Origin of the sequence: Alloprevotella sp. oral taxon 473 str. F0040 (assembly GCF_000318095.2) — a bacterium.
Lineage (GTDB): Bacteria > Bacteroidota > Bacteroidia > Bacteroidales > Bacteroidaceae > Alloprevotella.
The window spans coordinates 1,344-45,242 of the sequence record NZ_KB290718.1; the positions used below are offsets into that span (position 1 = coordinate 1,344).

Here is a 43,899-nt window from a genome sequence, read left to right on the forward strand (position 1 = left end):
AAGAGCGAAAGCCTATCTCTGATTTTGTTTTTGACGTAGAACCGCTGGTCTATCTATTCAAAAACGATTCATACCTTAAAGAGAATCTGCATGGTGCATGGCATAACAAAATATCAAAAGAGAATGTTGCACGGTATTTTCTTTATCTTTTCTTTATCTTATGGCTGATTATCAGTATATTTGTATTGTGATAAATACTTCTTTTATGCCTACATCCATTATTCATGAGAGGGTTATGAAGAGAATTTTGTCTCAAAGGTTGAGTATCATTCATAGGTTATCGCTCTAAATGTCGGATGAACCTGTTTTTTGAGTATTACAGAAAGCTAACATAACCCCTCTTCCGATCTACCCCATGTCACAAATAACATCTTGCATGCGCTACTCGCTGGTCGTTCTAAAAGTAGTTGGATTCATTTTTATTCTCTTCGCCCACTTTGGTGTTGGCTATGCTATGCCCTCATGCCCCAACATACCCATACTCGCTACTGACTCGGTAAACACCAAAGGTGAGAAAGAACATCAACTAAAAGAGGCCAAAGTGATAGGTACTCGATTCTTGTTGGTCACAAAGAAGGACACGACTATTTATGATCTTGATGCTTTGACCTTGAAAAATGGGGCACTGCTGAGAGAAGCCTTTGAAAAACTACCAGGCATCAGCTTTCGCAATGGTTCACTCTACCACAACGGGCAAGAAGTCAAACGCGTACTCATCAATGGTATGGATTTTTCGAGCAAGAATCCTTTACTGGCACTTCAAACGTTACCTTCCTACATTATGAAGAATATCAAAGTGTATGAACGGAAGAGTGATTTCAGTGAGAAGACAGGTATTGATGACGGACAGCAAGAACTCGTAGCAGATGTAAGTGTACGTCGTAAATATATGGGGGTATGGACGGGGCAGCTAACTGTTGGTGTGGGAACAGACAAACGGTTCTCGGGAAAAGGCTTCGGTAACACCTTTACAGACCAGTTTCGTGTGTCGCTTTTTGGCAATGCCAACAATATCAATGAACAAATGTGGTATTCTGGTGATGGACAGGAACGAGCAGGAGCTGCACAACCTGGAGATAATCAATTTTACACTCCGGGAGCAACGTTTTTGTGGAAAAACAAGAAAACCTCTAAAGAAAAGGGATATTTTCTAATTTCTGGCGGCTTGGATTACAACAAAGAGATCTATGACAAAGAAGAACTTTACCGTACGGAACTATACCTCTCTGATGGTAGTCTTTTCTCTGCAGGTAAAACCATAAGTACCACAAAGCGAAACCGCTTCTCGAACAACCTGAAGATGGATTGGAACATTTCCAACTCCCTCTCGGCGAGTTACGTTGCTTCACTAGAGTTGAATCGTAGTAGAGACAATCACAATGTCGTCAAAGCGAACTGGAATGAAGCACCAATAGTTGAGGATGGAAACATAGCTAATGCTCTTATGATTCTACAAAATTCTAATGGGCAAGAGCAAACGGCTATTGATTTTCAACAAAGAAAAAACAACTTTAATCAGAACAATTCAGCCTATCAACATCAACTCTCCTTCAACTATCATTTTCTCAAGTCGAACACCTACTTAATAGTTGAACACCGACTCAACTTGAACAATGACGCTCAAGAAGAACAACAAAATACGTACTACAAATACTTCAATCAAGAAGCACACCAATCGTATGGATTTGATCGCAAATTAGATACGGAAACTAACAAGAACACACAAGACATCCATGCCCGTATTATTCATTACTTTACGGTGAAAGGCTTCTCACGTTTCTCTCTATATTTAGACTATCGATATAATCAAAGCAACATTGAGTATGGCAGAGACGGATTTCTTGCGAATCTCAAAATGAGACAAGACTCTCCTCTTTCTCGAGCAATAGATGACGAAAGCACACGTTCTTGGAATGAAAAGGATTATCAGCATACAATTGAACCTAAGCTTGGTATAGCCAAGAGTATTTTTAACTTTGAATTCACTCCCACACTAAACCTTAAGCGTCAACAACTAGACTACCACAAACGGAATCTTCCTGATCTATCTTTGAAACAAGAGTATAGATACTGGGCTATTGAGACTCTCTTTAGAGTACGTTCTACCTCCTTAGGGTCATTGTTGGCGAGATTTCATAGCACCCCCAACATTCCTAGCATTCACTCTTTCGTTAGTTATCCAGATAAGACAGACCCACAATATATCGTTATGGGTAACGAGAACCTTACTATGGGTCGTAAAAACACGCTACTAGCTTGGTATTGGCGTAATTTCGTGCAAGATGGAGAGAAAGGGAAGCGAACTCGTACTCTATCTGCACACCTCCTCTATTCTCGACAACAAAATGATGTTGCGAACTTTACAACTTACAACCGCAAGACTGGAGTCGTGACAATACAACCTGTCAATGTTTCGGGTAATTGGAACGGAAAAGTAAACATCGGATTTAGCTCTCCTATAGATATAGCGCAGCATTGGTGGCTGGAACTTCTTGCCGAAACTTCTTTGTTACGCACCAAAACATTCTTGGGCACAAACGAACAAGGAGTCAATAGTCAGCAAGTCAATGACAACCTTCTCTCTAGCCATTCCCTGAATATAACGCCACGGTTGAGACTTGCATCCTTCGACTGCTCACTCACCTATCAACTGACACTAGAAAGCAATAAGGGAACGTATGCTTCAGCTAACCATACGGGGCAATGGCAACACCAATTGAAAGGAAAGTTAGACTGGACTCTACCATTTCGCCTCCATCTAAATACGAGCATCAATTATCACAATTACGCAGGCTACGTTTCTAGAAAAAGAGAAAACTGGATTATGTTAGACGGTGAAGTGGAACGAAGCTTCCTGAAGAAGGATAATCTCTCAATTGCTCTGGCTTTACATGATGTCTTCAACCAAAACAACGGTTTTCTGCAAGAGTATAGCGCAACAGCCTTGACTCAAACTTACCAGCAAACGCTAGGCCGCTATGCAATGCTATCAGTAAGGTATAGATTCGACACTAAGAAGGACTAAAAAACAAACGCTACATAAGTTGACTTGCGACTTTTGTCAACAAGGAGATAAAAATAGGCTGAAACCCTTTTGTAGGGTTTCAGCCTTCTTATACTATCGGAGAGGAATACTTCTACCAGACAGCTATAATAGTAGACGAGAGGTGGTTAGTATGATGCATCACCACGAAGAAGGAGCTTTGTCCTCCGAAATAGAGCTGCAAGCCCTCAAGGAACGTGGCGTGGAAGCGGTCAATAAAGTATCTCATTGTCTCTATCACTATTGCCGACAATACCGGAACCATCTTTAGCTGGAGAGCGTGGTATAGACAAACAACTCCAAAATCAGGTGTCGAGGTACAAAAAATCCCCACTCCTTTATGAGGAGTGAGGATGGCATAAGTATGTGGTGTAAAATTACTCTGCAGTTGCAGGTGCCTCTGTTTCAGCAACAGGAGCTTCGACCTGAGCTTCAGCAGCCACGGGAGCTTCTTCAGCAGCGGCCTTCTTTGAACGACGAGTACGCTTAGCCTTCTTTTCAGTCTTAGCCATGTTCTCGTTGTAGTCAACCAATTCGATAAAGCACATGGGCGCTGCGTCTCCTGCACGGAAACCAGTCTTGATGATGCGGGTGTAACCACCAGGACGATCACCAACCTTGACGCTGACTTCTTTGAAGAGCTCAGTTACGGCGAACTTATCTTTGAGGTAAGAGAAGACAACACGACGAGAGTTGGTGGTGTCTTGCTTAGACTTAGTGATAAGGGGCTCAACGTACTTCTTCAACGCCTTGGCCTTAGCGACAGTCGTAGTGATTCTTTTGTGCTTACTCTTAATCAACGACACAGCCATGTTAGAGAGCATAGCAGCGCGGTGAGAAGCAGTACGACTGAGATGATTGAATTTCTTATTGTGTCTCATTTAGGTACTTGTTGTTTAATGGGATAGTTGACTAATCATTCCGAATGCTCGGGATTAATCCTTGTCCAATTTGTATTTTGAAATGTCGGTTCCAAACGACAGATTCAGACTCTCGAGCAAATCATCAAGCTCGGTGAGCGATTTCCTACCAAAGTTGCGGAACTTCAAGAGGTCGTTCTTGTTGTACTGAACGAGTTCGCCGAGGGTTTCTACGTCTGCAGCCTTCAAGCAGTTGAGAGCGCGGACAGAGAGGTTGAGGTCGACGAGTTTCGTCTTGAGCAACTGACGCATGTGCAATACTTCTTCATCGAACTCTTCATTATCAGCATCGGGAGCATCGTCCACGGTGATCTTCTCATCAGAGAAGAGCATGAAGTGATAGATGAGGATCTTTGCAGCCTCTTTCAGTGCATCCTTTGGGTGGATGGAACCGTCCGTTGTAACTTCAAGCACGAGCTTATCGTAGTCGGTCTTCTGCTCAACGCGGAAGGGCTCGATGAGGTACTTGACGTTGCGGATGGGAGTGTAAATAGAATCGATGGGAATTACGTTGACATCGGTGCAGAACTCGCGATTTTCATCAGCGGGAACATATCCGCGACCCTTGTTGATCGTAACTTCGATCGTCATCGTGGCTTTGGAATCCAAATGGCAAATTACAAGCTCGGGATTGAGGACCTCAAAACCGGACAATTGTTTGCCAATGTCACCTGCTTTGAACTCCGTAGAGTTCGAAATGGTGATACTTGCTTTCTCAGTCTCGAATTCTTCTACTAACTGTTTGAAGCGAACTTGCTTCAACTTGAGAATGATGTTGGTTACGTCTTCCTTCACACCAGGGACAGAAGCAAATTCGTGTTCTACTCCATCAATCTTGATAGCGCAGATGGCGAAACCTTCCAACGAGGAGAGGAGGATGCGACGTAGAGCATTGCCGACGGTGGTACCGAAACCTGTTTCCAAAGGACGGAATTCAAATTTTCCATACTTAGAATCGTTTTCGAGCATAACCACTTTGTCGGGTTTTTGGAATGCTAATATCGCCATGAAAAATCGTATTATGAATTAGTTCTTAGAGTAGAGCTCGACGATCAACTGTTCCTTGATGTTCTCAGGAATGTCAGCGCGCTCGGGCTTGTGGAGGAGCTTACCAGACTTAGTAGCTTCGTCCCATTCCACCCAAGGATACTTGGAATGATTGAATCCAGCGAGAGAGTCAGCAATCACTTCGAGTGACTTAGACTTTTCGCGAACAGCAACCACTTGACCAGGCTTAACGCTGTAAGAAGCGATGTTTACCACACGACCATCTACTGTGATGTGCTTGTGATTTACAAGCTGACGAGCAGCAGCACGAGTGCCTGCGATACCAAGACGATATACGACGTTGTCAAGACGACATTCGAGGGCTTGGAGCAAAAGTTCACCGGTGATACCGCTAGCCTTTGCAGCCTTATCGAAGAGGTTACGGAATTGCTTTTCGAGAACACCATAGGTGTACTTAGCCTTTTGCTTCTCGGCGAGCATGATGCCGTATTCAGAGGTCTTGCGACGACGCACGTTTTGGTTGCGACCCTGCATACGCTTGGTAGTGTTGCCGAAGATGTCTTCACCGAACTTGCGAGAAAGACGAACCTTAGGACCTGTATATCTTGCCATATTGGTTGATTTACTTTGTAAATGTTATCGTTATCTTAGGGCGACTTCAGTCCACTGCAACTGGAATGCTCCAGTATGCGGTGGGATGAAATCGTTCTAGTTTGCTTTCTTCCTTTTTCGTAGAAACGTTTTGATGGCTTTAGAGCATCAACAACGTAGCACTAAGCCACATGATCCAGTCACTCGAGGGTGCACAGTTTACAATGTTGCGGAAGAGAAGCTCAGGTTGTCTTTAATTACACGCGACGACGCTTGGGAGGACGGCAGCCATTGTGTGGAAGTGGAGTAACGTCAATGATTTCGGTTACTTCGATACCTGCACCGTGGCAAGCGCGAATAGCACTCTCACGACCATTACCAGGACCCTTAACGTAAGCCTTAACCTTGCGGAGACCGAGGTCGAAAGCTACTTTTGCGCAGTCTTGAGCAGCCATCTGAGCAGCGTAAGGAGTGTTCTTCTTAGAACCACGGAAGCCCATCTTACCAGCACTTGACCAAGAGATAACTTGACCTTCGCCGTTAGCGAGTGAAACGATGATATTGTTGAAAGAGCTGTGTACGTGGAGCTGACCTTGCGCGTCAACCTTCACGTTACGCTTCTTTGCAGAGACAGTTTTCTTTGCCATAAGTTTACTTATTATTTAGTAGCCTTCTTCTTGTTAGCAACGGTCTTCTTGCGACCCTTGCGAGTACGAGCGTTGTTCTTCGTGCTCTGGCCACGGAGGGGAAGACCAATACGGTGGCGAATACCACGGTAGCAACCGATGTCCATGAGACGCTTGATATTGAGCTGTACTTCTGAGCGGAGGTCACCCTCTACCTTGAACTCAGCACCAATGATTTCACGAATCTTGGCGGCTTGGTCGTCCGTCCAATCTTTTACTTTGATGTCTCTGTCGATCCCGGCCTTGTCAAGGATTTTTGCCGAGCTACTACGACCAATACCGAAGATATAGGTCAAAGCGATTTCGCCTCGCTTGTTTTGAGGCAAATCAACACCAACAATTCTTATTGCCATATACTTATTTTGTTTTTGTCTGTTGGATTAACCCTGACGTGTCTTGAACTTAGGGTTTTTCTTGTTAATCACATAGAGGCGGCCCTTGCGACGTACAATCTTGCAGTCAGCAGTGCGCTTCTTCAAGGATGCTCTTGTCTTCATATCTTGAATGATGTTTTATTTGTATCGGAATACGATTCTGCCTTTTGACAAATCGTAAGGACTCATTTCCACCTTCACTCGGTCACCAGGAAGAATCTTGATGTAGTGCATACGCATCTTTCCCGAGATATGAGCGGTAATGGGATGACCGTTCTCTAACTCTACACGGAACATCGCGTTGCTCAAAGCCTCGATGATGGTTCCGTCCTGTTCAATTGCAGTTTGTTTAGCCATAGATGTTCTAATAGAGGTTACCTTCCACTCGTTCGATTTCTTCAAACGAAGAAAGAATATCAGCTTTGCCATTGTGAATGGCGATGGTATGCTCGAAATGCGCTGCCATACTTCTGTCGCGAGTCAGGATGCTCCACTTGTCGGGGTGCATGCCTATCTCAGGGCTACCCAAGGTGATCATGGGTTCGATGGCGATGCAGAGACCATTTTTAAGTTGTTTTCCTGTTCCTCTCTTTCCATAATTGGGAATTGAGGGCTCTTCGTGCATTTCACGACCGATGCCGTGACCTACAAATTCGCGAACGACTCCGAAGCCTTCTGCTTCGCAATGGCTCTGAACTGCTGCACCAATGTCTCCGATGCGACGATTGGGGAGAGCAGCTTCAATGCCTTTGTAAAGACTTTCTTTTGTGGTACGCAAGAGGCGTTTCACCTCTTCACTCACTTCTCCTACACAAAACGTGTAGGCGGAATCACCACAAAAACCATTTAGGAAGGTGCCACAATCAATAGAAACGATGTCTCCATCTTTTAGTGGCTCTGCCGTTGGTAGTCCATGCACCACGACTTCGTTGACCGAAGCACAGATGGATGCAGGGAAAGGATCGGTGTCTGGAAAACTAGCGGGAAAACCTTTGAATGTAGGTATCGCGCCATGATCTCTAATGAATTGCTCTGCCAAGGCATCCAACTCAAGTGTTGTAACACCTGGCTTCACAATCTTTGCTATTTCGGCGAGTGTTGCACTTACCAATTGATTGGCAGCTCGCAGCAACTCGATTTCTTCTTCTGTTTTCAGATAAATCATCTGACGAGATTCTATGTGCCTTTATACGTTTGAACGGTTGCGAGTGTGTCCCGCATTGAGCATTCTGTCGTAGTTGCGCACTGACATGTGGCTATCAATTTGTTGGATGGTATCCAACACCACACCCACAAGGATGAGCAACGACGTACCTCCGAAGAAGTGTGCAAATGCTTGGTGTACTCCGAATGGCTTCATTTGAGCGAAGACAGGGAGAATAGCAATTGCAGCAATGAAGAGTGAACCTGGCAAAGTGAGATGTGACATCACATTGTCAATGTAATCAGAAGTATCCTTACCAGGCTTGATGCCAGGAATGAAACCGTTGTTACGCTTCATATCTTCTGCCATCTGTACGGGATTCATTGTAATCGCCGTATAGAAGTAGGTGAAAGCTACAATGAGCAATACGAACACTACATTGTAGAGAACGCTATCGTTATGAAGGAATTGTTGCAAAATGGGGCTTTGCACGTTCAGCGACTGTACGAGCATCATTGGAATAAACATGATGGCCTGAGCAAAGATGATCGGCATCACGTTAGCCGCAAAGAGCTTCAAAGGAATGTACTGACGTGCACCACCAAACTGATTCTTGCGACCTTCAATGCGTTTAGCGTACTGTACTGGAACTTTACGTACCGCTTTTACCAAAAGAATGGCGAAAGCCATCACAGCAACAAGAGCAATAATCTCTACAAGGAACTTGATGAGACCACCACCTTCTGCTCCAGAGAGAGCGGAGGTGAATTCCTCTACAAAAGCCACTGGGAGACGAGCAATGATACCAATCATGATGATGACTGAAACACCATTACCTATGCCTTTATCTGTGATGCGTTCTCCGAGCCACAAAACAAACATAGATCCTGCTGCAAGGATGATGGTTGACATAACCATGAATCCCACCCCATCTCCCATCAAGAACGCACCGCTACCTTGCGTTTGCGCCTTGAGGTTGATGAGATAAGTAGGAGCTTGGAAGGTGAGGATCGCTAGCGTCAAAAAGCGTGTGTACTGATTGATCTTACGCGTTCCGCTTTCACCTTCACGTTGCATCTTTTGGAAATAGGGAACTGCAACTGCCAAGAGCTGAATAACAATCGAAGCTGTGATGTAGGGCATAATACCCAAAGCAAAGATTGAAGCTTGAGAGAATGCTCCACCAGAGAACATGTCAAGAAGCGACATAAGGCCGCCCTCCGTCTGCTTGTGCAGATTAGCCAAAGCGTTTGAATCGATACCGGGGAGAACCACAGTCGAACCAAAACGGTAAATGGCTACGAACAGGATGGTGATGAGAATGCGCACGCGCAAGTCCTCAATGCGCCAGATGTTCTTGAGTGTTTCGATTATTTTTTTCATTCGACTCTTAGAATTTCGTTATTTAGAGTTGAGCAGCCGTACCACCTGCTGCTTCGATAGCAGCAACAGCAGCCTTTGAGAAAGCGTGAGCTTCTACGGTGAGCTTAACCTTCAATTCACCATTAGCAAGCACCTTAACAAGTGACTTACCGTTGATGAAACCTGCTTCGATAAGCTCTGCAACACCGATTTTCTCGAGGTTCTTAGCCTCGGCAAGAGTTTGGAGAGTGCTGAGATTGATGGGCTTATACTCGACACGGTTGATGTTCTTGAAACCAAACTTAGGAAGACGGCGTTGGAGAGGCATCTGACCACCTTCAAAACCAATCTTCTTGCTGTAACCAGAACGAGACTTGGCACCCTTATGACCGCGGGTAGAAGTACCACCGAGTCCAGAACCAGGACCACGACCGATACGCTTGCGCGCTTGGGTAGAACCGTTGGCAGGTTTGAGAGTATGTAATTTCATAATGTCGTTACGTTTTGGATTATTCTACTACTGTTACCAAGTGGTGAACCTTGCGAATCATACCGCGAGTGCAAGCATTGTCTTCGAGTTCTACAACATGGTAGAGCTTAGTGAGACCAAGCGCATCGAGAGTACGCTTTTGATCTACGGGCGCGCCGATACGGCTGCGAGTTTGCTGAATCTTAATCTTTGCCATGTGATTATCCTCTGAAAACTTTATCCAATGAAACACCACGATGTTGAGCCACAGTGCGTGCATCACGCATTTCACCAAGAGCTTGGATAGTAGCCTTTACCAAGTTGTGGGGGTTAGAAGAACCCTTTGACTTAGCCAAAACGTTGGTGATACCTACACTTTCGAACACGGGGCGCATAGCACCACCGGCTACTACTCCAGTACCTTCAGAAGCGGGGAGGATGAGCACCTCAGCACCGCCGAAGCGAGCAGCTTGTTCGTGAGGAACAGTACCTTTGATGATGGGCACCTTCACGAGGTTCTTCTTGGCAGCTTCAACACCCTTAGCAATAGCAGCGGTAACTTCGCCTGCCTTACCAAGACCGTAACCGATAACACCCTTACCATCACCAACTACTACGATAGCAGCGAAAGTGAAAGTGCGACCACCTTTAGTAACCTTCGTTACACGATTGATAGCAACGAGTCTATCTTTCAATTCTTCATTGTTTGCATTTACTCTGTTTGCCATAATCTTTAGAATTTGAGTCCACCATTACGAGCGCCTTCAGCAACTTCCTTCACGCGACCGTGGTAGAGGTAGCCGTTACGATCAAAAACTACAGTAGTGATACCTGCTTCAAGAGCCTTCTTGGCTACTGCTTCACCCACCTTGAATGCTTGTTCCTTCTTAGGGCAAGCCTCAAGACCGAGAGAAGAAGCTGCAACGAGCGTGCTGCCTACTTCATCATTGATGATCTGAACGTAGATTTGCTTGTTGCTACGGAAAACGCTCATGCGAGGGCGTTCAGCCGTGCCAGAAATCTTATTGCGAACGCGATACTTAATCTTTACGCGTCTTGCTTCTTTTACTTTTGTCATAATCTTGTGTCGTGATTAGAGATTACTTAGCACCTGCCGACTTACCAGACTTACGACGGATTTGTTCACCGACGTAAAGAATACCCTTACCCTTGTAAGGTTCAGGCTTACGGAAAGAGCGAATCTTAGCACATACGAGGCCAAGAAGCTGCTTGTCGCAAGAAGTGAGGCAGATATAAGGGTTCTTGTTACGCTCCATCTTAGTCTCCACAGAGATTTCCTTAGGAAGCTGAATCAAGATGGGGTGCGTGAAACCAAGAGAGAATGTGATGAGATTCCCCTTGTTCTCTACACGATAACCGACACCCACAAGTTCCATTTCGGCCTTGTACTGTTCAGTTACACCAACAACCATGTTGTTGACGAGGGCGCGGTAGAGGCCATGGAACGCTTGCTTTTGCTTTTGTTCCACTTCGCTGTTCTCATCGATAGCGAAGGTGATTTGACCATCTGCGATAGTGACAATGATAGAGGGATCAACAGCCTGAGAGAGTTCACCCTTCGGACCTTTAACGGTCACTACATTATCCTTCAGGGTAGCTTCTACGCCTGCAGGAATGTTAATCGGCAATTTACCAATTCTAGACATTTTGTTCCTTCTGTTTATTAGTATACATAGCAAAGAACCTCACCGCCAATCTTGAGGGCAGCAGCTTCCTTGTCTGTCATAACACCTTTGGACGTGGAGATGATAGCAATACCAAGTCCGTTGATTACGCGAGGCATGTCACGGTAACCAGTATACTTACGCATACCTGGAGTAGAAACACGCTTCAAGCTCTTAATTGCGCTCACCTTAGTGGCGGGGTTGTACTTAAGAGCGATTTTGATAGTGCCTTGAGGCCCTACTTCCTCAAACTTGTAGTTGAGGATATAGCCCTTGTCGAAGAGGATCTTAGTGATGTCCTTCTTCAAGTTTGACGCAGGAACTTCAACTACGCGATGCTTAGCTTGAATCGCGTTGCGAAGACGGGTCAAAAAGTCTGCTATAGGATCAGTCATTTATTGAGAGTTTAATTTATCGGGAAGTTCCCGACAGTGTTAAATATTTGTTGGTCTCAATTGAGAGTGCATCTTACCAAGATGCTTTGCGAACGCCAGGGATAAGACCTGCAGAAGCCATCTCGCGGAATTGGATACGAGAAAGACCGAAGAGGCGGATATAACCCTTAGGACGACCCGTGATCTTGCAACGGTTGTGCAAACGGATGGGGTTAGCGTTGCGAGGAATGCGTTGGAGCTTTTGAGCAGCTTCGAAAGCAGCTTGGGGATCATCGCTGTGATTAACGATTTCCTTAAGAGCAGCACGCTTAGCAGCATACTTAGCAACCATTTTGGCACGCTTCACTTCGCGTGCTTTCATTGATTCTTTTGCCATATCGCTGATTAGTTGTTTTTAGCGTTCTTGAAAGGAAGACCAAATTCCTTGAGGAGAGCGTAGCCCTCTTCGTCGGTGGGAGCAGAAGTCACGAAAGTGATGTTCATACCCAAGATACGATCGATAGAGTCGATGTTGATTTCGGGGAAGATGATCTGTTCTTGAATACCGAGAGTGTAGTTACCACGGCCATCGAACTTGCTTTCGATACCCTTGAAGTCACGGATACGTGGGAGAGCCACACGTACGAGCTTTTCAAGGAATTCGTACATTTGCTCACGACGGAGAGTTACCATCACGCCGATAGGCATCTTCTTACGAAGCTTAAAGTTAGCAACGTCCTTCTTAGAAACAGTAGCAACTGCCTTTTGACCAGTAATTGCTGTGAGTTCGTTGATAGCTACATCGATAATCTTCTTATCAGCAGTAGCACTACCAAGACCTTGGTTAATAACGATTTTCTTGAGGACGGGGATCTGCATAGAAGAAGAGTAGTTGAACTGCTTCATCAACGCAGGAGCAATGCGCTCCTTATATTCTTTCTTGAGTTGTGCGGTATTCATTACTAAATCTCCTCTCCTGATTTTTTAGCGATGCGGACGAGCTTACCTTCAGCGTTACGCTGACGACCGATGCGAGTGGGCTTGCCGGTCTTAGGATCAACCACATTCAAATTGGAAATGTGAATGGGAGCTTCCGTTTTCACGAAACCACCCTGAGGATTCTGGGCGCTGGGCTTCTGGCTCTTTTGAACCATGTTGAGACCTTCCACGATAGCGCGTTGTTTGTCAACGAGGACACGAACCACCTTACCGGTCTTGTTCTTATCCTTACCTGCAAGCACGCACACAGTGTCACCCTTCTTAATATGTAACTTACTCATGTGAGATGTTAGTCTTTATTAGTGTGGGATTAGAGTACTTCAGGTGCCAAAGAAACCACCTTCATGTTTACTGCACGAAGCTCACGAGCCACAGGGCCGAAGATACGGCTACCTCTCAACTCACCTGCATTGTTCAAAAGAACGCATGCATTGTCATCAAAGCGGATGTAAGAACCATCAGGACGACGGATTTCCTTCTTCGTACGTACAATCAGTGCCTTTGAAACAGCACCCTTTTTGATATCGCTGGATGGGATGACGCTCTTCACAGAAACGACAATCACATCACCTACAGAAGCGTAGCGACGCTTCGTACCGCCGAGTACGCGAATGCAGAGTGCTTCACGAGCACCGCTGTTATCGCAAACGGTCAATCTAGATTCTGTCTGGATCATGATTACTTAGCTCTTTCTACGATTTCTACAACTCTCCAACGCTTGGTCTTGCTCAAGGGACGGGTTTCCATGATGAGCACGGTATCACCAACGTTGCAATCGTTCTTCTCGTCGTGAGCGTGATACTTCTTCGTCTTGGAGATAAACTTACCATAAATAGGGTGCTTCTCTTTGAATTTTGCGGCAACCACGATGGTTTTGTCCATCTTGTTGCTCACAACAACACCCTGACGAGTTTTTCTTAAATTTCTTTCCATTCTGGATTGTGTATAGATTGTTGGTTTGAACTTCAGTGCTATGTTCACTGTCTATTCGTTGCGGTGCCTACTTCTCAGCAATTCAACAATGAGCAACAGCAACGTATAGCATGAGCATAGCCTTTAGTTCGTCACCGATTTACTTTTCGTTCAACACAGTCTTCATCTGCGCGATGGTACGACGGAGCGTCTTGATCTGTGCAGGATTTTCCAGGGGAGAGATGCTGTGGTTGATCACCAAAGTGTCATAGGCTGCAACCTCAGCTGCAAGGCGTTCTGCGAGTTCGCCCTTGCTTTTCAGTTCACGAATTTCTGCAATCTTCATAATCAAGCTTTTTTGTCGTAGTCGTGTCTAACAATGAACTTAGTGGTCACGGGGAGCTTCTGCGCTGCGAGGCGAAGAGCTTCTTTAGCCACCTCGAAGGGAACACCTTCAATTTCAAAGATGATGCGACCAGGAGTGATGGGGAACACAAAACCTACGGGGTCACCCTTACCCTTACCCATGCGGACGTCGGCAGGCTTCTTAGTGATAGGTTTGTCAGGGAAAATGCGAATCCAGCTCTGTCCTTCACGTTGCATGTAACGCGTCATAGCGATACGTGCAGCTTCGATTTGACGACCGGTAATCCAGTGCGTATCGAGGCTCTTGATGCCGAAGCTACCAAAAGCGAGTTGGTTACCGCGCTGTGCGTTGCCTTTGCTGCGGCCCTTATGAGGGCGGCGGTACTTAGTTCTTTTAGGCTGTAACATAATGCTCTAAACGGAATCGATTAACGGTTTGAATTTCTCTTGTTGCGGAAGTTACCACGACCTTCACGACGACCGCCTTCACGACGACCATTCTCCTTCTCAGCAGTGAAGTTAGGAGCGAGGTCACGCTTGCCATAAACTTCGCCACGGCAGATCCACACCTTAATACCAAGGATACCCACTTTAGTGAGGGCTTCAGTTTGGCAATAGTCGATGTCTGCACGGAAAGTGTGGAGAGGTGTACGACCTTCCTTGTACATTTCGCTACGAGCGATTTCAGCACCGTTCAAGCGACCGCTGATTTGTATTTTAATACCTTCTGCACCACCACGCATTGTATTCTCGATAGCCTTCTTGATAGCACGACGGTAAGCAATCTTACCTTCAATTTGGCGTGCGATAGACTTTGCTACGATATTAGCGTCGAGGTCAGGCTTCTTCACTTCGAAGATGTTGATTTGAACATCCTTGTTCGTAATCTTCTGAAGTTGAAGTTTGAGTTGCTCTACATCCTTACCACCTTGGCCGATGATCATGCCAGGACGGCTAGTGCACACCGTGATTGTCACCAATTTAGGTGTACGTTCGATAACGATGCGAGAAACGTATTCATAAACACTGGTAAATTCTTTTTTGCTAGCGTTGCGACCGGGCTTCTCGATGTAGTTCTTGAAACGAGCATCGAGGTACTCACGGATCTTGCTATCTTCGAGAATGCTGTCGCCGAAGTTAGAACCACCGAACCAGTTGGAGTCCCAACCGCGGATGATGCCAAGTCGGTTGGCGATAGGATTAATCTTTTGTCCCATTTCTTTTACTAATTAGTCGTTGGTTTCTTCTTTAGTACCCACGAAAATAGTCACGTGGTTAGAACGTTTGCGGATGCGATAGCCACGACCTTGGGGTGCAGGGCGCATGCGCTTGAGCGTTGCACCACCGTCAACGAAGATCTTCGTGATGAAGAGTTCGCCTTCTTCGGCTTTGCGATTATTCTTTGCTTCCCAGTTAGCGATGGCAGAGCGAAGGAGCTTCTCTACGTCGTTAGACGCAGCCTTCTTGCTGAAGCGGAGCGTGCCGAGGGCGCGATTCACTTCCATGCCGCGCACCAAGTCTACTACGTAGCGCATCTTGCGGGGAGACGAAGGACAATCATTCAACTTTGCAAAATACTGGGTTTTGAGAGCCGCTTTGCGAGCTTCAGCGGCGAGTCTTTTTCTAGCTCCCATTATTTAGAGATTGAGATGTTGATTATTGGAATGGATTGATTTGTGTGAGGTAATCAAGTGCGAAGTAGATTACTTCTTGTTGCCGCCGTGACCACCGAACTTACGAGTGGGAGCGAACTCACCGAACTTGTGACCTACCATGTTTTCAGTCACATAAACGGGAATGAACTTGTTACCATTGTGCACTGCGACAGTGTGACCCACGAAATCGGGGGAAATCATCGAAGCGCGAGCCCAAGTTTTCACCACATTCTTCTTACCACTTTCGTTCATGGCAAGAATCTTCTTCTCGAGAGAAACTGCGATGTATGGACCTTTCTTAAGAGAACGACTCATATTGCGATTCTTTTAGTGCTGTTATTTCTTACGTCTTTCGATAATGTACTTGTTGCTCTGCTTCTTAGGTGCACGAGTCTTGAGACCCTTAGCATAGAGACCAGTACGAGAGCGTGGGTGTCCACCGCTTTGGCGTCCTTCACCACCACCCATGGGGTGATCTACAGGGTTCATCACAACACCACGGTTGTGAGGACGACGACCAAGCCAGCGGCTACGACCTGCCTTACCAGAAGATTCGAGAGCGTGGTCAGAGTTACCTACGCTACCGATTGTAGCTTTGCAAGCACTGAGAATTTGACGAGTTTCTCCAGAGGGCAACTTGATAACACAATACTTACCTTCACGAGAAGTGAGCTGAGCGAAGTTACCAGCAGAGCGAACGAGAAGTGCGCCTTGACCAGGACGAAGCTCAATGTTGTGGATCACAGTACCCACGGGGATGTTTTGAAGAGGAAGTGCGTTACCTACTTCAGGAGCAGCTTCAGCACCAGAGAGGAGCTGATCGCCAACCTTCAATCCATTGGGAGCGATGATATAACGCTTTTCACCATCAGCATAGTAAAGAAGAGCGATACGAGCAGAACGGTTTGGATCATACTCGATAGTCTTTACCACTGCGGGAACTCCATCTTTCTCACGCTTGAAGTCGATAAAACGGAACTTACGCTTATGACCACCGCCGAGATAACGCATAGTCATCTTACCGACGTTATTGCGACCACCGCTAGCACGCTTACCGCTAACGAGAGATTTTTCCGGTACTGATGCAGTAATTTCTTCGAAAGTACCGATAGCTTTGTGTCTTTGGCCCGGAGTCGTGGGCTTAAATTTACGTACTGCCATTTCTTTGTTTAGATATTGCTATAGAAATCGATGGCCTCGCCTTCCTTCACAGTGACAATAGCCTTCTTGAAAGCGTTGGTACGACCACGAAGGAGACCAGCGCGAGTATAGCGAGACTTGCTCTTACCAGCGTAAACCATTGTGTTCACGTCAGTAACCGTCACACCGTAGCGTGCTTCTACCTCAGCCTTGATTTGGAGCTTATTGGCAGTTGGCTTCACTACGAAACCGAACTTATTCTGCTTTTCAGAAAGTTCGTTCAGTTTTTCCGTAACGATGGGTTTAATAATGAATGCCATTACTTCGTTGTTTAATGAGATAATTACTTAGCGAGTACTTCTTCTACCTTTGCTACTGCGCTTTCGGTGAGCACCAAAACAGCTGCATCAAGCACACCATAAGTGTTGATATCAGAAGCAACAGCAACTTTTGCCTTGGGAAGGTTACGAGCTGAGAGATAGAGATTCTTATCGCTACCAGGAGCTACGAAGAGCACCTTCTTGCCTGCAAGGTTAAGATCATTGAGCAATGCGATAAAGCTCTTTGTCTTAGGAGTTTCAAAAGTGAAATCTTCTACTACTACAAGCGCATTTTCTTGAACCTTGTAGCTCAATGCAGAACGACGAGCCAACTGCTTCACCTTCTTATTGAGCTTAAAGCGATAGTCACGAGGTTTTGGACCAAACACGCGAGCACCACCTACGAGTACAGGTGAATTGATATCACCACGACGTGCGCCACCGCCACCTTTCTGACGACCGAGCTTACGAGTAGAACCAGACATCTCGCTACGTTCCTTAGACTTCGCAGTGCCTTGGCGTTGTGCAGCAAGATATTGCTTTACATCAAGATAAATAGCGTGGTCATTAGGCTCAACACCGAAGACACTGTCGTTAAGAGTCACCTTCTTACCAGTATCTTGACCCTTAATATTCAATACACTAACTTCCATGTCTTACTTTTCTACAATTACGATTGAACCATTGCAACCAGGAACACTACCCTTAATCAAAAGGAGATTATGTTCAGGGATCACCTTTAACACTTTCAAGTTCTGAGTAGTCACGCGCTTGCCACCCATTTGGCCACCCATGCGCAAACCCTTAAACACCTTTGCGGGATAAGAGCAAGCACCGATAGAACCGGGCTTACGGAGACGGTCATCTTGACCGTGAGTAGACTGACCTACACCACCAAAACCATGGCGTTTCACAACACCCTGAAAACCTTTACCCTTAGAAGTCCCAACAACATCAACGAAGTCGTTTTCGCCAAAGAGTTCTACAGTCACTGCATCACCAAGGTTGAGCTCTTGTTCGTAAACAAACTCAGCCAAATGACGCTTAGGCGTAACACCAGCTTTCTTGAAGTGACCAAGGAGAGGAGCAGAAACATTCTTTTCCTTTACATCTTGAAAGCCAACTTGCACAGCAGAATAACCGTCTTTTTCAACAGTCTTAATCTGAGTAACTACGCAAGGACCGCATTCAATTACAGTGCACGGCACATTTTTGCCGTCGGCACCGAAAACGGAAGTCATTCCGATTTTCTTACCTAATAATCCTGGCATTTGGAATTTTATTGATTTTTGATTTCGTAGCCCGCTTCAGTCACTACCTCAGCGGGGCGAATGGTTATTATTCAGTTTAAGTCGTATAACCGATTGATTATCACGGCTTGAAGCCGTAGAAGAGCGCACAGCTCTTACTTTTGCGGTACAAAGATACGAACTTTCTCTGAAACCACCAAGCAAATCATCTAATTTACAGCGTTTTTTAGCACTTTTCTTTCACTATGCCCTTTCGACCTATTCTCCACCCCCTGCATCAACCTTACCAAAAGAAAATAGCATTATTTAATTATCTCCGAAATATGAGCAGGAAAATTAGAAATATCATAAAATACAGAAAAACGCTATATACACTATCTTAAACTCTCCTCTGGAGATGCCCTCCTTCCCCATCAGATGCTGTATATAATTTATGTTCTCATATTCCATTGACAGCATTTTGCGATGCAAACTCATGAGCCGCCCTCTGAATGGCACGACGCAAAACCTCATAGGTTGGAATTGGCTGATCAGCGAAGGCCGCTACAATCACACCTTGAGGATTTACAAGATAAACCCTTGGCACCGTCACACGGGCAAACTGATTATAAAGACTGCGATTAGCAGGAGCATAATAGGGCATGGTGAAGCTGCGCAAAACCCAATAATGCTGCACTTGAGCAGACGTTTGCTCTCGTGCCGTAACACAAAACTTCACAGAAACCTTATCCATCCTCCCCCCTTCTCGGCGAACTTCCTCAAAGAGTTGCTGCAACTCAGGCAAAAATCGCTGACAATCTGAACAATCAGTATCGAAAAACGCAATCACTTTAATCTCCCCACTCCCACTTCTCGAGCTAAAACGACTCCCGTCTGACAACATTACCTCGAAATCAGGCACTCTATCTCCTACACTCACCACTTCTTTTTGCTCAGTAGGCAAATCTTCGCCAATGCAACTGGAGCCCCCCAACAAGCTCCCCAATATCCCTAAGAACATCATGAAAGTACTTAAAAACTTCTTCATCTACCTATCCATTATTATCATTTTGAACCCATGTTGATATAACACGCTAAACAAGAAATCAGAGACCCGTATAATGCAAATGTACGAAAAATCAAAGAAACGAAGAGACAGCTGGAAAATATTTCGTAAATTTGCAATCTCTATTTTCTTGGCATAGTATGTCCAGCCACTCAAGCAGACATCTTTAAGCCAGCCCAGTCCTCCACTTATATTATATATATATAAGAGAACGAGCCACACTACTCCCCATATAGCGATTATTCGCTTTTTCACATCATGACCGAGAAAGAACTACAATCCGTAAAGCAACGCTACGGCATCGTTGGCAATAGCGATGCACTAAACCGCGCCATTGAGACTGCTCTTAAAGTGGCTCGCGTGGATTTGTCTGTGCTTATTCAAGGAGAGAATGGTGTTGGTAAGGAGATCATCCCACGCATCATCCACGATGCCAGCCCGCGCAAAAACAAACGCTACTTGGCTCTCAACTGCGGTGCAATCCCTGAAGGCACCATCGACTCCGAACTTTTCGGACACGTAAAGGGTGCATTTACTGGAAGTGTAGATAGCCGAGAAGGCTATTTCTCTGCCGCCGATGGTGGAACGCTATTTCTAGATGAAGTAGGTGAACTTCCACTTCAAACTCAGGTGCGCCTCTTGCGCGTCCTCGAAACAGGAGAATACATCCCAGTGGGCTCTAGCGAAGTTAAAAAGACAGATGTGCGTATTGTAGCTGCTACCAATGTAGACATGAAGCAAGCTATTGCTGATCGTCTGTTTAGACAAGACCTATACTATAGATTAGCAGCTGTGCTTATCGCCATCCCGCCTTTGCGTGAACGCGGAAATGATGTGGATATCCTATTTCGCAAATTTGCCCTGGAGATGAGTGAGCGTTATCAAATGCCTCCCATTCGTCTAAACGATGCAGCTCGTTCCGCTCTACTATCCTATCCTTGGCCAGGCAACATCCGCCAACTAAAAAATGTGGCAGAGACGATGTCTGTCACAGAAGATACCCGCGAAATCACACCTGAGATTTTAGCGCACTACATCAACTTTCAAACAGAGCACACACAGCTTGCGGTAAACGGTGCTCACACGGCCTTAGAATCTACAGACACTAGTGCGAGGTTAGACAAAGACACAAATACCATATTGCAGATGATTTTGACGCTCCGTCATGACATTGAGCAATTAAAAGCTGAGATAGCGCAACTTAAACAAGGCCAATGGTCATCCAACGGCTCCTCGAACAACAACTCTCCACTGCTACCCTATCATCGTGAAGCTCCTGTCATCGCTCACGAAATTATAGACAATGCAGAAGAGATTGTGGAAGATATTCCTCCTACCTCAGATGTACCACTACGCACAAAAAGTGATGTAGAGCGCGACTTAATAGTTCAGGCTCTCCACAAATATAATGGTCACCGCAAACAAGCGGCTGATCAAATAGGCATCTCTGAGCGTACACTATACCGTAAGATTAAAGAATACGGCCTAGAAGATTTATAGCCCAAGACTCACTATGAGCATCCAATCGCACTTATCACAAGGGATTCGTCCCCTACTTCGGAGTTGGTCGCTCCTTCTATTGCCAGTACTATTCACCATCGTGTTGGCAGCATGCAGCGTGTCCTACAAATTCACAGGCACGAATCTCAACTACGATTTGATCAAGACACTGCAAATCGACCCTATCGCGAACCGCGCTCCTTATGGTTGGGCACCTATGCAGGCCATGTTCAACAATCGCTTGCAAGACCAATATGTCAACCAAACTCGTCTTCGCCTCGTCAAACGTAATGGTGACATGCACATTTCAGGAGAAATCACTGGCTATGATCAATTCAACAAATCAATTTCGGCAGACGGCTTCTCCTCTCAAGTGCAACTTCGCCTAACGGTGAACATTCGTTTTGAGAATCGCAAAACTAACCAACGCTGGGAGAAGCAATTTTCTGCCACTGCTCCCTACGATGCCAACTTGCAACTCTCACAAGTGCAAGAACGACTGGTCACCGAGTTGATACGCGACATCTGCGATCAAATCTTCAACGCCACGGTAGCCGATTGGTAATCTAGCTCTACAGCCTACTTCCCACTCGCACAAATCCTTTTTGCACGCCATCTCCCCAGAGTGCAGACCTTTATCTTCTATAATAATGGATATTCCTTACCTCATCGAACACCCCGAAGCTCTCGACGATTCGACGCTTCACCAGCTCAGCAAGTTGGTGGAAGAATATCCATACTATCATGCTGCTCGCCTACTCTTGGTGCAGAATGCTCATAAACTTCAACACGAGAGCTATGAGGAAGAATTACGCAAGGCGGCCATACTACTTCCCAACAGAAGACCCCTCTTTGATTTAGCCAAAGCACACGAGTATGCAATAACACAGAAACCTGCTCGTAAACCGGAACCTCCTGCCAAGGATCGTATGGCGGCACTGATTGATGGTTTCTTGAATCAACACAAGGAATCGGACCAGAGTTCCCATCGGATGCCCACTGCCGACCCATCTGCAGACTACATGAGCTATCTTTTCCAACAAGAGGCCATTGCCGCTACCGTCGCTGTGCAATATGGAGCAGAAGCACCTCCACCATTAGAGAATCCTAATGACCGCACACAATCTCTCATCGAGCAGTTTATGTCTGTTCCTCCAAAAGAACGCATCAACTTGTCTGAGCCAGATGCTACGCAGGATCGTGCTAACATAGCTTCGACATCGCTTCATGAAGACTTTGTTGCAGAAGGCTGCTATTCCGAATCCTTAGCCAAAATCTGCATTCAGCAAGGACGATATGAACGCGCAATTGCAATTCTCACGCAAATTCATTTGAATAATCCAAGAAAAAGTGCTTACTTTGCAGATCAGATACGCTTTTTGCGCAAACTAGCAATCAATAATAAATACAAATCATAATCCCATCATGTACACGCTTTTTGTTATTTTGGCCGTCATCACCGCCATTCTCCTCGCCATTGTGGTGCTCATTCAGGAATCTAAAGGTGGTGGACTCGCCTCTAACGTTTCTGGTGCAAACTCCGTGCTCGGTGTACGCAAAACTACCGACTTCGTGGAGAAGGCAACTTGGACGCTCGCTGCTCTCCTCGTGGTATTTAGTGTAGCTACAAGTTTCTTCGTACACCAAGAATCTGGTGATGCTTTCGATGTAGCTAACATCAAAACCACAGCTCCAGCTATGCCTGCCCCCGCAGCTCCTGCTAAGAATCAAGCAGCTCCTGCAAATCAAGCTACTACTCCTGCAGCTGAAACACCCGCACCATCTACTTCTAAATAAGAATGATACATCAGCAATACGGCTGAACTTCGCATCATCTCTTACTCACTACGCCTCATCGTTCAACTCAATTCTGAACAATGAGGCGTTTTTGTGTTGATTAGCTGATGACGTAGTGAACACCTAGTAAGACCCTACGGAGCTAACGAATCATAGGCTGCACATGATTCTTAAGACAAATCAGCGAACCTTATTTCGACTGCCCTCCCAACTCTGATCCGTCAGGTATAGAACCTTCGACCCCAACCTTCGATCTTGAGCATGGCTGTGATGAAAAATGGAATCGTTAATATCTCTATAAATCGGTTTCCTCGCGTGCGCGCGCACGCGCACACCCTGCAATTTTGTTTTTTTGCTTTCACAACCTTCACAGATTCTCCTATATTCAACTGAAAATCAAATAGATACAGCTAAAATTGAAACACATTTTAAGGCTCCACCTTTCTAAAGAGCAAATGCAAGGAAAATCATAGGTTGAGACTAACCTGATAATTTTTCACTTCGATAGCAACTTACGAGCCAAAAACATAAAAATAGGAGCAATCTCCTAAACTCTCGGACACTTTTATCAAAAAGTCGGAGAGCTGTTAGTAAATCTCCTAGATTTCAATAGCCTAACTCCTTGATATTAAATAAAGAAACAGGGATATTTCTATCTATTGTGTGAAGGTTGTGAAAGCAAAAAGTGAAGAATGCAGGGTGCGCGCGCGTACGTACGCGCGAGACGCCCAAAATTTAGACAAAGGGAAACAGACAACGACCTATACCGTCTCTCCTCGTTGCTCTTGAACTAAAACTATCACGAATACATCCGCAGCTTCGCCAATTAATGTCTCAGTAAATACACCTCTTTACTCAGTTGTTTGACTTGTCTACATAGCAAAACAGAGGGGTCTCTAAGAAAAAACTGCACTTTCTTTCAATATTTTCTCTCTTTGTGCCAATATCAACCCATATATCTATAGAGGGCAAAGGCAATGAACACGTGAGATATGGCACCATACAGCGCAGCTATCAATATTAGACAAGGCATAAAAAGACTGCGCAACCACTAGAAAGCAGTTGCGCAGTTGCTAAAAATTAGAGAGAAATAGAGAAGGATGAAAATTGCATCCCTAATTCTCAATTTTAGAACATCTTTTCTGGATAGATACCATCGGCTCCGAGTTTAGCAAATTTCTCTACTACTTCGGGACGATCTTCGGGATAGGTCACGCCAAACCATTTAGAAGTGGTATCAAGCACTTCGCAGGTAGCTTCACCCTTACGAATCAGATGATCGACCATGAGAGGAATGAAGAACTCGCTCTTCAAGTTTTCGATGTTTTTAGGATCAGAGAGGAACTGTTTGAAATACTCTTCTGAGTGAGCGAAGTAGTCAGGAGTGAAACCCCAGAAGTTCATAGAAACAGGAGTCGTGTCGGGGATAGACACCCATTCACCCTTTTCATCCAAGTATTGCACCACACCATCGTGACGCTCAATCTTGGTGCGTTCAACGACAGAGGTGAGGAGGTTCTTTTCATCTACCTCGCAAACTCCACGGCTCACGGTGCCACTCTCAGAAAGAGTGTTGCCTACGCGGAAACCGACCATGGCATACTTACCAGTGCTTCCTTCAGGAAGTGAAGAGAGGAACTTACCCATCACTTGGAAAGCATCGCGATCGTAGAAGTCATCGCAGTTGAGCACTGCGAAAGGCTCTTTAATCACACCAGCACCCATCATCACAGCGTGGTTGGTACCCCAAGGCTTTTCACGACCTTCTGGGCAAGTGAAACCTTCGGGCAGAGTGTCAAGGGCCTGGAACACCAGCTCACAAGGGATTTTATCTTGATACTTCGTAAGAACGATTTTACGGAAATCTTCTTCAAAGTCTTTGCGGATCACGAAAACGAGTTTTCCAAATCCAGCGTTGATAGCATCATAGATAGAATAGTCCATGATGGTTTGCTCTTGGGGTCCGAGTTTGTCAAGTTGCTTGAGACCACCATAGCGACTGCCCATACCGGCAGCAAGGAGAAATAGTGTGGGTTTCATGATGAAAAGTAACTATTAAGTTGTGATGCAAAGGTAGCAAAAAGCACTAGAATAAACGAACGAAAAGCAAAATATTATGTGCTATAAGGCTAAGATTTTTTTGGGCGATTCACTTGTTTGCACCCACTCTCCTTCTCTACTACTTATTGTTCCTCCAGCTGCTCTGTACTTCCGAGCGTGAGTCGCAGCACCGATGGCGTATTCTCTTGTATCGCTACACGATGAGCTATGGTTTCTCCCACCAACCACACGATGCCTTGTGCATCACACACGACCATAGCATACTGTTTCTCGATACGAGAGCGATGGCGATCGGTCAAATAGTCACTCACCAGCTTGCTTCCTTGGCTCATGCCATAGGGGGAAAATCTATCTCCTATTTCAACATAGCGCAAGGTCAGTTGTCCCTTCACAGCTGTAGCATCTATGGTGGCGGAATAGGGGTCGCGACTGGGTCTGAAATGGTGAGGATGGGGTATCGCTTCTGTCTTGAGTATGGGAAGACTACCCCGCAAATCGGCAACCTCTAGCCACTGCCCATGGCGACAGAGCTGATGAGTCGAGGAAGCTATCCAAAAACCTTCTTTGGCTTGCAATGCTTGCTGAGCCTCATCCGTAGAAAATCCATGTTGCCAGCAAATCTCTTTCCACCACAATTGTCCTGCTTCTCCCAATTGCATGATAGCTTCCATCGAAAATCGCCGAATGCGTCCTTTGTAGAAAGGAAACTCACATTGACATGATTTTTCCACTAGGGTTTCAATATGCTGCAAACCAACTTCATAGACCGAAAGAGCCTGCCTCATGTGGTGAGCTGTCTCAGACAAGGTGGTGGAAATAGAGGGATTCACCTCTTGTAACTTCTTCAAAAGCTCGTGGCGCACCCAGTTTCGACGATAGTGGGTATCTCTGTTCGTGGAGTCTTCAACGAATGTTGCTCCGTGCTCGCGCAGGTAGGTCATGAGAACATGCCGAGGGATAGGCAGGAAAGGTCGCCAAATGTGATCACGTTCGGCTGCCATGCCTGCTAATCCGCGAAGGCCAGTTCCGCGAATGAGATGCAACAAAAGAGTTTCGGCTTGATCATCGGCATGATGAGCCACACACACGTAGCCACCCTGCTCGGCAAACCAATGATAGCGCAGTGTCCGTGCAGCCATTTCAATGCTCTCCCCCGTCTGTTTGCACTGCTGATGCACATCGAAGTGCTTGACTTTAAGCGGAATGCCATACTGAGTGCAAAACGCTCGTACAAACTGCTCATCGGCTTCACTCTCTTCTCCACGCAAATGGAAATTGCAATGCAAGGCAGTGAAAGGGAGCTGCAAATCACGCATGACTAAGGCTAATGCCACAGAGTCTGCACCACCACTCAAAGCACACAACAATCCCTCGCCGCGCCAACGATTGGCACGGGAAAGAAAGAATGAGGATACTTCTTGAGACAGTGTCATGAATATTCCTGATTTTCAGTAAAGATTAGTACGAAACGGAGCATTCCAATCCCAGTGCACGCACACGCTCACCGATAGCATCGAGCACTGCAGGCGAGGCTTTAAGTAAGCCTTTGGCGGGGGTGTCACGATCAATAGTGTAGATGTAAACTGCTTCGGGACGAATGCGCTGCAAAGCCTTGAGCCACGGATCCACAAAGGACGAGGCGGTGTTGTCTACCGATTGGCCTTCATATTCCCCACACATGAAAAGGGTCTGCACTTGCACCTTTCCTTCAAATGCGCAGAAGCGTTCCACCATCTCTTCTGCATCATAGCGCAGGAGTGGCCGATCTACCAGCTGAATATAGTCGTTGGACAAGGTGTCAAGCTTCAATATGTTGTTGTCAACCTTTCGCAGTGCCTCATGCACGGCAGGTTGGTGACAATAGGTGGCATTGCTCAGCACACTGATTTTGGCCTTGGGGAAGTACTGATTGCGAAGAGCTATTGTGTCATCTATGATGCCTGGGAAATCAGGGTGCATCGTGGGCTCTCCATTGCCGGCAAAGGTGATGACATCAGGGCCTCGACCTGCACGCTCCATCTCTTGCAGCTTCTTTTCCAACACTTCTGCCACCTGCTCTCGCGTAGGGATGCGAAGTTTAGGTTTGGTGTCGGCATTAAAGCCGCATTCACAGTAGATGCAATCGAAGGTGCACAATTTACCATCGGAGGGCAAAAGATTGACCCCTAATGAAACACCCAATCTTCGGCTCTGTACAGGGCCAAAAATTGGGGATGAAAAAAGTATTGTAGACATGTCTAGTTGTTCTTGTGTTATATTGAATTCCTCTACTCAGGAAAGTAGAGGAAGAGTTGCTTCAAAGAAGCCTCATCATTCCAACTCCACCAGCGATCTTCCATCAAGTTGCTGAACGCTAGCTTCATGTCGGATTTCACTTCTTTCTTAATATACTTTTGTCGAGCTGGTACTATGCGGCCTTTCAAACTGAAATAGTAGGTGTGTTTCAGGGGATATCCCTTGTTGGCTTGCTGCTCGCCACCACTCATGTCTATGAAGGTTTCACGAGCCAAGCCACCCAAATCTAAAGACACGAAAGGCAGATCGGTGCTTCCTCCAGTGATTTCTCTATATTTCTCCATATCGATAGTGGTGACACAGAGCAAACGGTTGCCACCATGCTCAGCAACGACACGCCCCATGGCCACTTTGTCTACCTTCTGATAGCGAATGCTATCGAAAACGACACCAACTATACTTGCATTGCTAGCTTGATAGACCTTGCCATCTTTTTCGTCGATGTAGCAAAGCGCGGCGTTTTTATAGAGTATGTTGGCTTTTGCCTTGACAAATCGGCCAAAAGTTTGGAGCACCTTAGCTTCGCGGAAATCAGGATACACCAATTGTCGATCTGCGCGTTGCTCTTCCTGTAGCTGTTGGGCTTGCGCCGCCCCCCAGCCGAGCAAGAGCAGCAGTGTGAGAAGATAGAGTTTCATATCCAATATTTATTGATTCATGAGAAAATGGGGATTGAAGCTGCGCAACATCATCATCACAGCTACTTGACCCTCCTACTCATTCTTTGCCTGTTCGCTACAATGATCATAGCACTGGCGACAGAGCGGCTCGTAGGTTTGCATCTCTCCGAGCATCACTTGATTGTCACCGGCTACCAAACGATGGCTGAACTGTGCCAACTCGCCACAGCGCACACACACGGCATGCACCTTGGTGACATCTTCAGCCACAGCGCAAAGAGCAGGCATCGGACCAAAGGGGTTACCACGAAAATCCATATCCAATCCGGCTACAATGACGCGCTTGCCTTGATTGGCTAAGAGATTGCACACCTCTACAAGTCCTTCATCGAAAAACTGTGCCTCATCCACTCCTACCACATCTGCAGCATGAGCCAACGACACCATCTCTGCAGCAGAAGCTACGGGTACAGAAGCCACGGACTGGGAATCATGAGATACTACTTCTACGTCACTGTAGCGGGTGTCAATGCAGGGTTTGAAGATTTTCACCTGCTGCTGTGCGATTCTTGCTCGCTTGATGCGGCGAATGAGTTCTTCTGTTTTCCCAGAAAACATACTTCCGCACACCACTTCGATGCGGCCTCTGCGAGGAAAGTGTTCGTGATAAGGCATAATGATAGGTTGATTTAAGGGCAAAAGTAGCAATTATTCTTGGTTACACCAAGCAAAACTTATATCTTCGCCGTATGAACTCAAAAGGTGCTCCTCATTCTTTCCGCGCATGGTGGTTGGCAGCTCGTCCGAAAACTCTCTCGGGCGCACTCGTCTCAGTGATTTCAGCCACAACACTGGCCTACACCTGCGACACTCCCCATAACACAGCCCCTCTTCTGGCTATACTTTGCGCCACTTTTGCAGGTTTGATGCAAGTGGCCTCCAACTTCATCAACGACCTCATAGACTTCCGCCGCGGACGCGATGGGGATGACCGACTAGGGCCGGAGCGCGCCTGTGCTCAAGGATGGATCAATGCGCGAGCTATGCAGTGGGGAATTGCCATTGTCTTGGGTTTAGCAGCCGCAGCGGGACTTATTCTCTTCGGAGTTTTCACCACTGTTTCTCAATATTCAGCCATTCAATTAGCGGTATGGCTCGGTCTCGTAGGGCTAAGCTGTGGAGCAGGGGCTTTCCTCTATACCACTCACTTGAGTCGATATGCACTTGGAGATGCAATGGTATTGATTTTCTTTGGACTAGTTCCTGTCGTTGGTACCTATTTTCTACTCACCGATCAGTTCACAACTCCTGCTATCCTTCTAGGAATAAGCATTGGAATAGTAGTAGATTTACTGTTGGTGATCAATAACTTTCGCGATCGAGACAATGATGCTCGTGTCAATAAGCGCACTTTGGTAGTGCTCATGGGGGAATCGCTATCTATATGGTTCTACCTCCTTTTGGGAGTCGCTGCGATACTTCTTCTTTTTGTACTCTGCTTTGTCCTTCCTACAGCTACTTCAAGTTTCTGGGTTCGATTTCTCCCTGCTATCCTTTCTCTCGCTTTTTTCCCTCTACATTATCGCACATGGCAAAATCTACAACGCATTCACCACGGGCGCGCACTTAACGCACTTTTAGGCGAGACTTCACGCAATATGCTCATCTTTGCCCTGACCTTTTGTGTCGGTTTGATGATTCAATCACTCTTAATAGGAGATTGTTTTCAGTAAAAAAACTGGTGGCTTCTGATTTTCATCGCTGAACGATTGTTTTTCGGGCCACTTTATTCTTTCCCTTTTTTACAATACGGGTCGGATTGCGAGAAATGAAAGCAATTCGACCCATATTATTGAATCTGATTGGTTACTCACAGAAGTACACTTCTTCAACTAAGGACATCTCTACAACTATTTAGTGTGAAACTTGTCAATCTCTCATATAATCTTTTTTTACCTTTTTCATAAAAATACTTGTTTGATTAAACATTTCTTCCTACATTTGCACACAACCTTAGGAAGAGTGCTTCTGGTTATTAATGAGGAATACCACCTCTCAGATAACGTACCTTCCACTTACCCCAATACTACTAACTATGAGGGACTTGCAAGCCCCACACTTCACAACATTATGATGAAAAATTTGCTTCGCCTCTTCGCCTTGTCACTCCTTTCAGTAGGTGGTGCCACTTCTTTTGTAAATATAGCATCTGCACAAACAGCTCGCACGGGATTCTTCATGGAAACGTCTAAATTTCGTCATCAGATAAATCCCGCACTTCTTGAAGATAATCCCTATTTTTCTATTCCTTTCTTAGGTAATGTCTATGCTAGCACGATAAGCAGCCACCATTCAGATGCATTCATCTATAAAGTCACGGACCGCAATACAGGCAAGAAGTCGTATGACACGTTTATGAACCCATCTGTAACACCTACGCAGCTTTATAGACGTTTAGGAAATAAGGATGTTTCCCTTGATGTAGACTTTAGTGATAATATTTTCTCTATAGCCACCAATGGATTTGGCGGTACTAATCTGGTGGAAATCAACCTCAAGTCTGCTTCACGCCTGGAATTACCCAACAATTTGTTTCACTATGCTAAAGAGCCGAACAGTTTCAATACATATCAATTGAATCACATGGCTCTTAAACACCAATCCTACCTAGAATTTGGTGTTGGGCATGCTAGAAACATTGACAATCATTTCACCGTTGGAGCTAAAGTAAAAGGGTTAATAGGACTTGCCTATGCAGACGTTGAAGCTAACCAACTACAGCTTCAACAATCGGGCATGGGATGGCAGGTTAGTGGTCACACGCGCGGAACAGTCGCTGTAATGAACACGGCACCCACTTTTGACAAAAAAGGACGCTTCGATGGTTTTGAAGAGCTTTCTCCTGGTATCACAGGATGGGGTTTAGCAGCTGATTTGGGAGCCACTTACGAAGTGCACGGAGTTGAAGGGCTTACAGTGAGTGCCTCACTTACCGATTTGGGATTCATCAACCACAAAAAAGCCTATGCATTAAGAAATGATGTACAACGCAGTTGGAGTTTCGATGGATTCCGTAAAACCCAACAAGAGAATGAGAACATGCTTAATGAGGGGATTGAGCAGTTTAAGGATGACCTTCAAGAGCTTCTTTCGTTGCACGACGGAGGAAAAACAACAAAGAGTTCATCACTCAAAAGCACTCTTAATATCGGTGCTAAATACAAACTCCCCTTTGTGAAACACCTCAATGTTGGTCTACTCTATTCTAAACATCTTGAAGGCGATTTCAGCTTAGATCAATTCACCTTAGGTGCTGCTTGGCACCCTATCGCTCCAATCGAAGTAGGTGTAAGCACCACATTGGTAAAAAACAAGCTGAACTTTGGTACAATGCTCACCGTGCAGGCTCCACGCTTCCAAGTGTTTGTGGGCACCGACTTCTTCTCTGGTGGTTTTTCAGAAGATGGTCTGCTCAGCAGCCGTGCCAACAATATAAATCTTGGTTTCACCATTCCACTCGACTAGGCTACACAGCGCCACGAGGATTTTTAATCCTACAGAAAACAGAACCGAATGAAACCCTTTGACTATTTTATCTTCTGCTTTAAGAATTACGCCAAATTCTCAGGGCGCGCTCGTCGTTCTGAATTTTGGTTCTTTGTACTCTTCAACTTCGTCATCTCAAGCGCATTGAATGTTGTATCCCAAAGTTTGTGGTATGCCACCGATTCGTATGCATTTCTATCCATCAGCTATATTTACAGTTTAGCTGTTGCCATTCCTGCTTTAGCAGTGACAGTGCGCCGCTTGCACGACACCGGACGAAGCGGATGGTGGCTTCTAGCTTACTACCTACCAATCGTTTTGACGGTCGTCTTATTTGTTATATTTTTCGTCCAACTTCTTTCGGAATTTTCCTTCTACAAGCTGGACAGTATCCGCGCAGAAGATCTTCCTTGGACAACTGTTTGGGGTGTTCTTCTTAGTCTACTCCTTTCCCTCATTTTTGGTATTCTCATCTTTGTGTGGCTCTGCACCGATAGTCAATCAGGCACCAACAAATATGGTCCTAACCCCAAAGAAATGATGCACCATGGCTTTGGTAATCCTCAACAACCGCCTTATGGGCAGCAACCTTATGGAGGGATGAATGCTCCTCAGCAACCTCCTTATGGTGCGCAACAACCGCCCTATGGCAGTACACCTCAAACATCCCAAAATGGGGAAGGGGGCAACTACGAAAAGGACCCGAATGGCGGGGATAGCCACTACCAACGATAGTGACTCTTCCTTCATAAAAATTTTGTTTGATGAATTATTTCCTTTATTGCCTTAAGCACTACGCAGATTTTAACGGCCGCGCACGCCGCTCTGAGTACTGGTTTTTTACGCTGGTGCACTCTCTCTTAGTCATACTGCCCATCATCATTGGTTTGGCCATGATTGTGACAGCTTCTCTAACCCAGTTGCATCATCCCGCTAGAGAAGTTCCACTACACGGAAATGTGGGAGTTTTTATCATCGTCATCTTTGGCTTGCTCCACTTAGCGCTGTTTATCCCGCAACTAGCCGTTAGTGTAAGACGTCTACACGACACAAGCAAAAGCGGTTGGTTGATTTTAATAGCCTTCATTCCTTACGTGGGTGTTATTGCCAGCATCGTGCTTCTGGTGTTCTACTGTATGGATAGCACACCTGGATACAATCAATATGGTCCTAATCCGAAGGGGATAGGCAACGAAGAGAGAGCTTGGAGAAATCCTTATGGACAGCCACATTATGGGCAGTCTCCCTATGATCAACAATCCTATGCGCAGAATCCTTATGGGGCAGATCAACCACCCTATGGACAGAACCCTTATGGAGGAATGAATGCTCCGCAGCAGCCTCCTTACGATGCACAACAACCACAGCAAGGTGTGCAACAACCGCCCTATGGCAATGCACCTCAATCCCCTAACAAAGGCGAAGGTGGCAACTACCAACAGGACCCAGAGGGCGGGAATAGTCACTATCAACGATAAACTCTTAATCATTCATCTTTAATACCTATCATTATGAAGTATTTCCTCTATTGCCTTCAGCACTATGCTGACTTCAACGGCCGTGCACGCCGCTCTGAATACTGGTACTTTGTACTCTTCAACTTTATCGTTTCCATCCTGATTGGCCTTTCGTTAGGAGTAATCGCAGGGCTTCTAAATGTGCCAGCTCTAGTTTATCTCGCTTACCTTTGGTCACTCGCTGTGTTTATCCCTAGTTTGGCAGTTTCAGTTCGTCGTTTGCACGACATTGGTCGCAGTGGTTGGTGGTTGCTCCTTTCATTGATTCCCCTCGTTGGTGCCATCATCCTTATCATTTGGCATTGCACAGACAGCCAACCTGGTGCCAACCAATATGGTCCTAATCCCAAAGAAATGGATTACTAAGGATTAGACAATCCCTAGCAGCAATAAGCTCCTTTAAGCGAGTTTTTTACACAACTCTCTCACACATCGAGCGATTCCGTCACAATTCGTGGCAGAATCGCTCGATTTTCGCTCAAAATATCGTACCTTTGCACCCAAATAGTTTAGAAAACAGTATGATGACTGCAAACGAAATACGCGAATCTTATAAGCGTTTCTTTGAGGAGCATGGACACCTCATCGTGCCTTCCGCTCCTATGGTGATTAAAGATGACCCCACCCTCATGTTCACCAATGCGGGTATGAACCAGTTCAAAGACATTATCCTTGGACACACAGAACCTAAATGCCGCCGTATGACGGACTCGCAGAAGTGTCTGCGCGTGAGTGGTAAGCACAACGACCTTGAAGAGGTTGGACACGACACTTACCACCACACCATGTTTGAGATGCTCGGCAACTGGTCTTTTGGCGACTACTTCAAGGAAGATGCCATTACCTTTGCCTACAAGTTCTTGGTAGACGTGCTCAAAATCGATCCCAAAAACCTTTATGTCACAGTTTTTGAGGGTGACAAGGAAGCAGGACTTGAGCGCGACGACGAAGCTGCAGCAATCTGGGAACGCTACTTCCCCAAAGATCATATCATCAACGGTAATAAGCACGACAACTTCTGGGAGATGGGTGACACCGGTCCCTGCGGTCCTTGCTCTGAAATCCACATCGACGGCCGTTCCGAAGAGGAAAAGGCGAAGGTGTCGGGTGCATCACTCGTGAATCAGGATAACCCAGAGGTTATCGAGATTTGGAACCTCGTGTTCATGCAATATAACCGCAAAGCAGACGGCTCTCTCGAAGGTCTTCCCCACAAGGTCATCGACACCGGTATGGGATTCGAGCGTTTGGTGCGTGTGCTTCAAGGCAAAAACTCTAACTACGACACCGATATCTTCCAGCCCATCATCCGCAAAATCGCAGAATTCTCAGGTTTTGCCTATGGTAAGGAAGAAACCATCGACGTGGCTATGCGTGTCATCGCAGACCACTTGCGTGCTATCGCTTTCTCTATCGCTGACGGACAGCTTCCCTCAAACGCAAAGGCTGGTTATGTGATTCGTCGCATCTTGCGCCGCGCAGTTCGCTATGCTTACACCTTCCTCAATCAGCGCGAAACCTTCATCTGCCGCCTTGTTCCCACCCTCGTTCAGGAGATGGGAGGCGCATATCCCGAACTTCCTGCGCAACAGGAGTTAATTACCAAGGTGATTCGTGAAGAAGAGGAATCTTTCCTCCGCACACTTGCCACTGGTATCCATCGTTTGGAAACAATCATCGAAGCTACCAAGGCCGCAGGCAACAAGGTCGTTGATGGCAAGGATGCTTTCACCCTCTTCGACACCTATGGTTTCCCCCTCGACCTCACTCAACTCATCTGTTCTGAAGCTGGTCTCTCCGTAGACGAGGCAGGTTTTGATGCAGAAATGCAACAACAAAAGGAGCGTGCTCGTAACGCTGCAGCCACAGAAACAGGCGACTGGGTGGTTTTGGCAGAAGGTGACACCACATTCCATGGTTGGGACTACACCGAATATGGCTGCCGCATCTTGAAGTATCGTCAAGTGCAACAAAAGAAGCAAACCTACTTTGAACTCGTTCTTGATAACACTCCTTTCTACGCTGAAATGGGTGGTCAAGTAGGTGACACTGGTGTCCTCATCAACGAGGACGAAACAGTGGAAATCTTCGACACCAAGCGCGAAAATAATCTTCCCATCCACCTCACCAAGGCTCTTCCCAAGAATCCTGAAGCAGAATTCATGGCTTGCGTTGATGTGGATCGTCGTCACAAGATTGAAGCCAACCACACCGCTACGCATTTGCTCGATCAGGCTCTCCGCGAAATCCTCGGCACCCACGTAGAGCAAAAAGGTTCGCTCAACAATGATCGCAGCCTTCGCTTCGACTTCTCACACTTCCAAAAGGTGACTCCCGAAGAACTTCGTCAAATCGAGCGTGTCATTAACGCTCGCATCCGCGAAAACATCCCCTTCCAGGATCACCGCGATATGCCCATCGAAGAAGCCAAAAACATGGGTGCTCTTGCTCTCTTTGGAGAAAAGTATGGCGATCGTGTCCGTGTCGTACAGTTTGGCGACAGCGTTGAGTTCTGCGGTGGTACACACGTAAGTGCTACGGGTAAAATTGGTCTTTTCCGCATCGTGAGCGAAAGCAGTGTTGCGGCTGGTATCCGCCGTATCGAGGCCATCACTGGTGAAGCAGCAGAAGAGAGCATGTATCTCCAACAAGACATCCTCAGCAGTGTAAGTGCCTTCTTCAACAACGCCAAGGATGTGAAGGCAGCCGTGCAGAAGGCTATCGACGAAAACGCAGACCTGAAGAAGCAAGTCGAAGCAGCCGTGCGCGAACGAGTAGGACAGCTCAAAGGTCGTCTCATCGAAGCCGCCAAAGAAATCAATGGTGTGAAGGTGATTGCTCAAGTTCTCCCCATGGACGTTGAAGCCGGAGCAGTCAAGGACTTAGCTTTCCAAGTAGCCAACCAACTGCCAGACAACACCTTCCTCGTGCTGGGTTCAAAGCATGATGACAAACCTCTCCTCACTGTCATGGTGAGCAAGGATCTCATCGCAAGCCGTCAGCTCCACGCTGGCAACCTCGTGAAAGAAGCCGCTCGCCTCATCCAAGGTGGTGGTGGTGGTGCTCCTCACTTCGCTACTGCTGGTGGTAAAAACACCGCAGGTCTTGACGAAGCCGTAGCTAAAGTTCTCGAACTCGCAGGTTTCTAATCAGCCTCTATATTCACAAATATAAACCTCCCCATCTGCATCGTGCAGATGGGGAGGTTTTCGGTATCATCGAATTCGCTTCGTTTCTGACCGAGGATTTTCGGCGCACCGTAGAGTCATTTTCTGCGTATCACTAGAGCCTACGCAACTATGTTCTTATCCATCCAGCTTACGATTTCGATTTCATGAAGCGACGGTAGAAGAAAGCAAAGAGCAGTGTCGCCACCATCAGAGAAATGGAGAAGGAATAGAAGATACCTTTCACACCACCTTCCAAGACAAAGCCCATGGTGTAGGCGGTAGGCATGCCTATTAGAAGATACGCCACGGCAGAACTCCAAGTCATAGGCAGCACATCTTGTGTAGCTCGCAGGGCATTAGCGTAGCAAATCTGCAATGCATCCGCATATTGATACACCACTAGGGGCACAAGCAGCGCAAGAGAAGCAGCTATGACCGCGACATCTTGCGTGAAAAGGTGAACAATCTGGTTGCCTGCAAAGTAGAACAACAAACAAGACAGCGTGGCATTGATCAAAATCAAATTTCGACCTACTCTTCCAGCTGCCAAAGCTTGAGGAGTGTCGTTCTGTCCCAGGAAGTAGGAAATACGAATGCTCATGCTAGCTCCCAGACTATAGTAAAGCGTGAAGCCGAGCGTGCCCAAAGTCATGAGAATCTGATAAGCCGCTAGTGGAATCTCTCCCAACCACCCCGTCATCACTGCGGAACCTGCAAAACAGAAGGTCTCCAAACCAATCTGTAAACTCACGGGCCACGACTTGCGATGAACATCGCGCAACGAAGGCAACACCGACAGCGCCTCAGCAGAAAGCGGCATTCGATAGTCCGCAAAACGCTTCCCCATGAAGATTATGGCGAGTAGGACAATCGCTATCAGCATGCGACTCACCATCGTAGCGAAACCTGCACCAAAAAGTCCCCATTCCGGAAATGGACCAACACCAAAGATGAGCAGATAGTTAAGCACAATATTGACAATGTTACCAGCCAATATGAGCCACATCGCCAACTTTGTATAAGTGATGCCATCGGTGAATTGACGAGCGGCCGTAAAGATGACCACAAACCAAAGTGAAAGCCACAACGTAGCATAGTATGATCTCATGAGTGTGAGCAAAGAGTCCGGCTGCCCAAGATAGGGAAGGAGAAAGAAAATTATGCCAAAAACAAAGAGGACACCAGCCCCAAAGACGAGGTTCATCACAATGCCACGACGCATAATAGCCCCCACCGCAGCTTTGTTTCCCTGGCTGTACCTTGCAGAAATAAAGGGAGTCAAGCCGTAGCTGTATCCCAAAATTATCATGGTGGCAAGGTTAAACAGACTATTCACAAAAGAAGCTGCTGACAGAGCGGGCGTGCTATAATGCCCGACCATAATCGTATCTGCAAATGCCAATATGATTGTACCAAGTTGCGCTATAGCAATGGGAAGACCAAGTCTAAGTGTTGCTGAGTAGTGCGAGGAGAGTTTCATCTACGTTTAAAGAGTTCTATACTAAAAGTTTTTACAGGATAAAGACGCTCTTGAGCATCGGGGAGTGCAATCTGGAACACCACCTCGCGATCACGCGCATTGCTGCGTGCCACAACTTCGGCTTGGTAGCGCATGGCACGACCAGCTGGAAGTTCTCCAATAATAGCCGTTGGAGACACCTTCACACGCTTATAATCACAGGAAACGACTGGTGCAATGTTGTAGAGCGTGCGACCCGAATTATTGTAAAGATCGAAAGTAATCTGCGCATGCTCCCCAGGTTGTAGGGCGCGATCACCGTTGTAATCAGCGAACGTGAGATTAGATATTTCAATACCATTGAAAGAAGCGTACACATCGCTATTATTGTTGTAGCGACCATAGCCCACAGGTTCATTTTCATATCGACTGTTCTCGTTGCCGTATCGACCAGAGCGATAGTCACGATAGTCACGTTCACTATACTGTTCGCGCTGTTGTGCATTCTTTTCGGCCGATGCAGCACCAATGGCTGCCCCTGCTGCACCACCTACAATTGTGCCAATGTCTGATCCTCGATAACCTCCTATGAGGCCACCCACCGTAGAACCAAAGAATGCACCAAGGCTCATACCAGTCGTAGTGCGATTCCAACTATCATAGCTCACACAGCTGCTCATCACAAGAGGAATCATCAACCCTATCGCAACATTGCGCCATGCGCGCTGAGCATAAAGAAAAAGAGAAATGCGTTTCATCTTCAAATTATATAAGAATGAGTAACCTATTGCACCAATCCCCAGAGGCAAAGGTGCAAATATGCCTATCCCTACGCAGTAAACCACGTGGGAATAGGCATAGACTATCTTTAATCAAGACAGATGCTTGTTTAAAGCGCAATTATTTCACGGTAATCACAAGATACTTGCTCACACTCCAGAAACGTGCTGGATCCGTGATGCGAAGTGTATATTGACCTTGTGCATCTTTATCGAGTGAATAACTACCTTCAGGGTGTGTGGTCATCAATCTAGCACTCTTAGAATAGAGGCGAATGACCTTATCCACACGGATATCAATCTTGGTGAAGTAGTCCTTATTGAAGTTATTGTTGCGCAACACTTCTCCACCCTTCAAGATGTTCTGTTCTTTCAGTTCACGCTTTGTGCCAAACACATAGTAAGCACTGTTGAGTTCACGATCTTGTGAAGCCACTGTGCGTGCTTTTGTTTCATTCTGCACGCTAAGTTCATTCACGTTGCTTTGGAGGTTTGCATTTTGCTCACCCAATTCAGCGATTTTGATGTCCTTCTTAGAAAGTTCAGCTTGAAGTTCATTCAACTGCTTGGTCAAGTCAGCGATTTGCGCAGTGAAAGCTGCCACAGTAGCTTCCATCTTCTTGCGGAGATCAGCGTTGTTAGACTTAGAAGCCTTCACTTGCTGACGAAGATTGTTGATCAAATCATTATTCAGACGGATCGTATTCTCGATGAGTTTCACATCTTCTACGATTTGAGCACGATTATTGCGCTCACCTTGTCTACGTTCAGTGGTGATGCGACCTTGTGCCTCATTGATTCGGCGGAAACCATCCTGAATGTCATTCATGGTCGTCATCATGTCGGCCAGTTCCTTGTCTTTCTGCGCCACAATCTGCTGCAAAGAGTCAGCAGCAGAGAGTTCTGCCACCGTTTCTTTATCCTTCTTCGTGTTGCACGAAACGAAGGTCATACCGAATACGGCGATTAGGAGAAATGCTATTTTCTTCATACACTTAGGAATTAGTTGATGTCTATAATAAAAAATATAATCAGGGCTCATCGATGCCGCTTGCTGCGACGTAGTTCTGCTTTATCAGTGAACTCTGTAGATGAAAGCTGCAGTGGTTGTCCTGTGATAGGATCACGTTCCACTACCATTCGTTTATTTTTATTTGTCGTAATGCTAGCTTCGTCATCGCCTACAGCATGAGGAGCACCTGCCACCACTAGGACAAACTCTCCACGAGGTTCTGTGGTTTGAAAGTGAGTCAAGACCTCCAGCAGTGTGCCACGTACGCTCTCTTCGTGGAGTTTAGAAATCTCTCGACACGCACTGCAAGGACGTGTTGCGCCAAACACTTCTACCATTTGCTCGAGCGTTTTCACCACACGATAAGGACTTTCGTAGAAAATCATCGTACGCTCTTCTTGCTGCAAAGCTTGAAGCTTAGATTGCCGCCCTTTCTTTTGAGGAAGAAAACCTTCAAAACAGAAACGATCGCAAGGTAGTCCACTTGACACTAATGCAGGCACGAAAGCAGTAGCTCCAGGCAGGCATTGCACTTCTCCGCCTTGCTTGACCACCTCACGCACGAGCATAAATCCAGGGTCAGAAATTGCAGGCGTACCAGCATCGCTAATCAGTGCCATCGTTTCCCCTGCCACAACGCGAGCGGCAAAGGCTGCTGCCGTCTGGTGCTCATTAAATTTGTGGTGACTCACCAGTGGGGTGGAAATGTCGTAGTGCTTGAGCAAGATACCGCTAGTACGAGTGTCTTCAGCCAATACCACATCGGCCTCTTTGAGAATGCGCAATGCGCGCAATGTGATGTCTTCCAGATTGCCGACGGGTGTAGGAACAAGATACAACATGATGGTGGGAGAATAGAATCGTTTTCTTCAGGCAAAGGGCAAAGCAGTCTAGTGAAACGAGATAATGCAGTGTTATGCCATGAAAAAGGTCTCATCAATGAAACGGATGGCAGCATCAGGGCAACCCATAAGAGAGAGCCCCCTATTCGTGGCAATCATACATGAGAATTTTTATCTCATTTTCAGCCATTTCAGCCTCGTTTTTTGAGTTTACTACAAGGAGTAGCTTTTTGCAAAAGTAGTACTTTCGCCTCATTGCAACAAATTATTTTCCGAAAACTTGAACAACAAACGCGAAATGTGTTATCTTTGCAGCATCATATTTATTCCATTTTCATAGACATTTGCCTATTCAGCATTGTTTCTTATTCGCGCTCAACACGGCAACTTGAATGTCAAAAATAAGCTCTCATTTTATGCAAATATTTCGCCAAGAAATTACGTTTGATCGTTTCATTCGCGGTGTTCTCTTCGTCAGTCTCCTTGTCCTTTTCGTGGCTGGACTCAACTGGCTGAGTGCCGTGCTTCTACCTTTCTTTGCAGCCTGGGCCATTGCTTGGGTGTTAGCTCCTGTAGTCAGTTTTTTCCACGAGCGTTGCTACATTCGTCCTCGTTTCCTAGCTGTTTCTCTCACTTTGATTTTAGCCATCGCCATTATCGTTGGAGCCTTGTGGTTCATTATTCCTCCGTTTGTCGAAGGCATTCTCCACATCAAAGACGCCCTGCTGCGCTATCTCCAAAGTGATGGAAAAAACGCCCATCTTCCTGAATGGCTACAACATCTTTTGCAACAGTGGCTTGGATCTTTACAACTAGAAGAGAAGCTCCAGCAAAATAATGTGCTGCAAATGGTGCGCACTTCTCTCCCACACGTGTGGAATGTGGTGCAGTCCACTGCCAATGTTGTAATGAGCCTTGCCAGTTCTGCATTCGCGCTCCTCTATTTGGTGCTACTGCTTGCAGACTATGATCACTATGCTACTATTTGGCTCAAGTATATACCCAAATCACAGCGAGATTTCTTGAGACAACTTTCTAACGATGTAGCGCACAACATGCGAGGATATTTCCGGGGCCAAGTATTGGTTGCCATCAGCAATGGAGTCATGTTTAGCATAGGCTTTTGGATCATTGGTCTCCCTATGCCAGTGGGCATGGGCATCTTTGTGGGAGTGCTCAGTTTCATCCCCTACATTCAAGTGTTAGGCCTGTTGCCAGCTGCCCTCCTATCTCTGCTCCAAATGGCCGACACTGGCAGTTCGTTTTGGGGCTTGATGGCGCTAGTGCTAGTGGTCTATATTGTCGTGCAAATCTTGCAGGACACCATCTTCACGCCTCGCATCATGGGGCAAATCACGGGATTGTCACCAGCCGTTGTGCTGCTCTCCCTCTCTGTCTGGGGCTACATCGCTGGCATCATCGGCTTGATGGTGGCACTACCTCTCACCACACTCATGCTAGCTTACTATCAACGCTACGTTCTGGAAGAGTCCTCGGAGGAAACATCCTTTGAGGAGGAAACTCTCGAAGCTGAGCAGGGGGAATAATCCCTCTGCTTTTTTCTTCCTCCCCTATCTGTATAGGGGTGGAATTGCCCCCAAAGTGTAGGAAAATGGTGGAAAAGTGATGAAAAAATTTATTCACCTCACGTTTTTGTAATTCACACCTATCAAATACATGGTTTTATACAACAACACTATGTATCGTCATTTGACCGCCCTCTAAGGTTTAGTTTGCCTCTCGCAATAGTGCTCAGTTTTCTCGCGTACGCGCGCGCATCCCTAGCAATTCCGACTTTTTGCTTTCACAACCTTCACAGGGTAGCTCTAATTCTCATCGTTTTGGCACTTTCCACTTACTCCTATATCATAGGGCATTTTTCAGCTTCTCGGCCTTCTTTTTCGGCTAAGTGTTAATTATTGTCCGAAACACACGTATTATTCACTGGTAGACAATAGGTTACAACGTTTTCTGTGAAGGTTGTGAAAGCAAAAAGTTGCAAAATCGCAGGAATGCGCGTATACGCGTACGCGCGAGAGTCGCCAATTCTACAGAATTTAACAGACAAAAAATTACCTCTCTCCCAAACGCCAAACATTATCTCCGACTTATGCAAAAAGTTCTCCGAGATTTTCATTAAACTCTCGGAGATTTATGAGTGCAACTTCCGAGATTTCACCCAAAAATCTCCAAGAGCTGTTGCAAGATGCACACGGCTTTCTTACATCCACATAGGAGAAACGACACTGTGGATTGCACATCGGATAGAACTATCCCCATCGAGCGGAACAGATGGCCCTACCACACAACTAGAGAAAACATCAAAAAGTGGAAATATAAGACGTAACCCATTGATTTTCTCTTACAAAACTTGTACACTCCAGAGAAAAGCTGTAACTTTGCCGTGCTTTTCCGCTCAACCGCTGCAAGGCGCACTGAAAGCCCACCAATCCATAAGAGTTACCAGTTCTTTCGGGAACACGAATTAGCTCATAGGATGACAGGCTACAGAGCAGTAGAATCCGAACATGTTGAGCTGGGGCGATTAACAATTTCAAAATCAAGCAGTACACAATGGCTGATCTCATTAAAATTGCTGAAGAAGCATTTGCTACTGGTAAGCAACACCCCTCATTCAAGGCTGGTGACACTATAACCGTAGCTTACAAAATCGTCGAAGGTAACAAGGAACGCGTACAGCTCTACCGCGGTGTTGTCATCAAGATCGTTGGTCACGGCGAAAAGAAGCGTTTCACTGTACGCAAGATGTCTGGTACTATCGGTGTAGAACGTATCTTCCCCCTCGAGTCTCCCGCTATCGAGAGCATCGAAGTGAACAAGGTGGGTAAGGTTCGTCGCGCTAAGCTCTACTACCTCCGCGCCCTCACTGGTAAGAAGGCTCGTATTAAGGAAAAGCGTACCGCTACTAAGGCCTAAGACATCACGTCCTAAGCGACTTTCACTATGCTGCGCTTTGCCAAGCCTTTCGGATTTGACAGAGCACACCTACAGAGTGAACAAAATCACGAAGTCCGCATCCAAACATTGGTTTGGTGCGGATTTTTTTGTAGCATCACCTAAGGCGTAGCTAAGTGCACGTAACGCTCATCAAAAAAAATCCCTTGCCACTGTCAAGCGACGTGGCAAGGGATATTTTGTGAGTAAGCAAGCTGCAATCAAGGTTGTGCCAAGAGCAGTTTGTATGTACGACTGCCTACATAAATCAACAACACACGAGGCATTACTGGGAAGGTAATACGAAGAGCCTCTCCATTACTTCTCGCTTGATGTAACAGCCGACCTTGAAGATCAGATACGCGCAGCCATTGACCACTGGGCACTTGCTCCACCACCAGCGTATTCACTTCCACTCTAATGTGCGGAGCATCTCCCTTCGCAACTACGTCTTTGAGTCCGCTAGGAACTACAATCTCAATTTTGCATATTGCTCTACGTCTTGAGGCATCTTGAGCTTGTGCCACTATCGTAGCATTACCAGGCTTCAAGGCTTCAAAAGTGCCATCTCCTAGATGTTTTAGTAACAAAGATTCAGACACCATCCATTGCAGACTATGGTTAGTTGCATTCTTGGGTAAAACTTCAGCCACCACTGTAAAACGATCGCCTACTGCTACGGTATCTTTCTCCAGCTTGAGCGAAATAGATTGCACCAAACGAGGCTTCACTACTACTTTGCATTCTGCTGACACTCCGCTACCATCCACTGCTTCAGCGCGAACGAGGGCCTCACCCACTTTCTTCGCTTGGATGACTCCATCTGCAGAGAGCGCAACCGCATCACCGCTCACCAGTTTCCAAACTACGTTGCGGTTGGTAGCATTCTCAGGCATTGCAGTTGCCGTGAGCGAGAAGGCATCGCCAATGATGAGTTCTTTCTGAGTAGCATTCAGCGAAAGGGATTGCACCAAACGAGGTTTCACCACCACTCTGCACTCTG

General features: G+C 46.2%; 54 protein-coding genes and 1 pseudogene. 14 read left to right on the plus strand and 41 right to left on the minus strand.

Annotated features, from left to right (window positions below; genetic code table 11):
- Nucleotides 1-191, plus strand: a pseudogene (locus HMPREF9999_RS10795) (hypothetical protein); the annotation flags it as partial.
- A gap of 164 nt (nucleotides 192-355) precedes the next feature.
- Nucleotides 356-3,025 carry a hypothetical protein gene (locus HMPREF9999_RS08350; RefSeq protein WP_157049644.1) on the plus strand — a complete coding sequence of 890 codons (2,670 nt, stop codon included), beginning with the start codon at nucleotides 356-358 and terminating at the stop codon, nucleotides 3,023-3,025.
- A gap of 112 nt (nucleotides 3,026-3,137) precedes the next feature.
- On the opposite strand, the gene HMPREF9999_RS10845 is transcribed toward HMPREF9999_RS08350, so the two are convergent.
- The 31 genes from HMPREF9999_RS10845 to HMPREF9999_RS08500 form a co-directional block, all read right to left on the minus strand.
- A complete protein-coding gene (locus tag HMPREF9999_RS10845; RefSeq protein ID WP_262480956.1) occupies nucleotides 3,138-3,272 on the minus strand; it encodes a hypothetical protein in 135 nt (44 codons plus the stop codon).
- 148 nt (nucleotides 3,273-3,420) lie between these two features.
- Entirely contained in the window at nucleotides 3,421-3,924 is a 504-nt protein-coding gene (gene rplQ / locus HMPREF9999_RS08355) for a 50S ribosomal protein L17 (RefSeq protein WP_009752284.1), read from the minus strand.
- 54 nt (nucleotides 3,925-3,978) lie between these two features.
- The gene (locus HMPREF9999_RS08360) at nucleotides 3,979-4,971 is read right to left on the minus strand and encodes a DNA-directed RNA polymerase subunit alpha (protein ID WP_009752285.1); all 993 of its coding nucleotides are present in this window, start codon (nucleotides 4,969-4,971) and stop codon (nucleotides 3,979-3,981) included.
- A gap of 18 nt (nucleotides 4,972-4,989) precedes the next feature.
- On the minus strand, nucleotides 4,990-5,583 hold the full coding sequence (gene rpsD / locus HMPREF9999_RS08365; protein WP_009752286.1) for a 30S ribosomal protein S4: 594 nt from the start codon (nucleotides 5,581-5,583) through the stop codon (nucleotides 4,990-4,992).
- Nucleotides 5,584-5,819: 236 nt separating this feature from the next.
- A complete protein-coding gene (rpsK, locus tag HMPREF9999_RS08370) occupies nucleotides 5,820-6,209 on the minus strand; it encodes a 30S ribosomal protein S11 (RefSeq protein ID WP_009752287.1) in 390 nt (129 codons plus the stop codon).
- An 11-nt stretch (nucleotides 6,210-6,220) separates the two neighbouring features.
- Entirely contained in the window at nucleotides 6,221-6,601 is a 381-nt protein-coding gene (rpsM, locus tag HMPREF9999_RS08375; RefSeq protein WP_009752288.1) for a 30S ribosomal protein S13, read from the minus strand.
- Between the two features lie 27 nt (nucleotides 6,602-6,628).
- Nucleotides 6,629-6,745, minus strand: coding sequence for a type B 50S ribosomal protein L36 (gene ykgO / locus HMPREF9999_RS08380; protein WP_009752289.1), 117 nt, complete (start codon nucleotides 6,743-6,745; stop codon nucleotides 6,629-6,631).
- A gap of 15 nt (nucleotides 6,746-6,760) precedes the next feature.
- A complete protein-coding gene (infA, locus tag HMPREF9999_RS08385; RefSeq protein ID WP_009752290.1) occupies nucleotides 6,761-6,979 on the minus strand; it encodes a translation initiation factor IF-1 in 219 nt (72 codons plus the stop codon).
- Nucleotides 6,980-6,986: 7 nt separating this feature from the next.
- Complete coding sequence (gene map / locus HMPREF9999_RS08390) at nucleotides 6,987-7,787, minus strand: type I methionyl aminopeptidase (RefSeq protein WP_009752291.1); 801 nt, start codon at nucleotides 7,785-7,787, stop codon at nucleotides 6,987-6,989.
- Nucleotides 7,788-7,808: 21 nt separating this feature from the next.
- Nucleotides 7,809-9,149 (minus strand): preprotein translocase subunit SecY, encoded by a 1,341-nt coding sequence (secY, locus tag HMPREF9999_RS08395; protein ID WP_009752292.1) that lies wholly within the window; start codon nucleotides 9,147-9,149, stop codon nucleotides 7,809-7,811.
- A gap of 22 nt (nucleotides 9,150-9,171) precedes the next feature.
- Nucleotides 9,172-9,618 carry a 50S ribosomal protein L15 gene (gene rplO, locus HMPREF9999_RS08400; RefSeq protein ID WP_009752293.1) on the minus strand — a complete coding sequence of 149 codons (447 nt, stop codon included), beginning with the start codon at nucleotides 9,616-9,618 and terminating at the stop codon, nucleotides 9,172-9,174.
- Between the two features lie 19 nt (nucleotides 9,619-9,637).
- Nucleotides 9,638-9,814 (minus strand): 50S ribosomal protein L30, encoded by a 177-nt coding sequence (rpmD, locus tag HMPREF9999_RS08405; protein WP_009752294.1) that lies wholly within the window; start codon nucleotides 9,812-9,814, stop codon nucleotides 9,638-9,640.
- Between the two features lie 4 nt (nucleotides 9,815-9,818).
- The gene (gene rpsE / locus HMPREF9999_RS08410; RefSeq protein WP_009752295.1) at nucleotides 9,819-10,325 is read right to left on the minus strand and encodes a 30S ribosomal protein S5; all 507 of its coding nucleotides are present in this window, start codon (nucleotides 10,323-10,325) and stop codon (nucleotides 9,819-9,821) included.
- 5 nt (nucleotides 10,326-10,330) lie between these two features.
- Nucleotides 10,331-10,675 carry a 50S ribosomal protein L18 gene (gene rplR, locus HMPREF9999_RS08415; protein ID WP_009752296.1) on the minus strand — a complete coding sequence of 115 codons (345 nt, stop codon included), beginning with the start codon at nucleotides 10,673-10,675 and terminating at the stop codon, nucleotides 10,331-10,333.
- A 22-nt stretch (nucleotides 10,676-10,697) separates the two neighbouring features.
- Nucleotides 10,698-11,264 (minus strand): 50S ribosomal protein L6, encoded by a 567-nt coding sequence (gene rplF / locus HMPREF9999_RS08420; protein ID WP_009752297.1) that lies wholly within the window; start codon nucleotides 11,262-11,264, stop codon nucleotides 10,698-10,700.
- Nucleotides 11,265-11,281: 17 nt separating this feature from the next.
- A complete protein-coding gene (gene rpsH / locus HMPREF9999_RS08425; RefSeq protein WP_009752298.1) occupies nucleotides 11,282-11,677 on the minus strand; it encodes a 30S ribosomal protein S8 in 396 nt (131 codons plus the stop codon).
- Between the two features lie 73 nt (nucleotides 11,678-11,750).
- Complete coding sequence (gene rpsN / locus HMPREF9999_RS08430) at nucleotides 11,751-12,053, minus strand: 30S ribosomal protein S14 (RefSeq protein ID WP_009752299.1); 303 nt, start codon at nucleotides 12,051-12,053, stop codon at nucleotides 11,751-11,753.
- Between the two features lie 8 nt (nucleotides 12,054-12,061).
- Entirely contained in the window at nucleotides 12,062-12,616 is a 555-nt protein-coding gene (gene rplE, locus HMPREF9999_RS08435) for a 50S ribosomal protein L5 (RefSeq protein ID WP_009752300.1), read from the minus strand.
- Nucleotides 12,617-12,618: 2 nt separating this feature from the next.
- The gene (rplX, locus tag HMPREF9999_RS08440) at nucleotides 12,619-12,936 is read right to left on the minus strand and encodes a 50S ribosomal protein L24 (protein ID WP_009752301.1); all 318 of its coding nucleotides are present in this window, start codon (nucleotides 12,934-12,936) and stop codon (nucleotides 12,619-12,621) included.
- A gap of 29 nt (nucleotides 12,937-12,965) precedes the next feature.
- Nucleotides 12,966-13,331, minus strand: coding sequence for a 50S ribosomal protein L14 (rplN, locus tag HMPREF9999_RS08445; protein ID WP_009752302.1), 366 nt, complete (start codon nucleotides 13,329-13,331; stop codon nucleotides 12,966-12,968).
- A gap of 2 nt (nucleotides 13,332-13,333) precedes the next feature.
- The gene (gene rpsQ, locus HMPREF9999_RS08450; RefSeq protein ID WP_009752303.1) at nucleotides 13,334-13,588 is read right to left on the minus strand and encodes a 30S ribosomal protein S17; all 255 of its coding nucleotides are present in this window, start codon (nucleotides 13,586-13,588) and stop codon (nucleotides 13,334-13,336) included.
- A 139-nt stretch (nucleotides 13,589-13,727) separates the two neighbouring features.
- Complete coding sequence (gene rpmC / locus HMPREF9999_RS08455; protein WP_009752304.1) at nucleotides 13,728-13,913, minus strand: 50S ribosomal protein L29; 186 nt, start codon at nucleotides 13,911-13,913, stop codon at nucleotides 13,728-13,730.
- 2 nt (nucleotides 13,914-13,915) lie between these two features.
- Nucleotides 13,916-14,341, minus strand: coding sequence for a 50S ribosomal protein L16 (gene rplP, locus HMPREF9999_RS08460; RefSeq protein ID WP_009752305.1), 426 nt, complete (start codon nucleotides 14,339-14,341; stop codon nucleotides 13,916-13,918).
- A gap of 20 nt (nucleotides 14,342-14,361) precedes the next feature.
- Nucleotides 14,362-15,150 (minus strand): 30S ribosomal protein S3, encoded by a 789-nt coding sequence (rpsC, locus tag HMPREF9999_RS08465; protein WP_009752306.1) that lies wholly within the window; start codon nucleotides 15,148-15,150, stop codon nucleotides 14,362-14,364.
- A gap of 12 nt (nucleotides 15,151-15,162) precedes the next feature.
- Nucleotides 15,163-15,567: a 50S ribosomal protein L22 gene (rplV, locus tag HMPREF9999_RS08470; RefSeq protein WP_009752307.1), complete on the minus strand. Its 405-nt coding sequence runs from the start codon at nucleotides 15,565-15,567 to the stop codon at nucleotides 15,163-15,165.
- 69 nt (nucleotides 15,568-15,636) lie between these two features.
- Nucleotides 15,637-15,903, minus strand: coding sequence for a 30S ribosomal protein S19 (gene rpsS, locus HMPREF9999_RS08475; protein WP_009752308.1), 267 nt, complete (start codon nucleotides 15,901-15,903; stop codon nucleotides 15,637-15,639).
- 21 nt (nucleotides 15,904-15,924) lie between these two features.
- Entirely contained in the window at nucleotides 15,925-16,749 is an 825-nt protein-coding gene (gene rplB, locus HMPREF9999_RS08480; RefSeq protein WP_009752309.1) for a 50S ribosomal protein L2, read from the minus strand.
- Between the two features lie 8 nt (nucleotides 16,750-16,757).
- Complete coding sequence (gene rplW / locus HMPREF9999_RS08485; RefSeq protein ID WP_009752310.1) at nucleotides 16,758-17,048, minus strand: 50S ribosomal protein L23; 291 nt, start codon at nucleotides 17,046-17,048, stop codon at nucleotides 16,758-16,760.
- Between the two features lie 23 nt (nucleotides 17,049-17,071).
- Nucleotides 17,072-17,701 (minus strand): 50S ribosomal protein L4, encoded by a 630-nt coding sequence (gene rplD / locus HMPREF9999_RS08490; RefSeq protein WP_009752311.1) that lies wholly within the window; start codon nucleotides 17,699-17,701, stop codon nucleotides 17,072-17,074.
- A 3-nt stretch (nucleotides 17,702-17,704) separates the two neighbouring features.
- Nucleotides 17,705-18,319, minus strand: coding sequence for a 50S ribosomal protein L3 (gene rplC / locus HMPREF9999_RS08495; protein WP_009752312.1), 615 nt, complete (start codon nucleotides 18,317-18,319; stop codon nucleotides 17,705-17,707).
- Between the two features lie 418 nt (nucleotides 18,320-18,737).
- Complete coding sequence (locus HMPREF9999_RS08500; RefSeq protein WP_009752313.1) at nucleotides 18,738-19,325, minus strand: TlpA family protein disulfide reductase; 588 nt, start codon at nucleotides 19,323-19,325, stop codon at nucleotides 18,738-18,740.
- 276 nt (nucleotides 19,326-19,601) lie between these two features.
- On the opposite strand from HMPREF9999_RS08500, the gene HMPREF9999_RS08510 reads away from it, so the two are divergent.
- The 4 genes from HMPREF9999_RS08510 to secG all read left to right on the plus strand — a co-directional run bounded on the left by HMPREF9999_RS08510 (nucleotide 19,602) and on the right by secG (nucleotide 22,640).
- Nucleotides 19,602-20,843, plus strand: a complete 1,242-nt coding sequence (locus HMPREF9999_RS08510) for a sigma-54 interaction domain-containing protein (protein WP_009752315.1) — start codon at nucleotides 19,602-19,604, stop codon at nucleotides 20,841-20,843.
- Between the two features lie 13 nt (nucleotides 20,844-20,856).
- Nucleotides 20,857-21,408: an LptE family protein gene (locus HMPREF9999_RS08515; RefSeq protein ID WP_009752316.1), complete on the plus strand. Its 552-nt coding sequence runs from the start codon at nucleotides 20,857-20,859 to the stop codon at nucleotides 21,406-21,408.
- Between the two features lie 85 nt (nucleotides 21,409-21,493).
- Entirely contained in the window at nucleotides 21,494-22,261 is a 768-nt protein-coding gene (locus HMPREF9999_RS08520) for a hypothetical protein (RefSeq protein ID WP_009752317.1), read from the plus strand.
- A 7-nt stretch (nucleotides 22,262-22,268) separates the two neighbouring features.
- Nucleotides 22,269-22,640 carry a preprotein translocase subunit SecG gene (gene secG / locus HMPREF9999_RS08525; protein ID WP_009752318.1) on the plus strand — a complete coding sequence of 124 codons (372 nt, stop codon included), beginning with the start codon at nucleotides 22,269-22,271 and terminating at the stop codon, nucleotides 22,638-22,640.
- Between the two features lie 1,128 nt (nucleotides 22,641-23,768).
- Here the strand turns inward: secG and HMPREF9999_RS08530 are convergent.
- The 5 genes from HMPREF9999_RS08530 to HMPREF9999_RS08550 form a co-directional block, all read right to left on the minus strand.
- Nucleotides 23,769-24,680 carry a hypothetical protein gene (locus HMPREF9999_RS08530; protein ID WP_009752320.1) on the minus strand — a complete coding sequence of 304 codons (912 nt, stop codon included), beginning with the start codon at nucleotides 24,678-24,680 and terminating at the stop codon, nucleotides 23,769-23,771.
- Between the two features lie 143 nt (nucleotides 24,681-24,823).
- The gene (tilS, locus tag HMPREF9999_RS08535) at nucleotides 24,824-26,134 is read right to left on the minus strand and encodes a tRNA lysidine(34) synthetase TilS (protein ID WP_009752321.1); all 1,311 of its coding nucleotides are present in this window, start codon (nucleotides 26,132-26,134) and stop codon (nucleotides 24,824-24,826) included.
- 25 nt (nucleotides 26,135-26,159) lie between these two features.
- Nucleotides 26,160-26,936, minus strand: a complete 777-nt coding sequence (locus HMPREF9999_RS08540; protein WP_009752322.1) for a radical SAM protein — start codon at nucleotides 26,934-26,936, stop codon at nucleotides 26,160-26,162.
- Between the two features lie 32 nt (nucleotides 26,937-26,968).
- Nucleotides 26,969-27,634: a hypothetical protein gene (locus HMPREF9999_RS08545; protein ID WP_009752323.1), complete on the minus strand. Its 666-nt coding sequence runs from the start codon at nucleotides 27,632-27,634 to the stop codon at nucleotides 26,969-26,971.
- 75 nt (nucleotides 27,635-27,709) lie between these two features.
- A complete protein-coding gene (locus HMPREF9999_RS08550; protein ID WP_044063397.1) occupies nucleotides 27,710-28,291 on the minus strand; it encodes a thymidine kinase in 582 nt (193 codons plus the stop codon).
- 74 nt (nucleotides 28,292-28,365) lie between these two features.
- Here HMPREF9999_RS08550 and menA point away from each other — a divergent pair, with 74 nt between their 5' ends.
- The 6 genes from menA to alaS all read left to right on the plus strand — a co-directional run bounded on the left by menA (nucleotide 28,366) and on the right by alaS (nucleotide 35,828).
- A complete protein-coding gene (menA, locus tag HMPREF9999_RS08555; RefSeq protein ID WP_009752325.1) occupies nucleotides 28,366-29,349 on the plus strand; it encodes a 1,4-dihydroxy-2-naphthoate octaprenyltransferase in 984 nt (327 codons plus the stop codon).
- A 397-nt stretch (nucleotides 29,350-29,746) separates the two neighbouring features.
- Nucleotides 29,747-31,141: a DUF5723 family protein gene (locus HMPREF9999_RS08560; RefSeq protein WP_009752326.1), complete on the plus strand. Its 1,395-nt coding sequence runs from the start codon at nucleotides 29,747-29,749 to the stop codon at nucleotides 31,139-31,141.
- Between the two features lie 48 nt (nucleotides 31,142-31,189).
- A complete protein-coding gene (locus tag HMPREF9999_RS10030; RefSeq protein WP_009752327.1) occupies nucleotides 31,190-31,897 on the plus strand; it encodes a DUF805 domain-containing protein in 708 nt (235 codons plus the stop codon).
- Nucleotides 31,898-31,926: 29 nt separating this feature from the next.
- On the plus strand, nucleotides 31,927-32,640 hold the full coding sequence (locus HMPREF9999_RS10340) for a DUF805 domain-containing protein (protein WP_009752328.1): 714 nt from the start codon (nucleotides 31,927-31,929) through the stop codon (nucleotides 32,638-32,640).
- Nucleotides 32,641-32,673: 33 nt separating this feature from the next.
- A complete protein-coding gene (locus HMPREF9999_RS08575; protein ID WP_009752329.1) occupies nucleotides 32,674-33,045 on the plus strand; it encodes a DUF805 domain-containing protein in 372 nt (123 codons plus the stop codon).
- Between the two features lie 155 nt (nucleotides 33,046-33,200).
- Nucleotides 33,201-35,828, plus strand: a complete 2,628-nt coding sequence (alaS, locus tag HMPREF9999_RS08580; RefSeq protein ID WP_009752330.1) for an alanine--tRNA ligase — start codon at nucleotides 33,201-33,203, stop codon at nucleotides 35,826-35,828.
- A 169-nt stretch (nucleotides 35,829-35,997) separates the two neighbouring features.
- On the opposite strand, the gene HMPREF9999_RS08585 is transcribed toward alaS, so the two are convergent.
- From HMPREF9999_RS08585 to rsmI, 4 genes are all read right to left on the minus strand, one after another.
- On the minus strand, nucleotides 35,998-37,329 hold the full coding sequence (locus HMPREF9999_RS08585) for an MATE family efflux transporter (protein WP_009752331.1): 1,332 nt from the start codon (nucleotides 37,327-37,329) through the stop codon (nucleotides 35,998-36,000).
- The gene (locus HMPREF9999_RS08590) at nucleotides 37,326-38,066 is read right to left on the minus strand and encodes a hypothetical protein (RefSeq protein ID WP_009752332.1); all 741 of its coding nucleotides are present in this window, start codon (nucleotides 38,064-38,066) and stop codon (nucleotides 37,326-37,328) included. The genes HMPREF9999_RS08585 and HMPREF9999_RS08590 overlap by 4 nt, the downstream gene beginning before the upstream one ends.
- Before the next feature lie 142 nt (nucleotides 38,067-38,208).
- The gene (locus tag HMPREF9999_RS08595; RefSeq protein WP_044063399.1) at nucleotides 38,209-39,078 is read right to left on the minus strand and encodes a hypothetical protein; all 870 of its coding nucleotides are present in this window, start codon (nucleotides 39,076-39,078) and stop codon (nucleotides 38,209-38,211) included.
- Nucleotides 39,079-39,125: 47 nt separating this feature from the next.
- Entirely contained in the window at nucleotides 39,126-39,941 is an 816-nt protein-coding gene (gene rsmI / locus HMPREF9999_RS08600) for a 16S rRNA (cytidine(1402)-2'-O)-methyltransferase (RefSeq protein WP_009752334.1), read from the minus strand.
- Between the two features lie 416 nt (nucleotides 39,942-40,357).
- Between rsmI and HMPREF9999_RS08605 the strand changes: the two genes are divergently transcribed.
- Nucleotides 40,358-41,488, plus strand: a complete 1,131-nt coding sequence (locus HMPREF9999_RS08605; protein ID WP_009752335.1) for an AI-2E family transporter — start codon at nucleotides 40,358-40,360, stop codon at nucleotides 41,486-41,488.
- A 1,027-nt stretch (nucleotides 41,489-42,515) separates the two neighbouring features.
- Nucleotides 42,516-42,878, plus strand: a complete 363-nt coding sequence (rplS, locus tag HMPREF9999_RS08610; RefSeq protein WP_009752337.1) for a 50S ribosomal protein L19 — start codon at nucleotides 42,516-42,518, stop codon at nucleotides 42,876-42,878.
- 239 nt (nucleotides 42,879-43,117) lie between these two features.
- Here rplS and HMPREF9999_RS08615 read toward each other — a convergent pair.
- Nucleotides 43,118-43,899, minus strand: a 782-nt coding sequence (locus HMPREF9999_RS08615) for an Ig-like domain-containing protein (RefSeq protein ID WP_009752338.1), incomplete at its 5' end; no start/stop codon positions are given.

What these genes read in the sequence shown, in the direction of transcription:
- rpsQ (WP_009752303.1), bottom strand. Translation starts at nt 13,588, where the DNA reads ATGGAAAGAAATTTAAGAAAAACTCGTCAGGGTGTTGTTGTGAGCAAC.
- HMPREF9999_RS08360 (WP_009752285.1), bottom strand. Translation starts at nt 4,971, where the DNA reads ATGGCGATATTAGCATTCCAAAAACCCGACAAAGTGGTTATGCTCGAA.
- HMPREF9999_RS10340 (WP_009752328.1), top strand. Translation starts at nt 31,927, where the DNA reads ATGAATTATTTCCTTTATTGCCTTAAGCACTACGCAGATTTTAACGGC.
- rplX (WP_009752301.1), bottom strand. Translation starts at nt 12,936, where the DNA reads ATGAGTAAGTTACATATTAAGAAGGGTGACACTGTGTGCGTGCTTGCA.
- HMPREF9999_RS08500 (WP_009752313.1), bottom strand. Translation starts at nt 19,325, where the DNA reads ATGAAGAAGTTTTTAAGTACTTTCATGATGTTCTTAGGGATATTGGGG.
- ykgO (WP_009752289.1), bottom strand. Translation starts at nt 6,745, where the DNA reads ATGAAGACAAGAGCATCCTTGAAGAAGCGCACTGCTGACTGCAAGATT.
- rpsC (WP_009752306.1), bottom strand. Translation starts at nt 15,150, where the DNA reads ATGGGACAAAAGATTAATCCTATCGCCAACCGACTTGGCATCATCCGC.
- rplR (WP_009752296.1), bottom strand. Translation starts at nt 10,675, where the DNA reads ATGACAAAAGTAAAAGAAGCAAGACGCGTAAAGATTAAGTATCGCGTT.
- HMPREF9999_RS08605 (WP_009752335.1), top strand. Translation starts at nt 40,358, where the DNA reads ATGCAAATATTTCGCCAAGAAATTACGTTTGATCGTTTCATTCGCGGT.
- HMPREF9999_RS08585 (WP_009752331.1), bottom strand. Translation starts at nt 37,329, where the DNA reads ATGAAACTCTCCTCGCACTACTCAGCAACACTTAGACTTGGTCTTCCC.
- menA (WP_009752325.1), top strand. Translation starts at nt 28,366, where the DNA reads ATGAACTCAAAAGGTGCTCCTCATTCTTTCCGCGCATGGTGGTTGGCA.
- rpsE (WP_009752295.1), bottom strand. Translation starts at nt 10,325, where the DNA reads ATGGCAAACAGAGTAAATGCAAACAATGAAGAATTGAAAGATAGACTC.
- rsmI (WP_009752334.1), bottom strand. Translation starts at nt 39,941, where the DNA reads ATGTTGTATCTTGTTCCTACACCCGTCGGCAATCTGGAAGACATCACA.
- rplS (WP_009752337.1), top strand. Translation starts at nt 42,516, where the DNA reads ATGGCTGATCTCATTAAAATTGCTGAAGAAGCATTTGCTACTGGTAAG.
- rplP (WP_009752305.1), bottom strand. Translation starts at nt 14,341, where the DNA reads ATGTTACAGCCTAAAAGAACTAAGTACCGCCGCCCTCATAAGGGCCGC.
- HMPREF9999_RS10030 (WP_009752327.1), top strand. Translation starts at nt 31,190, where the DNA reads ATGAAACCCTTTGACTATTTTATCTTCTGCTTTAAGAATTACGCCAAA.
- tilS (WP_009752321.1), bottom strand. Translation starts at nt 26,134, where the DNA reads ATGACACTGTCTCAAGAAGTATCCTCATTCTTTCTTTCCCGTGCCAAT.
- HMPREF9999_RS08530 (WP_009752320.1), bottom strand. Translation starts at nt 24,680, where the DNA reads ATGAAACCCACACTATTTCTCCTTGCTGCCGGTATGGGCAGTCGCTAT.
- infA (WP_009752290.1), bottom strand. Translation starts at nt 6,979, where the DNA reads ATGGCTAAACAAACTGCAATTGAACAGGACGGAACCATCATCGAGGCT.
- rpsH (WP_009752298.1), bottom strand. Translation starts at nt 11,677, where the DNA reads ATGACTGATCCTATAGCAGACTTTTTGACCCGTCTTCGCAACGCGATT.
- HMPREF9999_RS08575 (WP_009752329.1), top strand. Translation starts at nt 32,674, where the DNA reads ATGAAGTATTTCCTCTATTGCCTTCAGCACTATGCTGACTTCAACGGC.
- map (WP_009752291.1), bottom strand. Translation starts at nt 7,787, where the DNA reads ATGATTTATCTGAAAACAGAAGAAGAAATCGAGTTGCTGCGAGCTGCC.
- secY (WP_009752292.1), bottom strand. Translation starts at nt 9,149, where the DNA reads ATGAAAAAAATAATCGAAACACTCAAGAACATCTGGCGCATTGAGGAC.
- HMPREF9999_RS08545 (WP_009752323.1), bottom strand. Translation starts at nt 27,634, where the DNA reads ATGAAACTCTATCTTCTCACACTGCTGCTCTTGCTCGGCTGGGGGGCG.
- rplD (WP_009752311.1), bottom strand. Translation starts at nt 17,701, where the DNA reads ATGGAAGTTAGTGTATTGAATATTAAGGGTCAAGATACTGGTAAGAAG.
- HMPREF9999_RS08595 (WP_044063399.1), bottom strand. Translation starts at nt 39,078, where the DNA reads ATGAAGAAAATAGCATTTCTCCTAATCGCCGTATTCGGTATGACCTTC.
- rplN (WP_009752302.1), bottom strand. Translation starts at nt 13,331, where the DNA reads ATGATCCAGACAGAATCTAGATTGACCGTTTGCGATAACAGCGGTGCT.
- rplV (WP_009752307.1), bottom strand. Translation starts at nt 15,567, where the DNA reads ATGGGAGCTAGAAAAAGACTCGCCGCTGAAGCTCGCAAAGCGGCTCTC.
- rpsM (WP_009752288.1), bottom strand. Translation starts at nt 6,601, where the DNA reads ATGGCAATAAGAATTGTTGGTGTTGATTTGCCTCAAAACAAGCGAGGC.
- rplF (WP_009752297.1), bottom strand. Translation starts at nt 11,264, where the DNA reads ATGTCTAGAATTGGTAAATTGCCGATTAACATTCCTGCAGGCGTAGAA.
- rplW (WP_009752310.1), bottom strand. Translation starts at nt 17,048, where the DNA reads ATGGCATTCATTATTAAACCCATCGTTACGGAAAAACTGAACGAACTT.
- secG (WP_009752318.1), top strand. Translation starts at nt 22,269, where the DNA reads ATGTACACGCTTTTTGTTATTTTGGCCGTCATCACCGCCATTCTCCTC.
- rplC (WP_009752312.1), bottom strand. Translation starts at nt 18,319, where the DNA reads ATGCCAGGATTATTAGGTAAGAAAATCGGAATGACTTCCGTTTTCGGT.
- HMPREF9999_RS10845 (WP_262480956.1), bottom strand. Translation starts at nt 3,272, where the DNA reads ATGAGATACTTTATTGACCGCTTCCACGCCACGTTCCTTGAGGGCTTG.
- alaS (WP_009752330.1), top strand. Translation starts at nt 33,201, where the DNA reads ATGATGACTGCAAACGAAATACGCGAATCTTATAAGCGTTTCTTTGAG.
- rpmD (WP_009752294.1), bottom strand. Translation starts at nt 9,814, where the DNA reads ATGGCAAAGATTAAGATTCAGCAAACTCGCAGCCGTATCGGCGCGCCC.
- rpmC (WP_009752304.1), bottom strand. Translation starts at nt 13,913, where the DNA reads ATGAAGATTGCAGAAATTCGTGAACTGAAAAGCAAGGGCGAACTCGCA.
- HMPREF9999_RS08560 (WP_009752326.1), top strand. Translation starts at nt 29,747, where the DNA reads ATGATGAAAAATTTGCTTCGCCTCTTCGCCTTGTCACTCCTTTCAGTA.
- HMPREF9999_RS08550 (WP_044063397.1), bottom strand. Translation starts at nt 28,291, where the DNA reads ATGCCTTATCACGAACACTTTCCTCGCAGAGGCCGCATCGAAGTGGTG.
- rplB (WP_009752309.1), bottom strand. Translation starts at nt 16,749, where the DNA reads ATGGCAGTACGTAAATTTAAGCCCACGACTCCGGGCCAAAGACACAAA.
- rpsN (WP_009752299.1), bottom strand. Translation starts at nt 12,053, where the DNA reads ATGGCAAAAGAATCAATGAAAGCACGCGAAGTGAAGCGTGCCAAAATG.
- rpsD (WP_009752286.1), bottom strand. Translation starts at nt 5,583, where the DNA reads ATGGCAAGATATACAGGTCCTAAGGTTCGTCTTTCTCGCAAGTTCGGT.
- HMPREF9999_RS08350 (WP_157049644.1), top strand. Translation starts at nt 356, where the DNA reads ATGTCACAAATAACATCTTGCATGCGCTACTCGCTGGTCGTTCTAAAA.
- rplE (WP_009752300.1), bottom strand. Translation starts at nt 12,616, where the DNA reads ATGAATACCGCACAACTCAAGAAAGAATATAAGGAGCGCATTGCTCCT.
- rpsS (WP_009752308.1), bottom strand. Translation starts at nt 15,903, where the DNA reads ATGAGTCGTTCTCTTAAGAAAGGTCCATACATCGCAGTTTCTCTCGAG.
- HMPREF9999_RS08510 (WP_009752315.1), top strand. Translation starts at nt 19,602, where the DNA reads ATGACCGAGAAAGAACTACAATCCGTAAAGCAACGCTACGGCATCGTT.
- HMPREF9999_RS08590 (WP_009752332.1), bottom strand. Translation starts at nt 38,066, where the DNA reads ATGAAACGCATTTCTCTTTTTCTTTATGCTCAGCGCGCATGGCGCAAT.
- HMPREF9999_RS08520 (WP_009752317.1), top strand. Translation starts at nt 21,494, where the DNA reads ATGGATATTCCTTACCTCATCGAACACCCCGAAGCTCTCGACGATTCG.
- rpsK (WP_009752287.1), bottom strand. Translation starts at nt 6,209, where the DNA reads ATGGCAAAGAAAACTGTCTCTGCAAAGAAGCGTAACGTGAAGGTTGAC.
- HMPREF9999_RS08515 (WP_009752316.1), top strand. Translation starts at nt 20,857, where the DNA reads ATGAGCATCCAATCGCACTTATCACAAGGGATTCGTCCCCTACTTCGG.
- rplQ (WP_009752284.1), bottom strand. Translation starts at nt 3,924, where the DNA reads ATGAGACACAATAAGAAATTCAATCATCTCAGTCGTACTGCTTCTCAC.
- rplO (WP_009752293.1), bottom strand. Translation starts at nt 9,618, where the DNA reads ATGAAATTACATACTCTCAAACCTGCCAACGGTTCTACCCAAGCGCGC.
- HMPREF9999_RS08540 (WP_009752322.1), bottom strand. Translation starts at nt 26,936, where the DNA reads ATGTCTACAATACTTTTTTCATCCCCAATTTTTGGCCCTGTACAGAGC.